This is a genomic window from Burkholderia sp. HAN2018, assembly GCF_024704855.1.
Lineage (GTDB): Bacteria > Pseudomonadota > Gammaproteobacteria > Burkholderiales > Burkholderiaceae > Burkholderia > Burkholderia cepacia.
Map to the genome: position 1 here is coordinate 1 of NZ_QOBB01000011.1, position 57671 is coordinate 57671.

A 57671-nucleotide genomic window follows, 5' to 3' on the forward strand; every position below is an offset into this window, starting at 1 on the left:
ATCGTTTCGATATGGCGCCACGCCGCGTCGTGCGCCGGATCCTCCGCGCGCCAGCGCGCGAGCGCGGCGTCGAACGCTTCGCCGGTGCGGCCGGCCTGCCGGTCGACCCACCATTCGACCGCGCGACGCGCAACCTGCGGCGACACCGTCGGCGCTCCCGGGGCGGCCATCGGTCAGGCCGCCATCGCGAAGAAACACTGCGTGCCGGCCTTCACGAGATAACGCTTCACCGTCGCGAGCGACACGCCGAGTTCGCGCGCGATCTCGGCCTGCGTGAGCCCGTCGAGTTGCGCGAGCAGGAACGCTCGCTTCGCCGCGAGCGGCAGGCCGTCGAGCAGCCGGTCGATGTCGAGCAGCGTCTCGAGCACGACGGCCCGCTCCTCCGGCGACGGCGCATGCGCTTCGGGGCGCTGCGCGAGCGCATCGAGATACGCGCGCTCGATCTGCTCGCGCCGCCAGTGGTTACTCAGCACGCGCTGCGCGACCGTGGTCAGGAACGCGCGCGGCTCGTCGGCGCCGATCGGCTCGTCGCGTGCGAGCAGGCGCATGAAGGTGTCGTGCGCCAGATCGGCCGCGCGGTGCGCGCAACCGAGCTTCCGGCTCAACCAGCCGCGCAGCCACGCGTGGTGGCCGGTATAGAGGGCGTCGATTTCTCGATGGAGGGACAGCTGGTCAGCAGACATGGCCGGGTTCCGGGGTGCGCAGGCGTCAACGATCTTGTAAATGAGAATGATTATTATATACAAGGCCAGATCGACGACCGGCGTGCCACGCGCGCAACGACAACGCGACAGGAAGGGAGACGCCGCCGCGATGCCGTCGCCCGACGCGTCGTTAACACATTCATTACACCGCGGCCAAATCGATTCATTAAATAGTTATTTGACGGATCGATAACAATATCCGGGCCGCCTCGACGCCCCGTCAAATCGATCGAGATTATCGCGAGATATGCAAGCCGGAATGGCCAAATTGCGAAATGACAATCAATTGATACGCAATTTTCAATAATTCAAATCCCTCGATCGTCGAGACTGGAGCACATCCCTGTCTGCCTCAAGCCACAAAAGAGAATTTCGTTTTTCCGTTTTAATCGCACTCGGTAGTCTCCTGCCATTCCGGATCACGAATACAAGCCAATGCGCAAGGAGATGAAATGAAACGCACGACCCTCTCGCTGATTTCCATCGCGTCATTCGCGGCGATACCCGTCGCGCACGCGCAGTCGAGCGTCACGCTGTATGGCGTGATCGACACGTCGATCACCTACGTGAACCATGCGCAGGGCAAGGACAACGCGTGGATGCTCGGCAACAGCAGCGCGGGCAACCTGGCCGGCAGCCGCTTCGGCGTGAAAGGCACCGAGGATCTCGGCGGCGGCCTGAAGGCGCTGTTCCAGCTCGAGAACGGCTTCGACCCAAGCAACGGCCGGCAGGGCCAGGGCGGCCGCATGTTCGGCCGGCAGGCGTTCGTCGGCCTGACGAGCGACCGCTACGGCACCCTCACGTTCGGCCGCCAGTACGATCCGCTCGTCGATCTCGTGCAGGGCATCACCGCCGACAATTATCTCGGCAGCGTGTTCGCGACGCCCGGCGACGTCGACAACTACGACAACAGCTTCCGCGTCGACAACGCGGTGAAGTACACGTCGGCCGTCTATGCGGGCCTGCAGTTCTCCGCGATGTATTCGTTCGGCGGCATCGCCGGCAGCACCGGCGCCGCGCAATCGTATTCGGCCGCCGTGTCGTACAACAACGGGCCGTTCAGCGTCGCGGGCGGTTACTTCCACGCGACCAACAGCCCCGCGTCGAACGCGCTGCGCACCGGCTGGACCAGCTCGTCGGACGGCACCTTCGACGGCCCGATCAACAACGGCTATGCGAGCGCGCACTCGATCGGCATCGCGCGCATCGCGGGCCAGTACGTCGCCGGCCCGTTCACGTTCGGCCTCGGCTACAGCAACGCGCAGTACCGCCGCGATGCGAGCTCGGTATTCAACTCGAACGAGCACTACAACACCGGGCAAGGCTTCGTGAACTACCAGGCGACGAACGCGCTGCTGGTCGGCGTCGGCTACAGCTATACGCGCTCGGGCGGCGACACGTCGGCCACCTATCACCAGGTATCGGCCGGCGCGGACTACAACCTGTCGAAGCGCACCGACGTCTACCTGACCGCCGCGTACCAGCACGCAAGCGGCCGGACCGGCGACGGCAACGGCGGCTCGATGGGCGCGCAGGCGTCGATCGGTTCGTACGGCTACGCGGGCACGAGCTCGCAGACGATGGTCAACCTCGGCCTGCGTCACCGCTTCTGATGCAAAACGGCCGGCTGTCCGCCGTGCGGCCGGCCGAATCCGCATCGACCGATACGGCGGCACCGGCCGCCGGCGTGTTTCCCGATCGCCTTTTCATAGCCCATTTCATCCCGGATATCGGCTGCCTGCCGATTTTCATCCGGTTTGATTCAGCACCGATTTCCTGGAACGAATGACGCGATGCGTCAGTATTCCGGCGCCGCCATTGCCCCGGCATTCACCATGAAATCCGGCCATATTTACCGATAATGCTTCGCCGCACGCCGCGATCGGACACGATAAAAAGGCGTGTCGGCGCATGGGCAAATGCAAAGGAAAGTTTGACGCGAGCCATTTGCCCGCTCGCTATGGCACACTTCGCGTCTCGCGTAATTTCCTTGCACCGGGCGCCCGGATTCCGCCCCATCCTGCCATGCCGCGTCAGACCACCCGTTCGATCAGCCGAGAAACGCTGAAAATCGCCTCGACGATTGCGCTGTCGTGCGCGCTGCACGGTGTCGCGCGGGCCGATTGCCTCGACGACGCGGCCGCGTTCCAGCACGTGAGCGTCAGCCTGATGCGCGGCATCGCGCAGGTCGAGTCGGGCATGAACCCGAACGCCGTCAATACCAACACGAACGGCACGGTCGACATCGGGCTGATGCAGATCAACAGCACCTGGCTGCCGACGCTCGCACGCGAAGGCATCACGCGGGAGAGCCTGTTCGATGCGTGCACGAACGCGTATGTCGGCGCGTGGATCCTGTCGCAGAACATCCGCCAGCTCGGCGCCAACTGGAACGCGATCGGCGCGTACAACTCCGCGTCGCCCGACAAGCGCCTCGCGTATGCGCGCAAGGTCTATGATGCAATCCGGACCATGCCGGATTCGCCGGATACTCCCATGCCCATCCTTCCACCGTCCTTTACGCCGCCGCAACAAGCCCAGGCGTACAACCCGTTCGCGAGCCTGAGCGTGTCCGCCCCGCAGCAGGTCACGCGCCCGCGCACGATCTCGTCGGCTACGCCGCCGGCGCCCCCGCAGGGCGGCCCCGCCGGCCCGGCCGGCACGTACAACTTCGGCTGGACGGTCACCGGGGCGGACCAGGCCAAGCCGACCCAGGTGTTCGACGACGGCGCGCGGGTCTACGTGCAGTTCAGCGACATGAAGCACCTGCCGGCGATCTTCACGGAAACGTCGTCAGGCCGCGTGCTGATGTCGTGGGAGCTGCAGTTCCCGTATGCCGTCCTGACGCGTCCCGCGCAAACGTTAATCTTCCAGCTCGGGCCGTTCGAGGCGCGTGCGCAGCGTGGCGGAGCCGGGACGACGGCGCAGGCAACGGCGGCGGCGGGAACGCCGCGTTCGGGCGCGACGGCGGCAACGGCTGCCACCGCGCCGGCTGCGAAACAGCCGGCTGCGAATGCGTCGACCAGGCGGACCGCATCGTCCGATGCGCTCTGGTACATCGACACGGCGTCGACGTCGGGTTCGGCACCGACCGCGAGTACCGCCAATGCGTCGACGGCATCGCCCCCGTCGAATACGCCGGCGACGTGGCCCACCGCGGTGACGTCGAACACGCCTCCTCCGGTTGCGACGCCTCAGGCGCCGGCCACGACGAAGCCGGCCGCGCGCGTCAGCACCGACGCGCTCTGGTACATCTCGAAGTAACGCACGGGCCAGCCGCGCGTCGCCGGCCGGCGTGGGTCGGCGGCCGGCCGACTATCGAACGACCGTCGTGCCGGGCGGTGCGGATACGGTCGACACCAGCGAGTGGTACACGTCCGCGACGCGATCCAGAAAGGATTTGTCGGGCGCGGTCGCGATCTTCTGCATCGCCCGCGTATTCATGTAGTTCTTGATCGACACCAGGTGGCTCCACACGGCCTCGATATCGCTCTCGGCCATGCTGTCGTGCACGTGCTTCACGAACAGCGGATACATCGCTTCGACTTGCGGCAGGCGCTCGCCAGGATTGTTCCACAGCCAGAACAGCGCCTGCGCCTGCGGGTCGGTATTGAACATCGACGCCGGCAACTCGCCGTCGAGCTGCTTCATCGCCTGCTTCCGATCGAACCCGTATCCCGGGCGCGTGCCGTGCTGCTTCTGGTAGTCGATTTCGCGCACCAGCTTCTCGTAACGGCCGTACGCCAGCGGATTCGCCGCGCCGCCGAGCCACCCCGGCTTGCGCTGTGTCGCGGCCGTGCGATTCTCGGCCCGGTCGTACCACATGCGCAGCCACTGGATGTACACGACCATGTGGCCCTTGAGCTCGCCCTGGATGTCCTTCGGCAGGTCGGTCACGACGACCGGGCGCGGCGGCGTCCGGTCGGGCACGCGGCAACCGTCCGTCATGTCGGGCAGCGGCTTCGGATTGAGAAAATCGAGCGTCCCGGTCGACGGCCTGAGCGCCGCCGACGGATAGCCGATGCCGGCGCCCAGCGGCGACAGCGGCGGAATCTCGCGCGTCGTCGCCACGAGCTTCTTGACGGCCACCCGGTAGTCGAGCTGGAAGGCCTGGACCTCCTGCGGCGCGACGATCTGCTGATACAGCGCGCCGTCCTCGTTCGCCAGCGCGGTCAGGCTCGGCATTGGAATGCCCGCGCCGTATGCGCGGTGGTACATCATCTCGAGCGGCAGGCGCGCAAGCTTGTCGGAAATGCCGTCCTCGCCTTCGATCGCGCCGCCGCCCACGTCCACCTGCGCGCCGGGAAAGAGGCGCTCCTGCCGCCGGCCGCGCATGTCGGCCGGATCGACGCCGAGCATCGTCAACGGCTTGTACACGCGCAGTTCATGCGCGGCCGCGTAGTGCACGCATTTCTCGATGTCCGGCGACAAGATCAGATCCGACGACACCGCGTTGCTCAACGGAATGTAGCCCGTCAGCAGGTTGTCGTCGAAACGGTTCGTCACGCAGTCGAACAGGCCCATGAACTTGATCTTGACCGCCACGCCGTCGTACTTCCCGCCCTTGCAGGTTTCCTCGAGCAACCGTTTGGCAAAGGCCAGCGCGAGGCCGCCGCCCATGTCGTAACCGAAGATCGCGACATGAATCTTGTTGATCGTGCCCGCCTGCTTCGCACCCGCCACGGCCGCCTTGAAATCTTCGTCCGCCGCCTTCAGGCGCGTATCGACGCCGGTATTGAACAGCGCGGCGCCGAGCTTCGTGTCGCGCGAGAGCTGGAACGACTCGGCCAGCGCGCCGAGCGTTTCCTTGCCGACCTCCTTCAGGACCGTCTTCGGAATCCGGTACGGATACTTGACGACATCGCGCCAGAACCCTCGCCATTCGCGCTTCAGGTAACGCAACGCGCGGTTCTTTTCCGCCCCCGGCCGCGCGACCGCTCGCTCGAGCCGCTTCCGTGCGTCGCCCACGCCTTCCTTCGCCTTGTCGAACACCGTGCCGACCGTGTCGCCGACGCGGCCGCTCAGCGTGGAATTCCCCTTCCTGCCGCTCTGCTTCCACGCGTCCTCGACCGTCTTCATGCCCTTCTCCTTGGCCTTGTCGACGGTCATCTCCTTGAGCTTGTCGCCGGCCTTTTCGCCGGCGGTGTCGAGCGCCTTGTCCTTCAACACCTGCCGAAGCACGCCGGCTTCCGGGTCGAAATCGGCGCCGAGCCCCGGATAGTAGAAGCGCCGCATGTTCTTGTTCTTCTTGTCGTATGCGGCGTTGAACAGCTTCAGGATGTTGGTTCGTGGTCCTTCCTTGTCGCCGAAACCGAATCCGTCGAAATAGAAGCTGACCCACAGCATGTGCTCGCATGCGGGGCACATCTGCTCGGCTTCCGCCCTGACGCGATCCGTCTCCGCGCTTGCGGCATCCTTCTTCAGGTTGATTTCGGCCATGGCGCTCACTTCTCCTGGGTCGGCTTGAGCTCGGGTGCGTTCATGTCGTCGACCCACTGCAGCTCGGCGGTACCGTTCTTGCGGAAATACACGCGCAGATAGCGCGACGTCGGCGATTCCGGCTGCGGAATGGTCACGTCGATCGTCTTGCGCTCCGGCTGGATGCCGCGCTGAATGTCGGCCAGCGGTTGCGCGAATTCCCAGTACAGCTTCACCTTCTGCCCCGGCGTCACCTTGCAGCCACACGCAAAGCCGCCGCCGCCGCCGAATGCCTCGCCGTCCTCGCGCGCCGCCGGATTGCCGAAGCACCCGGACTTGTGCTCGTTGTCGAGCCAGAATTCGTGCAGCTTGCGGCCGTACTCGTTGTATCCGGTGACGCACACGTTATGCGGCTCCGCCGACACGTCGACGCCGTGCTTGCCGCATGCGGCGAGCACACCGAGCCCGACCAGCGCCAAAACGTGCATCCCTGCCCTGAATTTCATCGATACCCTCGCAAACTTGCGTCGTTGTTGCCTTCACCGCGCGACGGCGGATCGAACCGGTTATGTACGTCGTCGCCACGGACGAACCCGTTCATCGCGATCGCGACGAACGCGCCGACGACGGGAATTGCATGGACGAGCGTCCACCACCCGGACTTGCCGATGTCGTGCCAGCGCCGCACCGACACCGCGACCAGCAGCCAGATCATCACGATCGCGAATGCCCATCCGGCAAGGTCGACGATCGTCTGCGCACGCCGCGCGGCGGGCAGATCGGCGAGCGCGTCGAACACCGAACCGGCGACCAGCAACGGCACCGTCACGCTCCACCATTGCATGCGCCCGGCCCGGCCGCGCAACGAAAACAGCGCGGGCACGTTCATCGCTGCGCCTCCTGTTCCGTCGCGGCATTCGCTGCCTCGCCGTGCTCGAGCAGGCGATCCAGCAATGCGTCGCACAACGCGTCGTGATCGTGCCGATGCGCGGCGATGCACTCGGCTACACTCGCATCGTCGAGCCGCACGTGGCCGACCATCGCGAGCGTCGCGCCGATCCGGTAGGCGAGCCTGTCGTCGTTCAGCCCCTGTGCATCCAGCACGCGGAACAGCGCGAGCATGCGCGCGTATGTGTCGAACGGATCCGCGTCGGCCGGGATCCGGCCGTTGCGCCGCAATTCGGCCAGCACGGCGTCCGGCCGACTGCCGCGGCGCAACGCGTCGAGCTCGCGGGCGTCCACGCGCGCGTAGAAGATCCGCTCGTGCCGGCGCGGATGCCGCACCGTACCGACGGTTCCATCGCGACACACCCAGGTCCACGACACGCACGGCGACAACAGCGCCTGATAGCGCGCCCCGGACAGTGCGCCTGCCAGCGTCTGGAACACCGCCGCATCGTAGAACCGCAGGAGGCCGTCGCGATCGTCGGGCAACGTCACGCGCGTCCGGATACCAAGTTTCGGCGCGAGTTCGTCGAGCGGATAGACGCTGACCAGCGACAGAAACGCGAACGGCCGCCGCGCGAGCTGTCGTTCGAGCAACGCCGACACGTGCGGCGCACGATAGTCGCACACCAGCGCGCAGACTTCCGGGTTGCTCGCTTCCGGCTGACCCGCGAGCAGGTTGTGAACCTGCCCTTGCGCGATCAGCTCGCGCCACGGCGCCGCGTTGATCGGCAGTTGCGAAGCATCGGCCAGCAGATAGCGATGGGTATCCGGAAACGCCGCGTGCTCCGCGGCGGCCGTCGTTTCCCAGGTCTGAAGCAGCGTTGTCATCGCCGTCACCCGCGCGTGGCGATCGCTTCGTGGCGATGCGCGAGATCCCGCATGCATTCGACGCACGCAGGTTTGTTCATCGACGGCAGCTGCACGTTCGCGGAACGCGGCCCGGTCAGCGTGTGCTGGGCCGCATGAAACGTCGCCTTGCCGGGCGCGCCGATCACGATGTCGTTGCCTTCCATCTTCAGGAACGCGTTGGCGGCCGTCAGCAGCAGCCGCTTCGGCGACTGCAGCGCGACACTCGCCTGCGCGCTCGACACCGTCACTGCGCGCTGCGCATTGGCGTCGAGCGTCCCGGCGTTCTGCGCCTGCACGGTGACCGCGCCCGTCGCCGCGTGCAGCGCGATGCCGACGGCCGGCACCGGGCGGCTGCCGCCCGAGGTGCCGTGCGTGTACAGCGCGATGCCTTCCTTCGCGACGATGCTCGACCTGCCGTGGACCGTGACCTGCACGTCGCGTCCTGCGCTCAGCACGGTTTGCGTGCCCGACGTCCACACGTGGCTTCGCGCGGTCATCGCGACGACGCCGGCCGCGCCGTGCGCGACGAGATGCGGATGCTGCCACGCAACCGCACCGCCGCCGCCGGCACCGCCCGCGCCGTTGCCTTCGCGCGTCGCGCCGATCGACACCTGGCTCTGCTGCAGCCCCTCGATCGCCGCGAGCGGCGACGCGGCGCTCGCGCCGGCACTCGCGACACCGGGCTGCGCCGTGCTCACACCCGGCTCCGCACCCTGCTTGCGCGCGAAATCCGCGAGCCCCTGCAGCATCTCGCGTTGCTGCGCGAGCACCTGGCTCGCCGCGCTCGCGTCCATCTGGTTCACGCCCGGCGCCGTGCTGATCAGCAGGCCGGCACCGGCGCGCAGCGCACCGGCCGCCTGCGTCGACAGTTCGGCGCCGTAGCCGCGATCGGCCAGACGGCGGTTGTCCTGCACCTGCTTGACGTGGCCGAGCGTCAGGCCGCTGTCGTGATCGGTCGTGTAAAGGCGCGCACTCGACTGGCCCGCCGTATCGTCGAGCATGAATTGCCGCGAGCCGCCCGCACCGGTCTGGCTCGCGCTCATGTCCTGCGTCTTGAAGCCGGTCAGCACGGCCGCATGGTCGTTGCCGGCAAACCAGGCCGCCGCATTGGCCGTGCTGCCGCTCGGGCCGCCCGCGAGCGCATTGTGCTGCGCGTCGGCGTTGCCCCGCCCGTTGTACAGCGCGGCGACCGCAACCGGCCGGTCCGGCTGGCCTTCCAGCCACTCGGTCCAGACTTCCTGGCCGACGCGCGGTACGCTCACGCCGCCCCAGTTGTCGCCGCCGACCGGTGTCACCATGCGCGTCCAGGTGCCGGCGCCACGATCGGCCGGCGCATTCGCCGCGCGCGGATGCGCTTCGCGACTCGCGGAATTCTGCCCACGCTGCGCGTGATGCTGGATCCGGATCCGGTGGTCGCGTTCGGTGTGAACCGGATCGCCCGCGCCGACCACGACGGTTGTCTGTGCGCCCGGCATCACCGCGACCGGATGCACGCGCGCACCGTGCCCGTTCGACGCCAGCGGCCGATAGGCCTGGTCGAACGGCAACGCGGCGAAGCGGTTCCGGTACACCTCGTTGCCGTCCACGAGCGCGCTGCCAGCGTGCGCCGTGGCGTCGGTTGCCGCACGCAGCGCCTGCGCGCCGCCGTATCCGGCGGACTCGCCGGGCGTGGCGTCGGGCATCGGCGGAATCTCGCCCAGTCGCTGCGCGATCGCACCGTGCACGTCGGCGCCCACGTTCGCGCGCGCGTCGTGCTCGACGCGCAGGCACACGAACGTGCGCGATGCATCGAGCGACGGATGCTGCGACATCGCGAAGTGCAGCCCCGGCCGCAGATCGCGACGCGTGCCGCTGCCTTCGGCCTGCAGCGCCGCCACGCGCTGCGCGTCGAGTTGCTGCTGCGCGCGCTGTTCGCCGATCGCGGTGGTCTGGAACGCGTACGGGCCGGCGACGTCGCGATCCTCGCCCGGCACGACCGCGCCGTCCGCGCGCACGCCGGACGGACGGGTCGACAGGCTTCGATGATCCCAGCTGGCGCGCGCGACGCTGCCGATGCGCCAGCGGCGCGCGTGCAGGAAGTGCCGGATGCCGCCGCGCGGATCGCCGTCGCTCGTCTGGTGGAAACCGACGACCTCGGGTTCGGCCGGGGCGAAACGCTGGTTCGTATCGGCGAGGACGAGCGTGTGCGTGCCGAGGTTCGTCGACTGCGCGTCGCCCTCGTGTTCGAACCAGTAGAAGATGCCCTCTTCCGCCCACAGACGCTCGAGAAACGCGAAGTCCGATTCGCCGGCCTGTGCGGTCAGGCTGCGGCTCGCATATCGCGCGGGATCGGCGAGCGACCAGCGCCATGCCGGCGCGACCGCACCACGCGCGTAGTGCGAGAAAACCTGTTCGCTGATCTCGATCACGCTCGCGTTCACGAAGTTGTAGCTGTCGACGCGCTGCTGCAGCAGCGCGAGCCACGGTTCGACGACGAGTCGCACGCGCGCGAGCCCGCCGTTGTAGCCGACGAGTTCCGCGGCCATCACATGGCCGTGGAACGGGCGCCGTGCGTCCTGCCCGTCGGCGGCCTGCCATTCGATCAGGATCGGCGCACCGATCAGCTTGTCGAGCGGCACGTCGGGACGCTCGGTCAGCGCAGTGACCTGGAACCGGAAGCCGCCGCGATCGAGCGACTCCCATCCGTGCAGGCTCTCGGCGACGAGTTTGTCCGCGCCGAGCGGCGTGGTCAGCCACAGAAACCGGTCGTGCTGCGACCAGCCGCGGAAGAACGCCTGGATGAGGTCAGATTGGGTCGGCATGATGGGTTGGTTCGGGGTTCGCGGGGGGTGACGCGTACAGTTCGGGAAGTCGGAGCACCGGTGTACTCGTTACCGGTCGGATAATTCAACGGCGGGTAACGCGTCCATCCGTATCAATGCGTTGCCTTCCATTTCAGCAGGCGTCCGGATGTTGATATTCGCGATGCCGGTCATCCGGAAGACGCCCCCGTCGATCTGTTGCGCAGAGGACCCCGGATCGAACGTCAGCGCTTCATAAGGCACAACGAACTCGACCATCACCGGTTGCCCGGGTTTGACGGAAATCGCAGACGCATAGGGGCGGGAGGCGTCACTCAGGTACTTCGCAACCAGCCCGACCTCGAAGCCGACGCGGGCGGCGCTGAGTGCACCGATCCGGACGTATTGCACATTCGGAGGTACGCGTTTCGATGACCATTGATCGGGACCGTCGATGACGACCTCCTGCCTGCCGTCATTCCTGAACACGACGTCCACCACCAGATTCCCCGACGCAGCGTGCACGGTGAACGCCGGATGCAGATTGATTTCGGGTGTGCCGTGATCCAGCAGATCCTGCGCAAGATCGTAGAGGAACGCCAGCTTGTCGGCGATCCCGTCGCTGGAGCGATACTGAAGATCGCCTCGATACCGCGTTCCCTTCAGCTCGAACGAATACGCCAGAACCGATCCGATATTCCGGCCCGGGACCGAAGCGATCTTGCCACCGGCCAGCATCCGCTTCACCTGATCGAATTCCCGTCGGTAACGATCGTTCAGTTCTGCCGTGTATTTACCGATACCCGTGTAATTCGCCGGCGGTAGGATGTCCAGCTCGCGTCCACGCGAAAAATAGGCGACGCGATTGCCATCGAGCCTGAAGGTCAACGGCGGCGAAGGGTCGATCTGCCCCGGGCTACTGTGCATTTCGAAGTAGTCTCGGCGCGCTTGCGCCGATGTGGCCGACGTCACGCCGAATAGAAGCATCGCCGCCAGAAAACACAGCAAACGTCGCCTGATTCCACCGGCCCGAATTCCCGCTCGACGAGCACCTTCGACTCCTCTGACCGTCAGTGTCGCGCGCGGCGCGCGTTCAGTCTGCACCGCGTCACTCCCGCGTCAAGCCGACTGACTGAACCGGATCCGTCCACGTGAAGAACCTGCCGGACATCTCGCCTGGTTGGTCGACATTGCCCTGCATGCGACCCACAAAATCGTAGGTGCCGGTTTCCATGCGCTGAATGGACGAATCGCTGTCGAACGACACCGCATCGTAGGGAACCGCGAACCCGAGACGGATCACGTCACCCGGCTTGACGGCGATTTCGCTGGCGTAGCGACGCGACGCGTCGATCAGATACTTGCTGCCAAGGCGCACCTTGAAGTCGGCACCGGCGCTGTTGTTTCCCTGGACTTCTACATATCGCCGGCTCGGGATCGCAAGATTGTCCGTCCAGGTATCCGGACCATTTATGACGACCTCGTGCCGGCCCGCGTTCGTGAATTCGAGTTCGACCAGCAAGTGGTTCGCGCCGGAGCGAATCGACAATGCCGGACGCAGATTGATCTCCGGCTTTCCCTGCCTCAGCAGTTCCTTCGCGAGCGAATACAACGCGACGATCTTCTCCTGTACCGGCTGTTCCGCCTGGTAGTTGAACGCGCCCTCGTAGTGATGTCCATCCATGTCGAACGAATAAGACAGAACCGGTCCCGCGTTGACCGCGTCCCGGACCGCCGCGTCCCGTTTGCTCAGCACGAGCCGGATTTCCGCGAGTTGCCGGGCATAGGTGTCGCTCGATTCGACCGTATATTTCCCGATGCCCAGATAACGGCCCTGCGAACTGTGATCGAGCTCCCTGCCGCGCGAATAGTAGGAAAGCGTCTTGCCGTCATCCGTGATCACCATGTTGGGCGCGGGATTGGTCTGCCCGGACCCGCTGCGGATTTCGAAATAGCCACGCTCGTTTTTCGCAGACGCCATGTCCGTCACTCCAAGAATCAATGTCATCGCCACCAGGGTCCGTGCAAAACGCATCATTTCAGGACTTCCCACTCGATGTTGGTCTTTTGCTGGAACCAGTCGCGGAATCCGTACATGTAGTACTTCGGTATCTCCGGCTTCGCGAGAAACATCCCCTGGCCCATCAGGTTCGTGTCCGTCGTACGCTGCCAGTTGTCCTCGAGTTGCGGCATCGTGACGTCGACCAGCTTCTGCTGGTTGATGTAGGCGCCGTAGACCGAGCCCCCATCCTCGAAATACTCGTCCGGCCACCCATAGTGGTGCCCCGCCTCGTGAATGATGGCGTTTTGCGTGGGGGAACGCTTCGCCTTCTTCTTCACATGATCCCACTCGACCTGCACTTCGCCCCAGCTCTCCGAATTCGCCCGCGACTCCTGCGGAAACAGGCTGATGGTGCGGTGAAAGCGCCCGGTGGTCGTGATGAACTCGATCTCCTGCTTCAGCTTCACCTTGCAGGTACAGTTCTTTCCGAGCGGGCATGCCTTCGGCTGCATGTAGTAATGGTTACGGTTCAGCCCGTTTTCGATCCGCTGCTTGAAGCCGGCGAGATCGGCCGAACCCTCGGGTCGCTCGACCTTCTGCCAGACGACCGCGTCATCCATCGGCCCATCACTGTCGAACGGAATCGAAACCGGTTTACCGGTTTTCCGGTCCACCAGCAGTCTGCCATTCGTGTACTCATGCTGGTCCATCAGCACGACCCGAAGACGAACCGTGGCCGTCAGCGTGGCCGTGGCCGGTGTGTATTCGATATCGTACATGCCGCTCGACGAGGAATAACGCAGCAGGTGCGGCTGGTCGTTTTCGAGTACGGGCCGACCTGCGTCGTCGGTTTCATAGTAATCAACCGCCCCCATGCTCGGCCGATATTCGAGCTGCTTGAGCGGCGGAACATGAAGATTGCATGGGGCGATGGATCCGGTGGGGCCGCTCTTGGGCAGTCCCTCGAGTTCGTCCGACACCGGCACGGGAGCCGAATGTCCGAGTTGCGGCTCTCGCGGTAACGTGGCGCCGGCAGCGCCAGGACCAACCGGCGCGGCCGGCTGAGCAGGCTGTGTCGGCGTCGGGATCGGCTGGCTCGAGGCACGCGCGAACGCCTGAGCCGCCACGCCCGCCCCGGATACCCCTGCACCGGCCACCGGACTCGCCGCGCCCGTCACCGCCACACCCGCCGCACTCCCCCCCGCCGCCACCGCCCCTCTCCCCGCCGGACTCGCCGCCAGCGCCTGTACGAGGAAGTCACAAGGATCGCCCTGCGGCAACACCGGCAGCGCCGGAAGCTTCACGCTCGCAGCGCGCGGCCCCGGGAACGGATGCCCGCCCGACTTCACCGCGAACTGCCCCGGTGTCTCGACGATGATGTCGCCGCCCTTCAGCGTGATCCGGTTCGGCCCCTGCTGCAGCACGATCGCATCCTGCGCGAGCACGTCGACGCGCTCGTCGGTCGACGTCACGCGCACGGTCTGGTCCGCGAGAATCTCCATCGTCGACGCGTGCGCCTCGACGCTCACCGGCCCTTCGCCCGCGATCGCCTTGAGCCCGCCCGCCACGCTGTACAGGCTTACTGCATCGCCCGTCGCCGCGGCCACGGTCGCACCGGCGCCCACGTGCGCATCACCTTGTGACGTCACATGAACATGCTGTGCCGCATACGACACCGCGCTGTCCGGCGTCGTCACCACGATGTTCTCCGGCGACTCCATCAGCACCGCGGGTGTCGCGAATCGCTCGACGGGATCGCCGCCGTCGCGCTGCGTGCCGCTCGGCTTGGTCGCGCTCTGGCCGCCCACGCTCCCCGCATACTTGCCGTCCTGCGCGGGATCGATCGCCTTCAGGAAATCCGTCAGCGCCGCGTTCGCGCTCAGGCCGACTGCCAGCGCGCCGGTGGCCGCCCGGTCGAGTTCCTGCGCGGTTTTCTCGGCGTCCTTCAACTGCTCCACGCGTTCGGCGACGTCCAGCTGCGTCGACGCACCGAACTGACGCGCGGTACTCGATACCAGCAAGCCCGCGCCGGCCCTCACGACGCCCCAGCCCTGCGTCGCCAGTTCGAAGCCTTCACCGCGATAGGCGCCGCGCATCGTGCCCTGCTGGTCGATCAGATAGCCCTGCGCGAGGCGCGTGCCGGCGGTCGAATTGTTCAGTTCGTGGCGCAATTGCCCGGCCGCATCGTCCATCACCCAGCGGCTGCCCGGTTGCCCGTCGAGCGTTTGCGTCTGCAGGCCCGTCAGCGATCCTGAATGATTCGCGTCGCTGCCTTCGCCGGCCGAGAACGGCGGTCGCACCCGGCCGCCGTACACCTGGCCGAGGATGACAGGCGCATCGATGTTGCCGGACTCGAAGCCGACCACCACCTCCGCCCCCACACGCGGCGCGAACGCATGACCGAAATTCGGCCCGGCGGCCTGTTCGGCGACGCGGACCAGGATGCCCGACCGATGGTCGCCCGGCGCATGGCCGGCCGGATTGGAGCGGCTCGCCGTATCGGTCAGCCCGCCAGGCAGCGGCGCGACCCCGCGCATCCACGGAAACTGGATGCGGACCTGATGATCGCGCGTGCTGCTGACGCGGCCGCCCGGCTCGCCGACCACGATCGCGGTCTGCACGCCGTGCACCGTCGGCCGGTCGCGATGCGGCGGCACGATCGGCGTGCCTTCCGGCACTGCGACGAAGCGGTTGCGATACAGGCCCTTCTCGAGCTCGCCGCGTCCGAACAGCTGCCCGATCTGCGCGCCGAGATTGTTGACGGCCTCATGCTCGATCGACAGCGGCACGAACCGCACGGTGCCGCTCAGATAATCGTTCAGCGTATGCACCCTGCCGACCTCGAGCGTGCGCGACGATCCGCCGCCACGGTAAACCCGTTTGGCGAGCTGCAGCGCGTCGAGACGCTGCTCGGCGTAACGTTGCACGTCGCCGCTCGTGTCGAAGCGGCCGGCACGCTGGCCGTCGTAGACCTCCCGCACCGGCAGCAGCGGCGCGTCGGCGTCGGCCGGCTGCTGCGCCTGGCCGGCCAGCGCAACGAGTTCGCTGGCTTTCCAGCTCGTCGCCACCACGCGATCCGGCACCAGCTGACGTCGATCGGAGAATTGCGTCATCACGCCGTCCGGATCGCCGACGTCCTGCGCATTGAATGCGATCGCACTGCCGTCGGGCAGCCGCGCGTGGCGGTCGAACACGACAACCGTATGATCGCCCGACGGTGCGCTCCCCGCGTCCTGCCCGTGCTCGATGCGAAACGACAACCCGGCTTCCGACAACTGCCGCAACACGAAATCGAGATCGGTTTCCCGATACTGGCCGCGCAGGCGGAACGCACGCAGCGGCTCGATTCGCTCGTAGCGCCGATGCGCTTCCGGGTAATCGCCGAACACCTGCTCGCAGATGCCCTCGACGTCAAGATCGACGAAATACAGGCAATTGCGGCGCAGCTGCAGCAGCGCGAGCCACGATTCCATCGTGAGCCGGTAGCGCGTGAACTCGCCGTCGCTCTCCGCATACGCGGCATGCGTGACGTAGCCGTTCCAGCAGCGCTCGCCCGCCGCCGTCGCAAGGCGCAGCCGCACGGCGCTGCCGATCAGCGGCGCCAGATCGAGAAACGGCTCGCTCGACAGCACGTCGATCTCGAACCGGAACGATTCGCTGATCCCTTCACGACCGTGAAAGCGCTCGACCACGAATGCCCCCGGCATCGCGGTATCGATCTGGATATGGCGGGTCGCTTGCCCGTACCCCGTTAATGCGGCAACAAGATCCATGTCGTTTCTCGGCAATCGCGCGCGAATGCGTTTCGCGTCGGCTGGTTCGTATCGAATCGGTTCTGCGGTGCAACGGCGAGCGGCCGCCGCGCGCGGGAGACAGTACGCCGCATCATTGCGGGAACATCCCGTTCATGTTGACCTTGTACTGCAGCATCTTGCGCTGCGCCTCCATTTCTTCCTGCACGCTCGGTACGTGGGGCGCATCCCAGCGCACGCCGTTCACGTAGACGGTGCGCCAGCGCAGGTAACCCCAGACGAACGAAAACTCGCGTCCCGAATCCTGCAACGCGAGACCGCCCGTGACATCGGGATCGGTCAGCACGGCGCTGTCGGTCGGCGCATTCGCGTCCTTGGCCGCGCGTGCCTTCTGCGCGGCCTGCTGCGCGGCGTCGTAGCGCTTCAGGATATCGGCCTGCCGTGCGCTCAGCGGCGAGCGCGGTTCGGGCTCCTGCACCGCGCTGACCCCGGGCCCGAGCCCGAGCGCACTCGCGCCCATCACCTGCATGATCTGCGACGGCCCCGGCAGGCCAAGTTGCCGACGCTTCTGCCACGCCGCGTGCTCGCGCTCGAATTCCGCCTGACGGGTTTTCAGCGCCTTGATCTGGTTGTAGTTCCAGACGTCGTCGTCGTCGCCGAGCGGCTTGAACCACGCGCGCGAGTCGTGCATGAAGTTGTCGTACAGCGCGCTGATCGGCGCCTCCGGCGGCCCCATGTTCCAGTCGCCTCGCACCTCGAGCCACTGTTGCCACTTCTCGTCGAGCTGCAACTGGAAAAAATCCTCGGCGCGCTTCGCACTCGCGCGTACCACCGGACCGACGAGCGGAAGCGCGGACTGCAGGCCCTGGACGATCGGCAGCACGGCCGGGGAAATGACGGCTGCCGCCTTCGGGTTCTGCGTGAGCTTCTTGCTGACCGCGTTCCCCGCGTAACGTCTCACGGTCGGGCCACCCTGCTTCTCGCACTCGAGCAGGTCGCGCCATTCGAGCCGCAGTTCCTCGTTCGCGCTGTCGAGATCGACGGCATCCTGCGGGTACGCGGCCTTGGCGGCCAGGAACGATGGTTGCGTACGCAAGTTGTCGAGGCGCATCCTGCGCCAGCGCAGGTACAGCCCGTAGTGCGCGCGCATCAGGCCCGGCGTGCCGTGTTCCTTGGCGTAGTAGTAGTCCGCGCTCGTTTTCACGTAGGCGGAAAACGCGCGCTTGAGCGCGGGCGAAATCGCGAACGCCGCGGCCGCTTCGGCGGCGACGCCGGGCCCGTTGATGTCGAGCGGAACACCGGCCTTGCGCGCTTCGCGATACATGTCGAGCAGCGGTATCTGCGACAGCTTGTCCGCATCGCCGGTGCCACGCCCTTGCTCGCCCGGTCCATAACCGCCGCCGACGTCCGAATGGACGCCCGGATAGACGATCTCCTCGCGCCCGTCGATCGACGCATCGATCAGGTCGAGCGGGAACGATCCGCGCGGTTCGTGTGCGGCGACCATGTGGACGCAGCGGCGGATGGAGTGCGGCAGCCCCATCAGTTCCTTGCGTCCCCAGCCGCCGTGCCCGTCGAACAACGTCGCGGCCGTGCTTTGCGCGATGCCGACCGACGCGACCGTATCGAACAGGCCGAGAAAGTCGTACGACACCGGCACGCCGCACAGGCTGAAATCGGCGTCGAGCGCATCGTTCAGCCAATTCGAAAACGTGCGCGCTTCGGCGGCGCCGCGCGAAAAGCCGAACACATACAGGCGGATGCGCTGCAGTTTCGGCTTGCCCTTGACCAGCAGATCGCCGACGCGCTCCTTCAGCTGCGCGCAACGGGCCCGCAACGCGGCGCGCCGCTTGTCGTCCCACGCGCGCATGGTCGCGGTCCAGTTCGCCGTATCGACTTCGCCCTTGAGCTGTGCCCAGATCGTGTCGCGATCCCAGGTGAGTTCGATCCCGTTCTGCTCGGCTGCCATCAGCTTGAGCGCGCCGGCGCTCGAACTGCCGCGCGCGTTGATGTCGCCGAGACTGCCCGGCTTCGGCGGCGTGCCGCCGAGATCGATGCCCTTGAAATTCAGGTCGACGCTGACGGCCTTCGCGAGCGCCTTGTCGCTCTTGCCGAGCGCCGCGGACAGCGAATTGCCGAACGCGTGCGCATGCACGACGTTGTGGATCTGCAGCAGCGCCCAGTTGATGCGCCCCTCGCCGGCCCACCCCGTCGCGGCGCCCGCCGCGGCCTGCAGCCCGACACCCTGATCGCCGACCTCGTCGACGAAGGGCGTGCCGACGCCCGCCACGTAGATGGCGCTGTGATACTTGTCGCGGGGAAACACGTCGAACAGGCGTGCGACGTTGCTGTGCTTGCCGCCGGCGCGATCGCGATGGGCGTTGTTGCGCGTGCCGTCGAAGAAGATGCCGACATGCAGCGTCTTGCAGCAACTCATCCCGTCGTCGTCGTGCAGGCGGCGCATGATCGCGTCCTGCTCCTCCGGGGTGACGACCGCAACGTCGGGCCGGTCAGCGCTCGCGAAGCGGAAACTCATGGCGTGATCCTCTTGTCGGGATTCGGGCACTGCGGATCGCCGTTGCGCAACGTGAAGTGTCCCGGACACGCTTCGGCGGGCGCCTGAAGATTTTCGGGAAAACCGCGGTAGCCGGGCATCCACTGCGACGCATAGACCTTGATTCGATCGTGCGGAAAGAACAGGACCCACAGGAAGCCGTCCGAGAACGCGTCGTAGCGCTCGACCGGCACGACGCGGCTCGCGAGCGCCTTCGGATCCTTCCTGTACAGGTTGTCGTCCCGCCACTGCAGGTTGACGGTCAACCCCGGATGCCATTGCTTCGGTAACGCGACGCAGCAGACGATCGCGCCGCCGCCGCTGCCGATGCGTGCCGGAACCGCCCCGCCCCAGGTACCGTCGACGTAGAACGCGCCGATCGGAACGTCGGTGTAGTTGAGGGCATTCAGCTTCAAGCCCATCGTGTCGGGCTCGGCCGGCGCGCTCGACACACCCGCCACACCCGACGCCGCAAACGACGCATCGGTGGCCCGCGAGCATCCTGCCGTCCCCAGCAGGATGGCCATGAACATCAGCAGCCGAGCGGCAAACGTCGTGGAACCGGCATTCAGACTCATTTCTCGATCCTCTTGTCCGACGCCGTCCGGCGCGGATCGCTATCAACAGTGTGCTCCGTCGCATGCCGCGCCGACACGTCCGTGTCGCCGTTCGCATGCACGCGAACCCGCATTGTTCTACGCGGACGACGCGGCAGGCGCCCGCTCCGTCGCCAGATACCCGGCCGCCACGAGCGCATCGAGCGCGACCCGCGACGCTGCCGCGGGCGGCCCGTCGTGCCGCGCCCACGCCGCGCTCACGCACGCATGGGCTTGCGACGGCGTTGCCAGCAGCCGGCCGAAACTCTCCGGACGCTGGCGGACATGAAAAAGCAGCGTGTCGATCTTCGCGGCCTGCCGCAGTCGTTCGACCTGGTCCCCGTCGAGCACGTAGGGCTCGCCGCTGCGCCCGGCACCCGCTTCGCCGGCGGCCGCTCCGCGTGCGGTGTCGACATCGAGCGCCACGAGCGCCCCGGTGCGATCGAACACATGCCACGCGTCGATGCCGTCCGTGAAGCGGCGACGCTGCGCGGGCGTGAGCGCCTCGAGCCAGGCCGGCAGGCAACGCGTATCGGCGAAACGCACCAGGAACGCTTCGCCGTCGGCCGCCGCGCTCGCCTCCATCTGCCCGCGCAGATGCGCGGCAAGCGCGCCCGTATCGCGCGCGCCGCGCAACAGGCTCACCATCGGACGTCCGGACGTCTCGCGCAACACGGTCCCGAGCATCGCCGCGCGCGCTGCCGCGTCGGCAGGCAACGGCGCGAGGCACGGCGAAATCGCCGCCAGGTCGTCGCCGTCGTACACGCCTTCGTACAGCACGACGACGGCATCGTTGCGGTCAACCGCGGGCAGCCGGTCACGCAGCGCCGGCGCGAAACCCATGTCGAGCAGGAGATGCCAGCGGCCGCCGGCCGGCGCTCGCTCGAACAGCGTGTTCAGCCGATCCGGCGTGTCGTCGGGATAGCGGTCGATCCAGTCGGTCGGCTCGATCTTCATGCTCAGATTGCCTTGCCCGCAAGCGCGCTGCCCGACTGCATCGCGTGCAGCAGGCATTCGACGCACACCTTCTCGGGAAACTGCGGCAACGGTGTACTCATTTGATCAGGGCCCACGAAAGCATGCTGCGCGGCATACACGACGAATTTGCCCGGGCAGCCGAACGTGACGTCGCCGCCTTCGATCGTCACATGCGCGCCGCCGCTCACCGCGAGATGCACCGTCTTCTTCGCGGCGATCTCGACATCCGCGCTCGCGGACGCGACCTTCAGGTCGTCGCGCGCACGCAGGCCCAGCACGTCGCGCTGCGCCTGCAGCGTCAGCCCGTCCTTGCCGGAGATCAGGCTCATGCCGACGCCGTCCGCATGGCTCGCGCCGCCCAGCCAGCCGATGCCCTGCCCGCTGTGAATGCGCAGCTGCTGCGCGGCGGCGAGATTGAAGTCGGCACCGCTGCCGAGCGACAGCGTTTCGCCGGCCGCCCATTGGAGCGCCTGCCCGGCGATCAACCCGTGTCCGCCCCGTGCCTCGATCCCGAGCACCGCGTCGCCCGTATGCGGCAGTGCGTTGCCCGTCGATCGCTGCGCGGCATCGGCCGATGCCTGTGCGTAGCCGTTCGCGCCGACCGTCGTTGCGAAGCTCTGCGCGAGCGCGTCAAGCGGCGCGGCCTTGTCGTTCAGCGACGACTGGCCCGCCTGCTCCACGCCGCGCTGCGTGGCGAACGGCAGCGTCCCGTGCGTATCGGCAGTCTTGTCGAACCGGCCGACCAGCGCGGCGTGCCGCGCGAGCAGCGCCTGCAGCGCGGATGCATCGCCCGCCGGCTGTGCGGCGCCGGCAAGCGCATAGCTCGACACCAGCAAGCCGCGCGTCGCACGCATCGCACCGTAGGCGTCCGAGCGCAATTCGACGCCCTGGCCGCGAAAACTGCCGAGATAGTTGTCGGACTGATGACGCAGATGGCCGAGGTTCAGTTGCGTCGCCGCGTGCGTGGTCGCCATCTGCAGGCGCCCCATGCCGTCGGAATCGTCCGCGACCAGTTGGTTGTGGCCCTGCCCGTCGAACCCCTGGCTCTTGAAGCCCGACAGCGCGCCGGCGTGATTGTGGCGATCCGCGCCGCCGCCGGCGCCGTGCCACGCGGGGCTCAGCCCGCTCGCGAGATTGCCCTGCGCGCTCGGCGCATGGTCGCCCGCCTGCGTGTAGATCGATGCGTCGAGCGGTTTCCCGGCCGCGCCGCCCGGCGAAGGCGACTCACCGCCTTCGCCGCGGCCGTTGAACAGGCCGCCGAGCACGATCGGCCGGTGGATCAGCCCGTGGTGAAACTGCACGAGGACTTCATGGCCGATGCGCGGCACCTGCTGAAGACCGTGCCCGTCGCTCGCGAGCCGTTGAATCGCGCGCGTCGGATAAGTGCCCGTATCGTCTTCCGCCTGCCAGTGGAACCGGACGCGCAAGCGCCCTTGAGCGTCGGCATGCACCGGCCCCGTCGAACCGGGCTGCGCGCTGCCGGTCGGACCGACGACGATCGCCGTCTGCGCGCCCAGCGCCGTCGCAACCGGATTGAGCCGCTGCCCGGTCCCGTCCGCCAGCGTGGGCCGCCAGACTTGCGAGCGCGGCACCGCATCGAACCGGTTCGCGTAACCCCCGGCCTGCGCTTGCCGGAGCACACGCGGATCGAGCTTCGCCGCCGGCAGCGGCCCGAGTTGCCGCTCGATGGCTTCCATGACGGTCGGCGGGAGATTGTTGATCCCGACGTGCTCGACGTGCGTCAGCAGAAAATCCTCGGGCGCCGCGGCACCGCGCACGGCTTGCCAGCCGGAATCGACGAGCTTCAGCGCGCGGCCGGCGCGCGCCGTGCGCAGCGTGCCGTAGCCGGTCCAGAAACATGCGCGCGACACGATCGCGTCGGCCTGGCGCCGCGCCGTGTCTTCCGCGTCGCGCAGGGTGTCGAACGCTTCCGGCCCGACGTCGTCGTAGAGCTCGCGCGTGCCGTTCGGCCGGCCGAGATCCGTGCTCGCGGTGGTCGCGCGGTTCGCGCGGTAGTCGCTGCTGATCAGCGTGACGCGATCGGCCGTCAGCGACAGCGACTGCCCGATCCCGAGGATCACGTCGTCGGCGTCGGTCGCTGTCCCGCTCGAGCGGCGCGGCACCCCGCCGCGTCGCGCCGACGTCTCGTCCTCGGCCAGTTGCGCGCTGTCGTCGAAGACCAGCATCGCATGCCCGGCGGGCGCGTCCTCGTCCTCGACGAAGCAGAACCCGAGGCCGGCCTCGGCCAGCAGATGCTGCACGAATTCGTAGTGTGTATGAGTGCGGTACTGCACGCGGTACGCGACCGGAGCCAGCGCGTCGAGACGCCGGCCCGCATCCGGCGTGAGGCGCCACCGCGCGATCCCGGCGTACGGCGCGAACACCGTGTCGAGCACGTCGGCGAGCGTCTGATTCACGAAGGTTCGCTCGTCACGCGCATGCGTGAGCGCCGCGAGCCACGGCACGATCTGGAGATGGTAGCGAGCGAGACCTGCGTCGTAACCGATGCACTCGGCCTCGGCGACGAGTCCGCTGCGCAGCGTCGTCGTGCCGTTCGCGAGCGTGGTGCGAATCGCGACACGCTGCCCGAGCATCGCGTCGAGATCCAGTGCAGGATCCGTCGACAGCGCATCGACGTTCCATTGAAAGAGATCGGAGAGCGATTCGCGACCGGTCCAGCGCTCGATTTGAAATGCAGCAAGCGCGCCAGATCCGTCCAGCGAATACAGGCGATTGAATGCGCCGAATAGAGACGCAAATTCCTTGATGACGCTCATGCGATTCCCGCTCTCTCAGGATTTGACGTTTTTAGGTGCATAGGCTGCGACGAACACGAGACGATGCATGATTGCCTGCATCGCGATCGCCACGCCGAACCGGCAGGAAACACACGGAATTCCCCTGCAGCACTGTCTGGTACGGGCACCTGCCCCGCCATCAGGCGGAACGCACGCCAGTCGGCCGAATGGATGCGCCCCTTTTTCTGAAGCTTACTATTTTAAATTACACAGTCAGACTCCGCTACAGGCAAACACCTGATAAAAAAACGCGAGACCTTGACGTACGGGCTTCACACACGATAATGGCTGCTTTCAGTTCGACAGCTACCTGACTATTCAACCGAATCAGAAAATTATTGCCGAAAGGTAATAAATACCTGATTCAGTCGAAATAGATTCGAAAAGCGTCGTCGATGACATCCGGGATCGGGAAATCCGGATGCAGCGACGACGATCCCGCAAGGAGGCCCATCCGTATGACCCAACCCTTCATCGTCCTTGGCGACAAGCACAGCCATGGCGGCACCGTGACCAGTGCATCCACGCTGTCGTCGGTCGACGGTCGCGGCATCGCTCGCCGCAACGACACGGTGACGTGTCCGGTGCACGGCCCGAATCACATCGTCGACGGCGACGACACGATGATCGTGCAAGGCGAAGGCGTCGCACGCGACGGCTACAAGACGGCCTGCGGCGCCGTGCTGGTCGCGAGCAAAACGGCAGGCAGTGACGGCAACTGACACACGACGTCGGCAAGTCACGGGGGAATCGACGGAAATGATCACGGGGTTGCGCAAAACGGCATTCGTCGCCGCGCTATTCGTCGCGGTGTGGGTCGCCGTGTTCGTCTGGTGGAAGACGACCCGACATGCACCGACCACCAGGGACCTCCTGCTATACGGGCTCGTGCTGCCGGCGGCGCTCGCCGTTTGCGTGGCATGGTTGCGCCGGGGGCTCGGCCAGCACCCGGCACCCGCGGCGGCCGCACCGGCGACGTCGTCCGCGTCGAAGGACGCGACGGCCACGCAGGATGCCGAGTCGCACACGTGGTCTGCCCTGCTGCTCGACAGCAGCGTCCGGCTGCCGACGGGTGCGACGACCGCGGAAATCGATGCGGCGGCCCGGGAAGGGCATCCCGTCGCGCTTCACCCCAAACTGCAACGCCCGGACGGAACCGGCGTATTCGCCAGCACGGTCGATTCGGTGTCGCCCGACCGGTTCGATGCGAGCCTCCTTGCGCCTGGCACGCAGGAAACTCTGAGGGACGAGCACTGGCGCGGGCTGCTGCTGGCCGCCGATGCGCTCGACGAATTGCGCGAGCGGCATGCCGTGCTGTCCGGCGCGGACGCGTCGCCGCTCAGGCTCCACCTGCTGATGCCGGACCGCTGGCAACCGGTCGCCGCAACGCTCGCCGCATGGCTCGATGCGCACACGGCACGGGAAGCCGTCGCGCCGGGCATCGTTCGCGCGCAACTGCGCACGGTCGCCGATCCCGTACAAGCGTGGGCGATCATCGACGAACTGATCCAGGCGTTGCACCTGCAACCGTCCGCCGATCTGCACGTCGTGCTCGCATTCGACTCCACCGCAAGCCAGGATGCCGTCGACGCGCTGGACCGCACGGGCCGGCTCTACGGCCGCGATCGGCCGGACGGCGTAACGCCTGGCGAAGGCGCATGCGCGCTGCTGCTCGCTCATCCCGACGCCCCGCATGCGACGCCCGCGCCGTCGCTCCATCGCATCGCTTCCGCGCGCCGCGCGGGTTCCGCCGATCACGGCAAGGCTGATTCGACGACGCTCGGGCAACTGCTCACTGCGGCGAGTACACGCTTGTCGATGCTGCACCCCGACCTGACGGCACCCGGATTCGTCACCGACGCCGATCAGCGCGGCAGTCGTCGCACCGAAGTCGTGACGGTCGGCGAACAGACCTGGGGCGCCGAAGCCGCCGAGCGCAGCCGCCACCTCGGGCTCGCCAACGGCGCAAGCGGCGCGGCGCTCGCGCTGGCGGCGCTGGCGGTCGCCGCCGATCGCGCGACGGAGGAGCGGCAAGCGGTATTCGCGGCATCGGTCAGCGATCCGCTCGCACGCGGCGTGATGCTCGTCACCCCTGCGACGACGGCCGACACCGCCGCTCCCGCGCGGCAATCCGGGACGGCCACCGCATAACCGGACGCAGCGGCCGAATCCCTCACCCGCGCCGCACCCAGATCACCTTGCCGTCACGAATGCCGAGGTCGCGTCGCTCCTGGCGATAGTCCATCGTGCCCGGCAGCGATTTGCCGTCGCGCTCGAGCACGCGCCACAGGCAGCCGTCGAGAAGCGCGGCCGCATCGGCCTCGGTTTTTCCGACCAGCGCGTCGTCCGGCGCGGCGTCCGCCTTGCACGCGCTCGTGGCGCCCGACGGTGCGGGGTTCATCACCGCGCCGCCGGCGGTGGCGTTGGGGTGCTTCGTGTTCATGTCCGCACATCCTGCAAAGGTTGCGCTCGCAACGAGTGCAACGAGTATCGCGATCGTGTTCTTCATCGGTTTCTCCCTGTCGCGCCCCGGTGTGCCGTATGCGGCCTTCGTGCACGGCCCGGCGTCGCATGAATGATCGGCGCCGCGCGCCGCCGACCGTTCCCCGACGAAGGCCGGCCGGCGAATGTCGGCGGTGACGCGATACGGTCCGGCCGTGGCGGCGAACCGGGTCGCAAGTCCGGCACGGCGCCGGACCCGCCTGCATGTTACCCCACGCGATTCGCCGCGACGGCTGCAACACCGACGCCGACGCCCGCGCGTGCGGCATGCGCGCGCCGGCAACTCACTCAGAACTTGTAGGTCACGCCCGCGATGCCGTAATAGTTGCTGCGCGACTGGACGATCGGACTGTCGCCGTAGCGACCAAGCAAGCGCGTCACGCCCCCCGTCGCGAGCACCGACCAGTGCTGCGACAGCGTCCAGTTCCACGCGATCGCCATCGACGCGCTGTCGATCCCGCCGCTCGTCGAATACGGCCGGAACCGGCTCGTCATCGACTGTGCGTCGGTCACGCCGTAGAACGTCTGCGTGTAGCGCCCCGAGCCCGCGTGCACGGTTCCCGTCACGATGATCTCGTGCTGCGAGGTCTTGAACACGGGCACCGCGAGATCCACGTGCCCCGACACGCCGCGCGACGTATGCGTCACCGGTGTGTCGATCGTGACGCTCAGCTCCGCCGCGTTGAAGAGCGTCACGCCCGCGCGCACGCCCACCAGCACCGAGCCCGGAATCCGGCCCATGCCCTTCAGGTAGTCGGAGCCCGGCATGTCGAAGCGGTTCTCGTCCGCACGGCCCGCGTCGTAGCTCACGGCCGCCGACAGGAACACACCGTGCGGCAGGTCGAGCCGGTAGCCGGCGCCCTCGGTGCTGTCGATGAAGAAGCCGTTACCGAACTTCGCGGAAAGCCCCGGCGCAACGACGCCGCGGTACTGGTTGCTGCCCGGGTAGCGCGGTGCGAAACCACCGCCAAGCGACAGCGAATACTGGTTTTCCGCGTGGGCGGCGGCGGCGAGGGTCAGGCCGGCGAGCGGCATGCAATAGCGGTAGCGGCGAAGTATTGGGCGCACAATATTGAGATAGAAGTGACGGAGCCCGCAGTCTAGGTGCCGCCCCGCGCCGAGACTGTCCTGAATCTTCGGAGAATCTGTGCTCAATTGTGTTTGATTGTTCGAGATTGTCGTACCGCTCCCCCGGCGTTCGGTGCGCCGGATAGAATCTGCGGGCCGCGCCGCACCCCGGCTTGCCACGGCGTGAGATGGCGCGCGCATCCTGAGGAGACCATGAACGAAGATCCGCTCAAATACCGCGTACTGCTGATCGAGGACGACGACCGCCTCGCGCAGCTCGTCCGCGAATACCTCGACAGCTATGAATTCGCGGTGACGGTCGTCCGGCGCGGCGACCTCGCCGTCGCGGCGGTGCGCGAGCACCAGCCGGCCCTCGTGATACTCGACCTGATGCTGCCGAACCTCGACGGGATGGAAGTCTGCCGGCGCATCCGCGCGTTCACCAACGTCCCCGTGCTGATCCTGACCGCGCGCCTGGACGTCTACGACCAGGTCGCGGGCCTCGAGACGGGCGCCGACGACTACGTGACGAAGCCGATCGAGCCGCGCGTGCTGGTCGCGCGCGCCCGCGCGCTGCTGCGCCGTGCGCAGCCGGCCGCCGCCGACACGCCCGTGGCCGCCCCCGAAGCGCTCGTGTTCGGCGAGCTGGCGATCTCGCCGCCGAACCGCACCGTGACCTGGCGCGGCGAGCCGGTCGACCTCAAGACTGCCGAGTTCAACCTGCTGCTGATTCTCGCGCGCGCGGCCGGCACCGTGCTGAGCCGCGACGACATCCTGAAGCAGCTGCGCGGGATCGAGTTCGACGGACTCGACCGCTCGGTCGATTCCGGCATCTCGAAGCTGCGCCGCCGCTTCGAGGATGCGTCGTCGGAGCCGCACAAGATCAAGACGATCTGGGGCCGCGGCTACCTGTTCAGCCCTTCCGCGTGGGACGAATAAATGCTGCGCCCGTTGATCAGGCTGTACCTCGTCGTGATCCTGTTCGTCGCCGCGTCGATCATCTTCGTCCAGCTGTCGTTCGACCGGATCTTCTACGATCGCACCGCGCAGGCGGAGCGGGAGTCGTTGACGACCTACGCGTTCGTGCTCAACGATTACCTCGAACGCCACCCGGGCGAGCAGCGCAAGTTCGCGCTGCGCGAGCTCGCGAAACACGGCAACGAAAGGTTCGACTTCATGCCGATGGCCACCGCCCGCGCGCAATTGAGCGGCGAGCCGCTGCGCGATCTCGACGCCGGCCGAATCTCGATCAGCTACGACCACAAGGATTACTACATGCCGCTTGCAGATGGTTCGGTACTGCATGCGCGGCCGATCGAAGCATTCAGCCTCGACATCAAGATCTATGCATACATGCTGCTCGCGCTCAGCGCACTGCTCGCGGTGGTGCTGTGGGTTCACTATCACTGGCGCGACCTGCGCAAGCTGCAGGACGCCGCACGCGCATTCGGCGCCGGCACGCTGTCGACGCGCGTGAAGCTGTCGGGCAAGTCGAACATCGACGAACTGTCGCAACAGTTCAACGACATGGCCGAGCGCATCGAGGCATCCATCAAGCAGCAGCGTGAAATGATGCACGGCATCTCGCACGAACTGAAGACGCCGCTCGCGCGGCTCGAGTTCGGGCTCGCGCTGCTCGCCGAGCCGGATGAAACGGGCCGGATGCGCGAACGCCGCGACGCGCTGCGCCGCGACGTGCGCGAACTCGACGAGCTCGTCACCGAGCTGCTGACGATCGGCCGGCTCGAACAGGGCGCGAGCCAGCTCGCGCCGATGGAAGTCGTCGTCGACGCGTTGATCGACAGCGTCGCCGGCAACGTCTCGAACGATGTCGCCGATCGCGGCATCTCGCTCGACGTATCGACGCTCGGTGCCCCCGCGACCCACGTGTGCGACCCGAAGCTGGTTGCCCGCGCGTTGCTTAACCTGATCCGCAACGGCGCACGCTATGCATCGCGCACCGTGCTGCTCGCCGCCGCACGCGACGCGTCCGGCGCGCTCGTGCTGAGCGTCGACGACGACGGCCCCGGCATTCCGGCCGCCGAACGCGCCCGCGTGTTCGAACCGTTCCAGCGGCTCGACTCCAGCCGCGACCGGCAAACCGGCGGCTTCGGGCTCGGGCTCGCTATCGTGAGGCGCGTCGCGCAGGTGCACGGCGGCGACGTGCGGCTCGAGGATTCGCCGCTCGGCGGCGCACGCTTCGTAATCACGCTGCCCGTGCGAACGCTGCCGGACAACCTGTTCGACGTGCCGGATACCGTCGCGCAGGGCGACGCATTCGGCCGCGGCACGGGCATGGCCATCCCGCGGCAATGACGCGCGCGGCAGGCGCCCTCGCCTGAGCGCCCGCCGCCGGTGCACACGCGTTGCTCAGCGGCGGCGCAACAGCGCGACGAAGAACAGGCTGCCGAACATCGCGGTCACGATCCCGATCGGCAGATCCTCCGGCGCCGCGAGCGTGCGGGCGGCCACATCGGCCCACACGAGCAGGATCGCGCCGGTCAGCGCGGCAACCGGCAGCAGCCTGCCGTGCTCGGCACCGACGACGCGGCGGCACAGATGCGGCGTCACGAGCCCGACGAAGCCGATCGCCCCGCTCACCGCCACCATCGCACCGGTCGCGAACGACGCGACGACGAAGACCTCGCGCCGCATCCGCGCGCTCGGCACCCCGAGCGCGGCCGCGGCCACGTCGCCCGACATCAGCGCATTCAGTTCGCGCCGGCGCGCGTACAGCGCGCCGCCGGCAAGCACCGCGCATGCGGCCGGCACCGGCAGCAGATCCCAGCGCGCGAGCCCGACGCCGCCGAGCATCCAGAACAGCACCGACGACGCGGCGCGCTGATCGCCGAGATACAGCAGCAGGTTGCCGAACGCGGCCATCATGAACGACACCGATACGCCCGCGAGCAGCAGCCGGTCCGATTCGAGCCGGCCGCGCCGGTAAGCGAGCGCGATGACGCAGGCCGTCGCCGCGAGCGCGCCCGCGAAGGCGGCAGCCGACAGCGTGAACGGGCCGAGTGCCGCGCCGGCCAGCACGGTGACCGCGACGGCGCCGAGCATCGCGCCCGCGCTCACGCCGAGCAGGTGCGGATCGGCCAGGCGGTTCGCGGTCGCCGCCTGCAACGCGACGCCGACCGCTGCCAGCGTCGCGCCAACGATCGCGGCGAGCAGCGCGCGCGGCATCCGGATCAGCCAGACGATGCTGTCGTCGCCCGCCCCCGCCGCGAACGCGCCGGCCTCGCCGAACGCCGGCACGATGTGCGTGGCGACGATCCGCACCGCGGCCCGCATCGCGATCGGCGCCGGACCGAACGCGGCCGATACGACGATCGACACGACCAGCAGCAGCGCCAGCGCCGGCAGCACCGTGCGCATGCCGGGCCGCGAAGCACGCACGTGCCCGCTCATCGCACCGGCCCGGCGAACGCGGCCGGATACAGCGCGCGCGCCAGCGTCTCGACGGCCGCGACGTTCTCGGGGCCCGGCGTCGCCGCATCGTAGGGAATCACGATGAAGCGCCGGTCGCGAATGGCGGCCACGCGCGCGAGCGACGGCTGGCTCAGCAGGAACTGCTGCTTCTGCGCGGCCGTCACGGCCGAATAGTCGACGATCACGATCACCTGCGGATCGCGCGCGACCACGCTTTCCCAGCTCACCTGCGTCCAGCTGCGCGGCAGGTCGGCCATCACGTTGCGCGCCCCGGCCGCCGTCAGCAGCGCGGTCGGCATCGCGAGCGCGCCGGCCGTCATCGGCTTGTCGGTGCCGCTGTCGTAGACGAACACGCGCAGCGGCGCCGGACGCCCGATCGCGCGCGACACCGCCGCGAGACGCGCGCGCATCGCAGCCACGACCTGCGCGGCGCGCGCGTCGACACCGAAGATCCGGCCGAGATTGTTCAGGTCGCGGAACACGTCGTCGAACGACGCGGCCGTCTGCTTCATCACGTGCGAGCACGATTCGGTCAGCTCGTAAGTCCGGATGCCGAACGGCGCGAGGGTCGCCGGCGTCACCGCGCCGCCGACATGCATCCCGTAGTTCCAGCCCGCGAGATAGAAGTCGGCACGCGCGGCCGCCAGCACCTCGAGCGACGGATACTGGCTCGCGAGTTCGGGCACGCCGCGCAGCGCGTCGCGCACGCGCGCGGTGCCCGTCTTCCAGCCGCCGATGCCGGTGTAGCCGACGAGCCGGTCCTTCAGGCCGAGCACGAGCATCATCTCGGTCAGGTTCACGTCGTTGCTCACCGCGCGCGTCGGCGCGCGGTCGAACGTCACGTCGCGATCGCAACTGCGCACGGTGACGGGATAGGCGCCCGCGTGCGCGGCCGCGCAGCCGAGCAGGGTCGCGGCAACCAGCCGGCGGAATGCGGACGACGACGCAGACTGCAACGCGGAGGGCAGGACAGGAAACGGCATGGCGGTCATTCCGGATGAAGCGGCGTGATGCGCGGCCGGCCCGTGACCGGATGGCGATCGACGAGCGCGACGACGCCGAACACGTCGCGCAGCAGCGCTTCGGTCAGCACGTCGACCGGCGCGCCCGATGCGACGACCCTGCCGTGCGCGAGCACGTGGAGCCGGTCGCAATACGCGGCCGCGAGATTGAGATCGTGAATCGTGGCGAGCGTCGCGATGCCGAGGCGCCGCACGCGCGCGAGCAGTTCGAGCTGATGGCGCAGGTCAAGATGGTTGGTCGGTTCGTCGAGCAGCAGCAGTTCGGGCTGCTGCGCAAGCGCACGAGCCAGCAGCGCGCGCTGCTTCTCGCCGCCCGACAGCGACGCGAAGCGTTGCGCGCGGCGCTCGACGAGGCCGACGTCGTGCAGTGCGGATTCGACGATCCGGCGATCGTCCGACGTCTCCGCGTCGAACGGCCGCTTGTGCGGCGTGCGCCCCATGCCGACCAGTTCGTCGACCGTCAGCCCGAAATCGTCGGGCGTCTCCTGCTGCAGCACCGCGATGCGCTGCGCGACCGCGCGCGGCCGCATGCGCCACACGTCCTGCGCGTCGAGCGCGACACGGCCCGCATCGGGCCGTGCGTAACGGAACACGCAGCGCAGCAGGCTCGTCTTGCCGCTGCCGTTCGGGCCGACCAGCCCGACGAACTCGCCGTCGGCCACGCTCAGCGTCACCGAATCGAGCACGGCGATCGCGCCGCCGGGAGACCAGCTCACGCGTTCGATGTCGAGCATGTGCGCCACGGGAGGCTCGCCGCGCCGCACTAGAAGCGCATCGTCGCGACGAGCTCCGCCGAGCGTGACGGGCCGAGCAGCCATTGCTCGCCGCCGTTCGACGTCGTCACCGCGTACGTGCGGTTCGCGAGATTGCGCAGGTACAGCGCAAGCTCGGTGCGCGACGTCGGCTGCCAGCGCAGCGACGCATCGAACACCGTGTACGACGGCACCCGTATGCGGTTCGCGTCGTCGCCGTAGGTCGCGCCGACGTAACGCATGCCCGCATTCGCCTGCCAGCGCTCGGCAAACGCCCAGCCGAGCCACAGGTTCGCCGTCTGCTGCGGCACGTTGGCCGGCGCATTGCCGGCGCGCGACACCGTCGCGCTGCCGACCTTCTGGCTGAACTCGTCATAACGCGCGCGCAGCAGCGCGACGTTCGCGTCGACCGTCCAGCCGTGCGGCAGCCGCGCGCCGCCCGTCAACTCGATGCCGCGCGACGATTGCCGGCCGACCTGCTGGCGCAGCGCGGGATTGAACGGATCGGTGCTGAGCAGGTTGCGCTTAGTGATGTCGTACACGGCGAAGGTCCAGTAGGCGCGGCCGTCGAGCAGCGTCTGCTTGACGCCGGCCTCCCACTGTTCGCCGGTGGCGAGCCGGTAGTTCGCCTGCGACGCGGACAGCGTCACGAGCGAGCCGAGCCCTTCCGCGCCCGTCGTGTACTGCGCATACGCGCTGAGCGTCGGCGCGACTTCGAACACGAAGCCCGTGCGCCAGCCGACGTTCGCGAAGCGCTTGTCGAAGCCGGCGCCGCTCGCCGCCTGCTCGCGGCTGAACGCGATGTGGTCGTAGCGCAGGCCGCTCACCCACGCGAGCCGCGGCAGCACGTCGAGCCGGTTCTCGGCGAACACCGCCGCCTGCCGTGCCCGCGTGCTGAACTGCGGCACCGTCGGGTCGGGGCTCGTGAACACGCCGGGATCGAAGCCGTGCGCGGGCACCGTCGATTCGCCGCCATACGGCGAATTGTTGGTGCCGCTGAACGTGACCTGGCTGAATTCCGTGCCGACGACGAAGCGGTTCGCGCGGCCGAACAGCGTACCGTCGAAGCGTGCGCTCAGCCGATCGCCGATCTGCCGCTGGTGATGGCCGATGTCCAGATAGTCGCCGCGCGTGACGAGACCCGTCGCGGTGTCGAGCGCATACGATTCGGCATTGCGCCAGTGGCGGTTCGACGTCAGGTAGTAGAGCTGGTTGTCGATCGTCACGCCGGCCGTCGGCCGGTAGCGGGCCGACAGGCGCGTCCACTGGTCGTAATAGGCAATCGTCGCATCGCCGACGTTGTAGTTGAGCTTGCGCAGCGACGGATCGAGCACGCCGTTCGGTGCCGGCACGCCATGGTAGGTCGCCGGCATCTGGCGACCGTAGTCGAAGTCGAGCGTCAGCGTGAGCTTCGGGCTCACGTCGAACTTCAGCGCGCCGCCGACGGCCGTCGTATGCGTATCGGCCCGCTCGGCGAGGCCGTTCGCGCGTGCATCGCTCGCGTAGAAGCGATACGACAGCCTCGGGCCGAGCGCGCCCGTCGTATCGAACGCAAAGCGCTTCGCGCCGTCGGCGCCGACACCGGCCTGCAGCGTCGTCTCTCGCACACGCTGCGGCCGCTTCGGCACCACGTTGACGACGCCGCCGATCGCCCCCTCGCCATACAGCACCGACGCCGGGCCGCGCAGCACCTCGATGCGCTCGACCGACCACGTGTCGAACGGGAAGGTGATCGTGCCGGCCGCCGGCATCAGCCGCACGCCGTCGAGCAGCGTCATCACCGATTCCTGCCCGCTGAAGCCGCGCACGCTCAATGCGGTGCCGCCGGTACCGGGCGCCATCGCGCTCGCGAACCCCGCGGTGCGCGTCACCGCATCGAGCACCGTGCGATCGCCGCGCGCCTCGATCGTGCCGGCCGTGACCGACTCGACGCTCGCGGGGGTGTCGAGACTCGCGAGCCCGAGCCGCGAGCCCGTTTCGAGCGGTTGCGTCAGCGGGTCGGCCGGTGCGGATCGCGCGCTGACGTTGATCGCCGGCAGCGCATGGCGGTCGTCGGGTGCAGGTGCGGCCGCTTCCGCGGCAAGCGCGGCGGACGTCGCCATCGCACACCCCACCCAGGTTGCGCAACCATACGCGGCACGCGAGCGCCATCCCCCGTCGTACCGGCGCGAGCCGGCGTGCAGCCGCGCGTCGCGCGCCCGCCTGTGTTTCGTCTTCGTCACTTCGTATCGGTATTCGTGTGGTTTCGTCGCACGTGGCTTGCCCGACAGCGTCGGACGGCCATCGATCCAAACGTCGGATGATACGTTATATCAATTTATCCCGTCAGGGTTTTGTCAGGATCCGTGGGCCAGTACGCCCGGCCTATGGCTGGAACCCGTGACGGGTCGCCGCGGCAGCATCCGTGGATAAATCGGCCGGTACGCCGGCTCACGTGTCGACGACACGACCGCGTCGGCCGCCGCGAAGGCAGTCCGCCCGATGCATGCCGCTTTCGACGCCGCGATGCAAACACAATCGCAAAAGCGCACCGGCTCTCGTCGACCTGCCGCTCGCGAATACGCGACAACCGTCCCGTTGCATTACATCCCGGTCGCACTGGGGAAACGGCTGTCGGCCGATGCGCTGTTCGCATTCGATCGTGACGCCCTGGCCGATATCCTGGCCGGCGGTCGCGCCGACATCCGCCCGATCGCGGCCACGCCGAGCGCCACGCGCCTCCGTCGGGATTGCGACTTCGGCACACGCAGACGACCGCTACGACCCGCCGCCGCGCCCGTGACGCGCGCCGCGACCGGCCGGCGCAACGGCGCCGCCTAGATCGGAAAACTGAACTGCACCCACAGCTTGTCGCCCTGCGGCCGGTTGCGCACCGCGAACTCGTGCTGATATTTCACGACCACGCCCGACGCCGGCCCCCACATGTAACGCAGCTGCGGGCCGATCGCGACCGACTGCCCGCGAAAACCGTCCGACGCGACCTTGATGCCGTCCTGCGTATCGTCGGTGAACTGCTTCAGGAACGTGCCCTGCACGCCGACCTGCACGCGCCGGTCGATCGAATAGCCGACCAGGTAATCGAGCACGGCCACCGCACCCGAGTGGTACCGCGTCGCATGGTTCGACGAATTCAGCTCCAGCAGCGTGGTCGTCGAGATCTCCCAGTCGCGGCCCGGAAACCAGGTCGTGCTGACGTACGGCAGGAACGCATACGTGTTCAACCCCGTGTTCGCGATCCGGTTCGCCGCATACGCGCCGCTCGGCACCGCGAACGACGGCGAGAAGAACGCGAAGAAGGTCTTCGATGCGTTCGCGTAATTGATCATGAACGGCTCGAGGATCACGTCACCGAGCGACGTGCGGTTTCCCGTACCGCCCGGCGTCGACAGATGCAGGTGCACGATCGGCACGATCGCGCTGCTCGACAGCGAGAACGGCCCGAACGTCGCGCCCCAGGTGTGGACCACGCGCGGCGTTTCCGCGACGACGCTCAGGTGGAACCCCGACACCGCGCTGCCGCCGTCCGGCCCGGCAAACCGGTTCGATACCGAGTACAGCGCGTAGTTGAAGTACTGCGTGTTGCCGGGCGGCGGAAGCAGCCCGTTCAGCACGGTGTTGACGCCGAACGGATAGCTGATCTGCCCGTTCTCCGTGGCCGACGCCGGAACCTGAATGGCGCCAGCGATCAGGAATGCCAAGGGTACCCGTCGCAAGGTGAATTTCATGTCGTCTCCAGACCGGATTGTTATCGTGTCATCGCGTGCCGGGCATCGCAGGCCCGGGGAGACGCAATGTAAAGCGCACGACAGCGGCGAAAAAGACGACCTTCAGGAGAACAGTTCTTCGTTACACGGAGAAATGCGCGGCGGTGCGGCGACGGCCCGCGATCAGCGGCCGACTTCCTTCCATTTGCGCGCGAGCCCGAGGCGTTCGAAACGCTCGATCAGGAACTCGGTGAAGACGCGGATCTTCGCCGGCTGGTGACGGCGGCTCTGGTACGCGATGTTGACGGTGAGCGCCGGCAGTTGCCAGTCGGTGAGCACCGGCACCAGCTTTCCCGCGACGATATCCTCGTGGATGATGTAGAGCGGCTGGATCAGGATGCCGAGCCCGGCAAGCGCCGCCGCGCGGATCACCTGCCCTTCGTTCGCATCGAGCACGCTCCTGATCGTGACCGACTGCTTCTTCGCGCCGCGGCGGAAATGCAGCACGTACGGATCGTTCGCGAGGTTGTAGACCAGCATCCGGTGGTCGCACAGCGCATCGGGCGTCGCCGGCGCGCCGTGCTTCGCCAGATACCCGGGCGACGCGGCCAGCACGCGCCGTGTCTCGGCGAGCTTGCGCACGGTGATGCCCGAATCCGCTTCATGCTCGCGCGTGCGGATCGCCACGTCGATGCCCGCCTCGATGAAATCCGGGTAGCGGTTCGCCGCGATGATCTGCACGTTCAGGTTCGGGTAGCGCCGGTGAAACTCCGGCAACGCCGGCGCGATATAGATCGACGCGAACGATACGGAAGCGGTCACGCGCAGCGTGCCGGCCGGATTGACGCTCGTTTCGTTGACCGCCGCATCGGCCTCCGACAGTTCCGTCAGGATCGCGACGCAGCGCCGGTGGTATTCGTGCCCCGCGTCGGTCAGCCACAGGCGGCGCGTGGTCCGCTCGACGAGCCGCGCCCCCAGCCGTTCCTCCAGCGCATTCAGGCAGCGGCTCGCCGCCGCGCTCGACATGCCGAGCCGCTCGGCGGCCTTCGACAGGCTCCCCAGCTCGGCGACCTGCACGAAAAATTCGATCTGCGTCCACTTGTCCATGCGTTGGATTCTTCCACTTGGCGGAGAACAAAACTCCTCCAAACCATCTTTTTTACGATCCGGGGAGGAATTAATGTTACGTCAACGCGCCATCCAACGACATCAGGAGACAACCCCATGCGCAATCTCAACGAAGACACCATCACGCAGGCCGTGATCGCATCGCTCTCCGGCTGTCGCGACGAGCGGCTGCGCACGGTCATGACCAGTCTCGTCCAGCACCTGCATTCGTTTGCGCGGGAGACCCGGCTCACCGAGGCCGAGTGGCAGGCCGCGATCGGCTTCCTGACCGCGGTCGGGCACATCACCGACGACAAGCGCCAGGAATTCATCCTGCTTTCGGACGTGCTCGGGCTGTCGACCCTCGTCACCGCGCAGAACCATGCGAAACCGGCCGGCTGCACGGAAGCGACCGTATTCGGCCCGTTCTATGTCGACGGCAGCCCCGAGTTCGCGATGTTCGACGACATCGCGAACGGCGCATGCGGCGAGCCCTGTTTCGTATCCGGCCACGTGCGCGGCATCGACGGCATGCCGGTCGCGCACGCGTCGCTGGAAGTCTGGCAAGCAGACGAGGACGGGCACTACGACGTCCAGCTTCCGGCCGACGACGGTTCGGTCACGCATCGCGCGCGCGGCCGGCTGCGCACCGGCGCCGACGGCCGTTACGCGTTCCGCTCGATCCTCGCCGAACCGTATCCGATTCCGCACGACGGCCCTGTCGGTGCCATGCTCGATGCGCTCGGCCGTCATCCGTGGCGCCCCGCGCACCTGCATTTCATGATCGCGGCGCGCGGTTACGAAACGCTGATCACGCACGTGTTTCGCGACGGCGATCGTTATCTCGACTCCGACGCGGTATTCGGCGTACGGTCGACGCTCGTCGCCGACTGGGTGCGGCACGCGCCCGGCATCGCGCCGGACGGTTCGCGCATGGACACGCCGTTCTACACGCTCGATTACGACTTCGTGCTCAATCCCGCAGGGCGCGGCGCGTGATCCGGCACGTCGTGATGTGGAACGTCGCAGGCGAAACCGACGGCGAACGCGCGGCGGCACGCGCCAGCGTGAAGCGTGCATTCGAAAGCCTGCGCGGCCGGATTCCAGGCATGACACACCTCGAAGTCGGCGCGGATTTCAGCGCGGCCGATTACGCGTGCGACCTGATTCTCGTCGCCGAATTCGAGTCGCGCGAAGCGCTCGACGGATACGCGACGCATCCTGAACACGCACGCGTACGCGACACACTGGCCGGCCTGCGCATCGCGCGCCACCAGGTCGACTACGCAATGGAGTGACGACGACATGAATTTCATTTACCAGGCACGCCCCGCACGCGTGATCTTCGGCGCAGGCAGCCTCGACCATCTCGAACGCGAAGTGCTGGAACTGGGCGCGCAGCGTGCGCTCGTGCTCTGCACGCCGGAGCAGCGCGACCTCGCGCAACCCATCGTCGAGCGGCTCGGCGCGCGCGCGGCCGGGTTGTACGATCGCGCGACGATGCACGTGCCGATCGAAATCGCCCGCGATGCGCAGGCGTTCGCCCGGTCGTGCGGTGCGGATTGCGCGATCGCGATCGGCGGCGGCTCCACGATCGGCCTCGGCAAGGCGATCGCGCTCGAAAGCAGCCTGCCTATCCTCGCCATCCCGACGACGTATGCGGGCAGCGAGATGACCCCGATCTACGGCCTGACGGAAGGCGGCATCAAGCGCACGGGCTCCGACGCGCGCGTCCTGCCGAAAACGGTGATCTACGATCCCGCGCTCACCGTCACGCTGCCCGTCGAGCTGTCCGTGACGAGCGGGCTCAATGCGATCGCGCACGCAGCGGAAGGCCTCTACGCGAACAACGCGAACCCGGTGATGAGCCTAGTCGCCGAAGAAGGGATTCGCGCGCTGGCGCGCGGCCTGCCCGGCGTGCGCCGCAACACCGCCGATCTCGGCGCACGCAGCGACGCGCTCTACGGCGCATGGCTGTGCGGGATGGTGCTCGGCAACGTCGGCATGGCGCTGCATCACAAGCTCTGTCATACGCTCGGCGGCAGCTTCAACCTGCCGCACGCGCCGACCCATACGGTCGTGCTGCCGCATGCGCTCGCGTACAACGCGGCGCACGCGCCGGACGCGATGCAGCGCATCGCCCGCGCGATCGGCACGAACGACGCGGCGCGCGGCCTCTACGCACTGGCGCTCGACAACGGCGCGCCCGTCTCGTTGAAGGCGATCGGCATGCAGGAAGCCGACCTCGATCGCGCGGCCGATCTCGCGGCCGCCAATCCGTACTGGAACCCTCGCCCGATCGAACGCGACGGCCTGCGCGCGCTGCTGCAGGACGCGTTCGACGGCAACCTGCCCGGCTCCACCGCGCGCTGAATCGAACACACGACAAACCAACAAATACCACCATCATGGAGACATCCCACATGAATACCGAATCGAGCGCGCACGGCGACAGCACCGCCGAACACTGCGACGTCGCGATCGTCGGCTACGGCCCGACCGGCCTCGTCGCCGCATCGATGCTGGGCCGCGCCGGCCATCGCGTGATCGTCCTCGAACGCTGGCCGACGCCCTACGGCCTGCCGCGCCTCACGCACATCGACGGCGAAACCGCGCGCATCGTGCAGGCCAGTGCCGACGTCGATCACGCGCTGCGCAACGCGAAGGCCGTCGACACCTACCATTACTGCGACGCGAACGGCGACCTGCTGCTCGAACTGAACTGGACCGGCCGCGCATGCGGCTATCCCGCGCACATCTCGATCTACCAGCCCGACATCGAGGACGCGATCGATGCGCGCGCCAGCGCCTTCAGGAACGTGACGATCCTGCGCGGCTGGGAAGTCGACGCGCTGCGGCAGGACGACGACGGCGTGACGCTGACCGCGCATCCGTCCCGCTGCGGCCAGGACGCGCAATGGACCGACAGGCCGCGCGTCATTCGCGCGCGCTACGTGATCGGCGCCGACGGCGCGAACAGCCTCGTGCGCCGCACGCTCGGCATCGAACGCTCCGATTTCGGCTGCAACGAACGCTGGCTCAATCTCGATTCGGAAAACAAGCGCGATCTCGGCGACGGCTGCGCGCGCACGACGATCTACTGCGATCCGGCGCGCGCGTACATGCACATGCCGATCGGCACGAAGCGCACGCGTTTCGAGCTGCGCGTGCTGCCGAACGAATCGACGGCCGAATGGGAAACGGAAGAAGCCGGCTGGAAGTGGCTCAACGACCACTACGGCTACGGCCCGGACGACCTGACGCTGCTGCGGCACGTCGTCTACACGTTCGAGACGCGCATGGCCGAACGCTGGCGCGCCGGCCGCGTGCTGCTCGCGGGCGACGCGGCGCACACGATGATGCCGTACATGGGACAAGGCGCGTGCTCCGGCATGCGCGACGGCATCAACCTCGCGTGGAAGCTCGACCTGGTGCTGACCGGGCGCGCGTCCGCCGACCTGCTCGACACCTATGAAGCCGAGCGCCGCCCGCACGTGACGGCGATCACGCAGATGTCGCTGTTTCTCGGGCAGGTCGTCAACGAGGACGATCCGCGCAAGGTCGCCGAGCGCGACGCGGCGTTCCGCTCCGGCAACATGCCGCCGATGCCGCCGTTCCCGAAGCTCGGCCACGGCATCGTGCACGCGCAAGCCGACGGCACGCTGCTGCCGTCGACGGGCGCACCGGCCCCGCAAGGCCGCGCACGTCGCGGCGCGGCCGAGGGCCGTTTCGACGACGTGGTCGGCCAGGGTTTCCAGCTCGTCACGCGCGAGCACCCTGCCCGCCATCTCGACGACGCGCAGCGCGCATTCCTCGCGCAGCTCGGCTGTCACGTGGCCGTGCTGGCCGACGACGTGTGCGCGCCGGATGCCGTGGTCGATCTAGACGGCGACCAGCACGCGTTCATGCACGCGCACGGCATCGCCGCGTATATCAAGCGGCCCGATTTCATCGTGTTCGGTTCGGTAAGCGACCTGCGTGATATCGGCGCGCTCGTCGACGCGCTGCGCGCCGCACTGCACTGGTCCGCCGTTTCGAACGAGCCTGCCGCGGCTTCGGCAGCCGTCGCCCACGCATCGTGAAGGAGACCGACGCATGACGACCGAACTGTCACCGTTCGCGCTGTCGCTGCAACGCGCGATGCCCGTCACGCGCCTGCTCGATTGCGGGATGGACTACGCGGACGCAACCGCGCTGCACGCCCGCACGTCCAACGGCGAACCGTGGGACGTCGCGGCCGAAGCGCTGGCCGACGCGCAGCTCGCGCGCGCCGCGCAGGCGGCGGATGCCGGCCACCTGGTCACGGCCGCCGACGCGCAGGCGATGGCCATCGCGAACCTGCTGTTCGCGCAGATGGCGTTCAACCACGACGTGCCGCGCAAGCGCGCGCTTTATGCTCGGCTCGTCGACGCGTCGCACGGCCTCGCGCGCTGGTCTGACAAGCGCATCGAACGCGTCGAAGTGCCGTTCGGCGATGCGCGCCTGATCGGCTGGCTGGTGCGGCCGCCGGCGGAGCGCGTACGCGGCACCGTGATCGTGTTCGGCGGCCAGAGCGGCTGGGGCTTCGCGTACTGGCCGATCGCGCGCGCACTCGCGGCACGCGGCCTCGCCACGCTGCTCGCCGAGGGGCCGGGCCAGGGCGAGACGCGGCTCGAACAGCGGATCTTCGTCGACGTCGACATGAGCGCCGCCTATCGGCGCTTCGTCGATCACGTCGCCGATCGTGTGCCCGGGCCGATCGGTATCTGGGGGAACAGCATCGGCGGGTTGTGGGCGGCGTCGACTGCCGCGAGTGACCGACGGATCGCGGCCTGTTGCGTGAACGGCGCGCTCGCGGCGCCGACGCTGCTGCCGTTCCGCACGTTCGTCGAGCAGGCCGCGGCGATGCTCGGCAACGACGATCCCGATGCCGTGGCGGCGAACTTCGCGCGGATGCGTTTCTCGTCCGAACGCGACCGTATCGCGTGTCGGCTGCTGGTGCTGCACGGCGGCGAAGATCCGCTGATCCGGATCGACGATCAACAGCCGTTTCTCGATGCCGCGACGTCCGGCGATGCGACGCTCAAGGTCTGGCCGGACGGCGAGCACACGATCTACAACCACGCGTCCGAGCGCACCGCGCTCGTCTGCGACTGGTTCGCCGAGCGGCTGGCGCGAGCGGCAGCCGTGTGAACACGCATGCGGTGCCGGCCGTGCCGACGGTCGACACCGCGCGTGGCATCCGGCATGACGACGTCGCACCGCCGCCTGCCGCGACGCCGTCGATTTCCACGTGCGTGAAGCCGTACTTTGCCATCCGCTCACGATGGCCGGCCTAACCGGGACACGCGCGCAGTTGCGCGGTCATCGTCCGCTTCACCCGCCAACCTTGAACGCCGGCAACTGCTGCCCGAGCCGCGCACCCATTTCCGTACCGAGCGCCTGCAGCGCATTGAACGGCCGGACCATCACTTCGAATTCCACGATCCGCCCTTCTTCGTCGAAGCGGATCATGTCGATCCCCTTCAGCGCCTTGTCGCCGACGCTCGCGCTGAATTCCAGCACCACGCTCAGGCCATCGTCGGTGACGAACTGGCGGTAATAGACGAAATTCTCGAGGATCGTGATCACCGTGCGCAGCGCCATCAACAGCGCGGGCGCCGGCCCGTACGGCTTGAACGCCATCGGCGAACGGAACACCGCATCCGGGTGAACGATCGATTCGAGCGCACTGAAATCCTTGTTGTCGATCATCGCGTGCCACACGTCGAGCGATTTCGCGACAGCGGGATGAACTTGCAGCGGTGAGTGTGTCATCGGAAGTCTCCTGACTCATCGGACGGAAAAGAAACGAATCGGCGTCAAAGCGTCGCGGCCAGCGTCGTGCCCTGGTGAATCGCGCGCTTCGCATCGAGTTCGGCGGCCTCGTATGCGCCGCCGATCAGATGCACGCGGCATCCGGCGGCCTGCAGTTGTTCCGCCAGTTCGCGCGACGGCTCCTGCCCCGCGCAGATCACCACGTTGTCCACCGGCAGCGTCTGTTCGACGCCGTCGATCGTCACGTGCAATCCTTCATCGTCGATGCGACGGTACGTCACCGCCGACGACATGCCGACGCCGCGCGCCTTCAGCGCCGTGCGGTGGATCCACCCGGTGGTCTTGCCGAGCCCGTCGCCGATCTTCGATGCCTTGCGCTGCAGCAGATGCACCTGCCGCGCGGCCGGCTCGGGTTGCGCACGGCCCAGCCCGCCGGCACTCGCATACGATCGATCGACGCCCCATTCGTTGAAGAACCGGTCCGCGTCCACCTGTTCGCCGCCATCGCGATGAACCAGATATTCCGCGACGTCGAAACCGATGCCGCCCGCGCCGACGATCGCGACACTGCGGCCCACGGCCTTGTCGTCGCGCAGCACGTCGAGATAACCGAGCGTCTTCGGATGCCCGACGCCGTCGATCGGCGGCGTGCGCGGCACAATGCCCGTCGCGATCACCACCTCGTCGAATTCGCCCTGCAGCAGCATCTCGGCGCTCGCGCGCGTATTGACATGCAGTGTGATCCCGCGCAACTCGATCTGCCGGCGGAAGTAACGCAGCGTTTCGTTGAACTCCTCCTTGCCGGGCACCTTCTTCGCGATGTTGAACTGGCCGCCGATCTCGGCACCCGCTTCGTACAGCGTCACCGCGTGACCGCGCTCGGCCGCCGTGACCGCGAAACCGAGTCCCGCCGGGCCGGCACCGACCACCGCGATGCGCTTGCGCTGCCGTGCGGGGCGGATCACGAGCTCGGTTTCGTGGCAGGCGCGCGGATTCACGAGGCAGGACGTAATCCTGCCGCTGAACGTATGGTCGAGGCACGCCTGGTTGCAGCCGATGCACGTGTTGATTTCGTCCGCGCGCCCTTCCCGCGCCTTGCGCACGAATTCGGCGTCGGCGAGGAATGGCCGCGCCATCGACACCATGTCGCAATAGCCGTCGGCGAGCAGCTGTTCGGCGACTTCCGGCGTGTTGATCCGGTTGGTCGCCACGAGCGGGATGCCGACCTTGCCCATCAATTGCCGCGTGACCCATGCGTACGCGGCGCGCGGCACCTTGGTCGCGATCGTCGGAATACGCGCCTCGTGCCAGCCGATACCGGTATTGAGGATCGTCGCACCGGCCGCCTCGATCGCCTGCGCGAGCCGGATCACCTCGTCGAGCGTCGAGCCGCCTTCGACGAGATCGAGCATCGACAGCCGGTAGATGACGATAAAGTTCTTGCCCACCCGCTCGCGCACGCGCCGCACGATCTCGACCGCGAAACGGATGCGATTCTCGTAGGCGCCGCCCCACGCGTCGTCGCGATGGTTCGTGCGCGCGGCAATGAACTCGTTGATCAGGTAGCCCTCGGACCCCATGATCTCGACACCGTCGTAGCCCGCATGCTGCGCAAGCGCCGCGCATCGGACGAAATCGGCGATCGTCTCGTCGACTTCGTCGCCACTCAACGCATGCGGCGTGAACCGGTTGATCGGCGCTTTCAGCGCACTGGGTGCGGCGAGCGCCGGGTGATATGCGTAGCGCCCGAAGTGGAGGATCTGCAGCGCGATCCTGCCGCCCTCCGCATGCACCGCGCGCGTCACGACGCGATGGCGTTCGGCTTCCGCTTCGGTCGTCAGCATCGCGCCGCCCGGTGCCGGACGGCCGCGTTCGTTCGGCGCGAAGCCACCCGTGACGATCAGGCCGGCCTCGCCTCGCGCGCGCTCCGCATAGAACGCCGCCATTCGCTCGAATCCGTGCGGCGCTTCCTCGAGGCCGACGTGCATCGACCCCATCAGGACGCGGTTCCTGAGCGACGTGAAGCCCAGTTCGAGCGGGGTCGTCAAATGCGGATAGCGGGATGCCATCGAGTGTCTCCATTTTTATGCAACAAGTTGCACAGATGGTAGTTCACCGCGTTCGTTTGCGCAATAAGTTGCATAAACGTGGCCCATGGCTTGTACTGTGGCCCCGATATGGCAAGATGCGGTTCATTCCGCAGCCTTATCCGATCCGACATGTCCCTGCCTCACGCACTCCTCACCGCGCTCGCCGAACGTCCCGGTTCGGGGTCCGAGCTCGCCGACCGCTTCGATCGCTCGATCGGCTATTTCTGGCAGGCCACGCACCAGCAGATCTACCGCGAGCTGGGGCGCCTCGAGGAAACGGGCTGGATCGAATCGCTGCCCGCCGAATCGGGGCGCGGCCGCAAGCGCGCGTACCGGATCCTGCCGGCCGGCAAAAAGGAACTGCGGCGCTGGATCGCCGAACCGGAAGATCCGACGCCGCTGCGCGAAGCGTTGATGGTGCGCCTGCGCGCGGAAGCGGTGCTCGGGCCCGCCGGCCTCGAGGACGAAATCAGGCGGCGCATCGCGCTTCACCAGGAAAAGCTCGACCTGTATCTGCAGATCGAGGCGCGCGATTTTTCGACGCCCGACGATTCACGCACGAAGCGCCTGCAGCATCTGGTGCTGCAGGCCGGCATTGCGAACGAGCGGTTCTGGGTCGAGTTTTCGCAGCATGCGCTCGACACGCTGCGCCTGCCGAAGGACTGAACCGGGTTCGCGCGGCGGCCGCCGGCACGGCTGCACCGGTATCGCACCGGCGCACGCGGTCGTCGCGGCGCGCATTGCGCCACGACGCGCCATACCGTAGTCACGCGTCCGGCAGAATCACCACCTTGCCCTTCACCTGCCGGTTTGCCATCCGCGCGATCGCGTCGGTCGCACCGGCCAGCGACACGCGTTCGGTGATCGCGGGCCGCACCTTGCCGGCCGAGAACCATTCGGCCAGCAAGCGCATGTTCGCGACATGCTGCGCCGGGTCGCGGCGCACCGCGTCGCCCCAGAACACGCCGAGGATGTCGCGCTCCTTGAGCAGCGCGAGGTTCAGCGCGATCTTCGGAATCTCGCCGGCCGCGAACCCGACGACGAGGAACCGGCCGCGCCACGCGGTCGCGCGCAGCGCCGCCTCGCTGTATGCGCCGCCCACCGGATCGTAGACGACGTCGGCGCCGCGCCCGCCGGTCAGCTCGTCCACGCGGCGGCGCAGGTCTTCGGTTGCATAGTCGATCGTTTCGTCCGCGCCGGCATCACGGCACAGCGCGAGCTTGTCCGCGCTCGACGCCGCCGCGATCACGCGCGCGCCGAGCGCCTTCGCGATCTCGATCGCGGCGAGCCCGACGCCGCCCGCCGCGCCCAGCACGAGCAACGTCTCGCCCGCCTGCAGCCGCGCGCGCTGCTGCAACGCATGCAGCGACGTGCCGTATGCGAGCACGAGCGCCGCGCCCTGCTCGAACGTCATCCCCGGCGGCAACGGAGCGATCTGGTGCGCATCGGCCAAACACTGCTGCGCGAACCCGCCGTGCCCCGTGAACGCGACCACCGAATCGCCGGGCCGCCACGCGGTAACGCCCTCGCCGACCGCGTCGATCACGCCGGCAAACTCGGCGCCCGGCGAAAACGGCAGCGCCGGCTTCACCTGATACAACCCCTGGACGATCAGCGCGTCGGGGAAATTGAGCGACGCGGCCTTCACCCGGACCCGGACCTGGCCGGCCGCCGGTTCGGGAATCTCGACGTCTTCGATGCGCAGGCTGTCGATCGGGCCAAATGCGGTGCACAACAGGGCTTTCATGCGCTTCTCTCTCCTTGCGCGGCGCGACCGCGCATCGATGCGGCCTGCGGGGTACTCCCGCGCGGCCGGTTCAAGACGCATGTGCGATGGCCATCCGAGCCGGCCTTCGCGACATCGTCAGTATTCCAGGATGTTGGTACGGCTACGTTCAGAACCACGCGTCGCGCATGTCGAGCGTCGTCGTGTCGACGCTCGACAGCAGATCGAGCTGTGCGTCCACTTTCGGCAATTCCCAGCGGAAGAAGTAGCGGGCGGCCGCACGCTTGCCGTCGTGGAAATCGCCGGTTTGCCCGTGCGCGGCGAGCGTCACGTCGAGCCACAGCCACGCGACGACGAGATGGCCGAACGCTTCCAGATAGACACTCGCGTTCGCGAGCCGCGCCTGCTGATCGCCGATCGCGCCGAGCTGTCGAGTGACGTCGAGCAGCCGCGACCAGCGCTGCGCCAGCGCATCGGCCTGCTCTCGCAGGCCCGCGTCGAGCGCCCGCGCGCGTTCGACGCTCGCACCGATTCTCCCGTCGAGCGCGTGCAGCAGTGCGCCGTCGTCCTGTGCGACCTTGCGGCCCAGCAGGTCGAGCGCCTGGATTCCGTGCGTGCCTTCGTGTATCGGGTTGAGCCGATTGTCGCGATAGAGCCGCTCGACCGCGTAATCGCGCGTGTAGCCGTAGCCGCCGTGCACCTGGATCGCGAGGTCGTTCGCCGCGAGACACCACTGCGACGGCCAGCTTTTCGCGATCGGCGTCAGGATGTCGAGCAGCCGCTCGGCCTGGGCGCGCACGGTCGCGTCGTCGTGCGCGCGCGCTTCGTCGACCAGCTTCGCGCAGTACAGGATCAGCGCGAGACCGCCTTCGACATAGGCCTTCTGCGCGAGCAGCATGCGCCGCACGTCCGGATGCTCGACGATCGGCGCCTGCGGCGCGGCGGCATCCTTGCCCGCCGGCCCCAGCGGACGCCCTTGAGGCCGGTTCCGCGCGTAGTCGAGCGCATGCAGATAACCCGTGTAGCCGAGCGCCACCGCGCCCGCGCCGACACCGATGCGTGCCTCGTTCATCATGTGGAACATGTACGCGAGGCCGTGGTTCGGCTGGCCGACCAGATAACCGATCGCACCCGCCCGCCCTTCCGGCCGGTAGCGCGTGCCTTCGCCGAAGTTCAGCAGGCAGTTGGTGGTGCCGCGGTAGCCCATCTTGTGGTTCAGCCCGGCGAGCACCACGTCGTTGTGCTCGCCCTGCGCGCCGCCGGCGGTACCGGGCAGGTACTTGGGCACGATGAACAGCGAGATGCCGCGCGTGCCGGGCAGCAGCCGGCCGTGTTCGTCGGGAATCTTCGCGAGCACGAGGTGGACGATGTTCTCCGTCAACTCGTGTTCGCCGCCCGAGATCCACATCTTGTTGCCGGTCAGCCGGTAGCGCGGGCCGAGCGGCGAGTCGCACTCGAAATCCGCGCGCGTCGCGATGTCGGACAGCGACGACCCGGCTTGCGGCTCGGACAGGCACATGGTGCCGAAGTAGCGCCCTTCCAGCTCCGGGCGCGCAAACGCGTCGATCTGCGCGGGGGTGCCATGCGCGACGAGCAGGTTCGCGTTGGCGACGGTCAGGAACGGATAGGCGGCGGTCGCGATGTTCGCGGCCTGGAAGAACAGGAACGACGCGGCTTCGACCAGCTTCGGCAAGCGCATGCCGCCGAGCGCTTCGTCGTGGCCCGCGGCGATCAGCCCGGCGTCCGCGAAGGCGCGCACGGCCGGTTCGACGTCGGGGATCAGCGTCACGCGCTCGCCGTCGAAATGCGGTTCCTCGCGATCGCCTCGTGCCGCATGCGGCGCGAACAGGTCTTCGGCAATCCGCTCGCTGGTATCGAGCACCGCGTCGAAGGTCTCGTGACTGTGCTCCGCGTAGCGCGGCAGCGCGACGAGCGCCTCCGCATCGAGCCAGTCGTACAACAGGAACGCGAGATCGCGTCGCGACATCAACAAGCTCATCGTGCTGCCTCCCGGGGGCCGGCTTCGTCAGCCGAATGAAGGGTTCCGTGATTGCGAATGCTGGCAGGAATTTAGCACGGTCGTTCGCAAACAACAACGACGGATGCGCTAGTCCGCGTACCCCGGATTGCGCCGATCGAGCCGGCGCAGCAGCCCGGGCCAGACGAGCGCGCCGGCCCCCATGCCGCGCGTCACCGCGGCGATCTGCTGCTTGATGCCGTCGAGAATCGGCTGTGCGATCGGCAACAGCGCGGTGCCGCCGGCCTGCGCGCGCACCTGGATCATGCAGGCCGCTTCGAAGAAGTACATCGCGACGAACGCGTCTGCCGGCGTCGCCCCGACGGTCAGCAGGCCGTGGTTGCGCAGCATCAGGTTCGTGTGGGCGCCGAGGTCGCGCACGAGGCGCGCCTTTTCGCCTTCGTTGAGCGCAATGCCCTCGTAGTCGTGATAGCCGAGCGACGCCAGCACGCCGAGCGACTGCTGCGACAGCGGCAGCAACCCGCCCGCCTGCGCCGACACGGCGACGCCGTTGATCGAATGCGTATGCATCACGCACAGCGCGTCGTCGCGGGCCGCGTGCACCGCGCTGTGGATGGTGAAGCCGGCCGGGTTGATCTCGTACGGCGATTCGGACACCTTGCGTCCTTCGAGATCCACCTTCACCAGCGACGATGCCGTGATCTCGTCGAACATCATGCCGTACGGGTTGATCAGGAAATGATGCTCCGGGCCGGGGATGCGCGCGGAAATATGGGTGAACACGAGATCGTCCCAGCCGAACAGCGCGGTGAGGCGGTAAGCCGCCGCCAGGTTGACTCGCGCGTCCCATTCGGTGGGGGAAACCGCCTGCTTCACGCTGACATCGGACGAGGCCATGTCGACACTCCTTGTTCAAGGATGGAGCGTACCGGGCCGCACGATACGGCCCGGCCTGGGGACTGCATCACCCCGCGCGGGGCTTCGCGAGCTGATCGGCAACCGGCAGGCTGCGGATGCGCGTGCCGGTCGCCGCGAAGATCGCATTGGTCAGCGCGGGCGCGACGGGCGGCAGGCCCGGCTCGCCCACGCCGCCGAGCGGTGTCGCGAAATCGTCGGGCGCGACGAGATGCACGCGGATTTCACGCGGCGCCTCGTTCATTCTCAGCACCTGGAACCCGTTGAAGTTGCTCTGCTCCGGATGGCCGTCCTTGAACGTGATCTCGCCGTGCAGCGCGATGCCGAGCCCCATCACCACCGCTCCCTCGAGCTGCGAGCGTACGCGCTCCGGATTGACCTGCGGCCCGCAGTCGATCGCGATGTCGACCCGCGGCACCGTGATCTTGCCGTCGGCATCGACCTGCACCTCGCACACCGCCGCCGTATACGACACGAAGCTGCGATGCGCGGCGATCCCGAGCCCGTGCCCCTTCGGCAGCTTGCGCCCCCAGCCCGCCTCGCGCGCGACCGTCTCGACCACGCGCCGCAGCCGCCCGGTGTCGACCGGATACAGCGCCGGATCCTCGCCGTAGTTCACGTTCTTCACCGTGATGTGCGGCTCGAAACGCCGCGCGGGCCCGATCAGCTCGAGCAGGAAATCCTTCGGGTCGCGGCCGGCCGCGTGCGCCAGCTCCGACACGAAACTCTGGATTCCGAACGCATGCGGGATGTTGTAGACCGAGCGGAACCAGCCGATCCGCGTGTGCGCCTGCGCGGCCGGGTTCTCGATCCGCACGTTCGGGATCGCGAACGGCAGGTCCGCGATCCCCTGCGCGAGCTCGCCCGGCTGCTCGTGCACGATGCCGGCCCTGAAGGTCGACTGGATCGACGGCGCAACCGTGCGATGCCGCCACGCGACCACTTTCCCCGACGCATCGATCCCGCCGTCGAACGCTTCGAGCGACACGGCATGGAAGTAGTCGTGCGCGAGGTCGTCCTCGCGCGTGAACGTCAGCTTGACGGGCGCGCCGACCGCCTTCGACAGCAGCGCCGCCTCCACCACGTAGTCGGGCTTCGACTTGCGGCCGAAACCGCCGCCGAGCAGCGTCACGTTGACCGTCACGCGCTCGCCCGGCAACCCGAGCGCCTTCGCGACCTCGTCGCGCGTGGTCTGCGGCGCCTGCGTGCAGGTCCACACTTCGCATCGGCCGTCCGCCACGCGCGCGACGGCCGCGGGCGGCTCCATCGTCGCGTGCGCGAGATGCGGGATGTAGTAGGTCGCACGCACGCGTTTCGCCGCGCCGGCCAGCGCCGCCGCCGCGTCGCCGTCGTTGCGGATCACGTCGCCCGGTTGCGCGGCAGCCGCTTCGAGCGTCTTCCGATACGCGGCCGAGTCATAGTTCGCATTGGGCCCGTGCTTCCAGTCGATCTTCAGTTGCGCGCGCGCCTGGATCGCCGTCCACGTGTCGCGCGCGACGACGGCCACGCCGCCGAGCGGCTGGAAGCCGGACGGTAGCGGCGTCGGCGTGAGCGGCACGGCCTTGACGACGCCCGGCAGCTTCTCCGCCGCCGACGCGTCGAACGACGCCACCGTGTCCCCGTAGGCCGGCGGGCGCGCGACGACCGCGTACAGCATGCCGTCGAGCCGCGTGTCGATCCCGTAGTGCGCGCGGCCGGCGACGATGTCGCGTCCGTCGATCAACGCCGTTTGGCCCTTGCCGATATAGCGGAATTCGGCTGGCGCTTTCAGCGGTACGGTTGCCGGATCGGGTGCCGGCAACGCGGCCGCTTTCGCCGCCAGTTCGCCGAAGCCGAGCTTGCGTCCGCTCTTCGTGTCGACGACCTCATGCACGGTCGCCTTGACCTGCCGCGCGTCGACGCCCCACGCCGCGGCGGCAGCCTGTTCGAGCATCGTGCGCGCCGCCGCGCCCGCGCGGCGCAACGCGGCGAAGCTCTGGCGCAGGCTGCGCGACCCGTCTGTATTCTGGTTGCCGTAGCGCGGCTCGTCGCCGACGGCCTGTGCGACCTTCACGCGCGCCCAGTCCGCGCCCAGCTCGTCCGCCACCACGAGCGCGACGCTCGTGCGCACACCCTGCCCCATCTCGGAGCGGATGCAGGTCACGGTGACCGTGCCATCGGGTGCGATCGCGACGAACAGGTGCGGATCGTCTCGCAACCCGTGCGGCATTCCCGCGCCGCCATATCGCGGATCGGCACTGACGGGCGGCTGGCTCGGCACGGCCGCGCGCACGAGCGACGGCACGCCGAACGCGAGCAGCAACCCGCCGGACGCGAAGCCGAGCAGCAGCGCGCGACGGCTTTCGTTATGGACGGAGAGTTCGGGCGCGCTCATGCGGCACCTCCGCGGCGCACGGCCAGGCGGATCGCCGCGCGTATGCGCGTGTAGGTGCCGCAGCGGCAGATGTTGCCGGACATCGCATCGTCGATGTCGGCGTCGGTCGGATGGGGATTCGTCTTCAGCAACGACGCGGCCTGCATGATCTGCCCGGACTGGCAGTAGCCGCACTGCGCGACGTTCAGTTCCTGCCACGCCTGCTGCAGCGGATGGGTCAGATCGGTCGACAAGCCCTCGATCGTCGTCACGCGCTTGCCGGAAGCGGCCGCGACCGGGGTGATGCACGACCGGATCGCGACGCCGTCGACGTGCACGGTGCACGCGCCGCACAGTGCCATCCCGCAGCCGAACTTGGTGCCGGTGTGGCCGAGAACATCGCGCAGATACCAGAGCAACGGCATGTCGGGATTGCCGTCGAAGTGTTGCTCGCTACCGTTGACGGTCAGCGTGATCATCGTTCACCTCCTGGTTGCGATGCCCGCTTCGGGCAGGCATCGGGTGGGGATTCGAACGGCGCGGCGCACATTCCGAACAACCAGGCAGGGCGCCGTGTCGTGGGCCGCGTTGCCTGCAGGCACGGCCCGGCAGATGCTGCAAACGATGCTGCGGCCCGGTTGCCTGCGCAACATGGCAACGGATTCCCGGCCGCTCGCTCGTCTGCATGGATCGCCGATCCGCATTATCGAACCATTTCGGATTTGCCGTCGGATCGGGGGGATTCGGGCGTTTCAGGTAATCGGAGCGGGAAATTTGCCCGGAGATGGCGTGCCGCGACCGGTCACGCTTGCCGGAAAGGTGGGCGGGTGATTCAGGTTTCGATGTTTCGATGCACGGCCGCAGGTGGTTCGCTCTCGTTCTTGCACGGCGACTGTCCACGTTCGCCGGGCGCTTCGGTGCCGCGGTAGCAAAGCCGGATGACCAGACCCGCCCTGTGCAATCAGCGGGCCGAGAAACCGGAAATGATCGAGCACGCAAACGCAAACGTCCGGCCGGCCTCCCGGCCGGACCGGATCATCCCGCGATTGCAACGAGCGGTTCGGACGCTAGCGCGCCACGATGCTCACCGCGACCTCAACGCCTGCAACCCCAGCGTGAGCGCGTTGAACGGCATTTCCGCCGCCCCCATCGAAAAGCTCGTCGCCTTCGTGGGTACGCCCGAATTCCGCATCAGCGCATGAACGATCCGCTCGCTCGCATGACCGTCGCCGTACGGATTGCTCGCGCGCGCCATCTCCCCGTAAGCGCTCTCGCTGTCGAACAGCCGCGACGCTTCCCACACGATCCGCTCCTGATCGGTACCGACGAGCCGCGCGGTACCGGCCTGGATCGCCTCGGGCCGCTCCGTTGTCTCGCGCGTGACGAGCACCGGCTTGCCCAACGCGGGCCCTTCTTCCTGAATGCCGCCCGAATCGGTGATGATGAAATGCGCACGCGACATCAGGAATACGAACGACAGGTATTCCTGCGGCTCGATCAGGTAGATGTTCGGCAGGTTTCCGAGCCGGGCGCGCGCCGGCTCCCGCACGTTCGGATTCATGTGCAGCGGATAGACGAACTGGGCGTCGGGATAGCGCTTTGCGAGCGCGCACAGCGCATCGCAGAAATTCTGGAACGGCTCGCCGAAACTTTCGCGTCGATGGCCCGTGATCAGCACCATGCGCCGCGACGGCTCGAGAAACGGAAACTGTCCCGCGACCTTCTCCGTCAGCGCCGCCGTGCAGTCCAGCATGCGCTTGACCTCGTGCAGCGCATCGATCACGGTATTGCCGGTCAGCACGACCGCCGCGCCCGGCACGCCCTCGCTGAGCAGGTTGTCGCGTGCCTGCCCGGTCGGCGCGAAATGCCACGACGACACCGCGTCGGTCACGCGGCGGTTCAACTCCTCCGGCCACGGCGACCAGATGTCGCCGCTGCGCAAGCCGGCCTCCACATGCCCGACCGGCAAATAGCGGTAGAAAGCCGCCAGACTGACCGCGAGCGTGGTCGTCGTATCGCCGTGCACCAGCACGACGTCCGGGCGCAACTCGTCGAAGACGACGCCGATTGCCTGCAGAATGCCGGTCGTCACGTCAGTCAGCGTCTGGCTTTGCCGCATCACGTTGAGATCGTAGTCGGGCTTGATGTCGAACAGCGTCAGCACCTGATCGAGCATTTCGCGGTGCTGCGCGGTCACGCATACCCTGGCGTCGACACCCGCTTGTGCTTTCAATGCACGCACCAGCGGTGCCATCTTGATGGCCTCCGGCCGAGTCCCGAACACAAGCAAAATCTTTTTCATCGTTATCCTCGTTGACCCATATCGCGCTGAATGACCCTGCTCGTGGCGCGAAGCATGTATTCAGACGGCACCTTCCGTACTCGCACGCGATCGACACGCTGCAGTGTCGCGGAGCGAGCGCGCCGCCCTGTCCACGTGGTCTGCGCCACGCGAATCGTCGTACTACCGGCGTCTCGTTGCACTTGATCAGTCACGTCATGAGTCGTTCCTCGCTTGGCCAGGCGTCACGTCCGTTCGTCACGTCCCCCTCCACTACAGCAATATTCAAACCAGTCGCACTGCGGCCGTGTCCGGTTCACACCGCATGCACCGTGCACACGCGGTGCACGATGAAATGTTTCACAACTGCTACGCGTGTCGCATCGCCGGTCAAGCGCGATACAGGCAAAAATCCGGGCAGTTTCATGGCCCCTTCAACGGCGTCGTCCGACGAATCGCGGACGCGTGTCGCGCATTCGTTTCGCATCGGATCTCGCGGATCTGTCGAAGCGCGTTGCGTTTACTCGATCCGCCACTTTTGTCTGTGCAGCGGGCGGCGCAATCGGCCGCTCGGCCGCGATCCCGCACGAGGGATTTACCTGACATGCAACGTCGTTCACGTCGCACGAATCGATGCATGCGAAATGTTGCGAATGTGTAACGCTGATCCGAAACGGGGCGGATACATCGACGCGCGGCCAATGCAGCGCATGCGCCTGCATGAATCGCATCGGCACCCCGGCCGATGCGCACACAACGAACGACACCGCGCGCATCACCGCGCAAAGTCACGCTGCCGGCGCGGCACACGTTCGACAGACGATTCGATGGACCCATCGAACGTGCGGGCTGCAATCCCGGTCGCGCACGGGCAATCGGCCTGCACGCGGGCTGATTCTTCGATGAATCAAAATCCGCCGCCGCCGTCCGCGCCACGCCCCCGGCCTCCGCCCCTGCTCCTTGCTGCGCGCGGCGTCGCGGCCGATGGCTCACGCCTTGCTTAATGACAGTCAGGTGTACCTCGAAGCACGCGCCGGACAGCGGACGAACGGGGACGCCCAAGCAACGAAGCCGGGAGGAAACGCGACGCGTCCGCCGGGAGCGAAAAACAAGCGCTCCTGCGCACCGCGCGTGCCGACGTGTCCTGTTGCAATACGCGATCCGCGGGCCTGGTTCAGGCTCCGATGCACGGAACTGCCTCGTGGACGCATATCCCGGTACGAGCCTCGGGTTCACCCGCATCACCGTGAACCGAGCCGCAACGTCGACACGCTCGCCAGGCGCGACGCGGCCAACGCCGCACCCGGCGACGATTGCACAGGACCCCGCGCAGGAGCCCAAGACATGAAACGGCCCGCGCTTTCCCCGACCGCACGCTCGCGCGTCGCGGCCACCATCGCGCTGTGCCGCCTGTGGCACGTCGCCTGCTGTCTCGCCGCGTGCGGCTTCGCACTGCACGCGAGCGCCGCCGAGCTCCGGCTCGAAGGGCTGTACCAGCGCACCGACGGTGCGATCACCGTGCGCCTGAACGGCGTCGGCATCGATCCGTATTTCGCGGCAAAAGCGCTGCTCGCCGCGTCCGACGCGCAACTCGACGCCCGTCAGGCCGCACTCGCGTGGATCGCATGGTTGCTGCCGCGCCAGCGCCCGGATGGCGGCTTCGATCGCTACTGCGTGAAGGACGGCCGCTACCGCTCATGTGCCGAAGCGGAAACCGACGACGCGATGACGGCGACCTGGATCGAATTGCTCGCCCGCTTCGCGCCGCCCGGCGGCTTGCCCGCCGCGTGGGAACTCAGCCTGAACCGCGCCGCCATGCATCTGGAGACGCTGCTCGACAAGCCCTCCGGCGTGTATCAGATCTCGTCTTCACTGCACGTCGCGCTGCTGATGGACAACGTCGAGGTACACAGCGCGTTCCAGGCACTCGCGGCGTACTACGTCCGGCGCGCCGACTACACGCATGCGGGCCCGTGGAGCCTGCGCGCCGACCAGCTTGCCTCCGCGATCCTGAAGGTGTTCTGGCGCGGCACGGCATCCGGTTTTCGCGCCAGCACGCAGCAGGTCAGCGATGCGAGTTTTTACCCGGCGAAGATCGCGCAGATCCTCCCGCTCCTTTCCGGTATTCAGGTTCCCGAACAATCCGGCGAGGCGATCTATGCACGGTGGATCCGGAAGTACGGCAGGAGCTGGCCGCAACTTGCCAACACCGACTACCCGTGGAGCCTGATCGCGCTGGTCGCGGTCAAGATGAACGATTGGAGCACGGTTGCCTGCTGGCAAGCGCGATCGGGGCCATACCGGCACGGCGCGCACTGGAACGTATTGGAAGAGTCGCTTTATCTGGCATTCGAAAGCCGGATGGCCGATCCCGTCATCCCCGCTCGATGCGGGCTCACGACGGCGGCGGCAACGGCAACCGCATCGCGCTGACGCAACGGCGTGTGCGGTCCATGATGACTAAACGGGAAGGAGGCGTGTCATGTGTGGCATCGTCGGCGCAGTCGCGCAACGGGACATCGTCCCGATTCTGATTGAAGGTTTGCGTCGCCTCGAATATCGCGGCTACGATTCATGCGGCGTGGCAACGGTCGTCGACGGCCAGGCGCGCCGCGAGCGCAGCGTGTCGCGCGTCGCCGATCTCGACGCGCACGTGCGCACCGCCGGCCTGACCGGCAGCACCGGCATCGCGCACACGCGCTGGGCGACGCACGGTGCGCCGGCCACCTGCAACGCGCATCCGATCTTCTCGCGCGACGAAATCGCGCTCGTGCACAACGGCATCATCGAGAACCACGAAACGTTGCGCAAGCAACTTTCCGACGCGCACTACGAATTCGACGGCCAGACCGACACCGAGGTCGTCGCACACCTGATCCACAGCAAGTATCGCGGCGACCTGCTCGCCGCCGTGCGCGCGGCAACGTCGCAACTTCACGGTGCGTACGCGATTGCGGTATTCAGCAAGCACGAGCCGCAGCGGCTGATCGGCGCACGGGTCGGCTCGCCGCTCGTCGTCGGCGTGACGGATGGCGAATGCTTTCTTGCGTCCGACGCGCTCGCGCTCGCCGGCATCACCGACCGCTTCATCTTTCTCGAGGAAGGCGACATCGTCGAGTTGACGCCGGGCGGCGTGCGCGTACTCGATCGCGGTGGCGCGCCGGTCGAGCGCGCGGTACAGACCATTTCGTCCGCGCAGGCCGCGGTCGAGCTCGGGCCGTACCGGCATTTCATGCAGAAAGAGATATTCGAGCAACCGCAGGCCGTGGCCGCGACCATCCCGGATGCCGGGCTGTTCGATCCGGCCGTATTCGGCCCCGACGCCGCGCGCGCGTTCGAGCAGATCGACAACGTGCTGATTCTCGCGTGCGGCACGAGCCACTATTCCGGCCTGACCGCGCGCCGCTGGCTCGAAACGATCGCGCGCGTGCCCGCCCAGGTCGAGATCGCGAGTGAATACCGTTACAGCGACGCGCTCGCAACGCCGAATACGCTGGTGGTGAGCGTGTCGCAATCCGGCGAGACCGCCGACACGCTCGCCGCGCTGAAGTATGCGCAGGCGCTCG

The 57671-nt window shown here is 67.6% G+C and carries 46 protein-coding genes (1 of these 46 running past the window's edge); 16 read left to right on the forward strand and 30 right to left on the reverse strand.

All coding sequences use genetic code 11. The features are described from left to right. Window positions 1–170: DUF4880 domain-containing protein (locus DPV74_RS04335; protein ID WP_119336633.1), on the reverse strand; the 170-nt coding region annotated here is incomplete at its 3' end. Window positions 171–173: 3 nt separating this feature from the next. Further along, on the reverse strand, window positions 174–683 hold the full coding sequence (locus tag DPV74_RS04340; RefSeq protein WP_119336593.1) for a sigma-70 family RNA polymerase sigma factor: 510 nt from the start codon (window positions 681–683) through the stop codon (window positions 174–176). A 473-nt stretch (window positions 684–1156) separates the two neighbouring features. Between DPV74_RS04340 and DPV74_RS04345 the strand changes: the two genes are divergently transcribed. From DPV74_RS04345 to DPV74_RS04355, 3 genes are all read left to right on the forward strand, one after another. Beyond that, window positions 1157–2317: a porin gene (locus DPV74_RS04345; protein ID WP_119336594.1), complete on the forward strand. Its 1161-nt coding sequence runs from the start codon at window positions 1157–1159 to the stop codon at window positions 2315–2317. Further along, window positions 2317–2493, forward strand: a complete 177-nt coding sequence (locus DPV74_RS04350) for a hypothetical protein (RefSeq protein ID WP_162922941.1) — start codon at window positions 2317–2319, stop codon at window positions 2491–2493. The genes DPV74_RS04345 and DPV74_RS04350 overlap by 1 nt, the downstream gene beginning before the upstream one ends. 236 nt (window positions 2494–2729) lie before the next feature. Beyond that, complete coding sequence (locus DPV74_RS04355) at window positions 2730–3968, forward strand: transglycosylase SLT domain-containing protein (protein WP_119336595.1); 1239 nt, start codon at window positions 2730–2732, stop codon at window positions 3966–3968. Between the two features lie 51 nt (window positions 3969–4019). Here DPV74_RS04355 and DPV74_RS04360 read toward each other — a convergent pair whose 3' ends face one another. From DPV74_RS04360 to DPV74_RS04415, 12 genes are all read right to left on the reverse strand, one after another. Further along, window positions 4020–6143, reverse strand: coding sequence for a phospholipase effector Tle1 domain-containing protein (locus tag DPV74_RS04360; RefSeq protein WP_119336596.1), 2124 nt, complete (start codon window positions 6141–6143; stop codon window positions 4020–4022). 5 nt (window positions 6144–6148) lie between these two features. Further along, window positions 6149–6628: a DUF3304 domain-containing protein gene (locus tag DPV74_RS04365; protein ID WP_034195792.1), complete on the reverse strand. Its 480-nt coding sequence runs from the start codon at window positions 6626–6628 to the stop codon at window positions 6149–6151. Further along, window positions 6625–7011, reverse strand: coding sequence for a DUF805 domain-containing protein (locus DPV74_RS04370; RefSeq protein ID WP_119336597.1), 387 nt, complete (start codon window positions 7009–7011; stop codon window positions 6625–6627). Before DPV74_RS04370 ends, DPV74_RS04365 begins: the two co-directional genes overlap by 4 nt. After that, the gene (locus DPV74_RS04375; RefSeq protein WP_240439923.1) at window positions 7008–7898 is read right to left on the reverse strand and encodes a DUF4123 domain-containing protein; all 891 of its coding nucleotides are present in this window, start codon (window positions 7896–7898) and stop codon (window positions 7008–7010) included. Before DPV74_RS04375 ends, DPV74_RS04370 begins: the two co-directional genes overlap by 4 nt. Before the next feature lie 5 nt (window positions 7899–7903). Beyond that, window positions 7904–10720, reverse strand: coding sequence for a type VI secretion system Vgr family protein (locus DPV74_RS04380; protein ID WP_119336599.1), 2817 nt, complete (start codon window positions 10718–10720; stop codon window positions 7904–7906). Window positions 10721–10789: 69 nt separating this feature from the next. Further along, on the reverse strand, window positions 10790–11803 hold the full coding sequence (locus tag DPV74_RS04385) for a hypothetical protein (protein WP_162922942.1): 1014 nt from the start codon (window positions 11801–11803) through the stop codon (window positions 10790–10792). Window positions 11804–11807: 4 nt separating this feature from the next. Beyond that, window positions 11808–12737, reverse strand: coding sequence for a hypothetical protein (locus DPV74_RS04390; RefSeq protein ID WP_124815629.1), 930 nt, complete (start codon window positions 12735–12737; stop codon window positions 11808–11810). After that, on the reverse strand, window positions 12734–16474 hold the full coding sequence (gene tssI, locus DPV74_RS04395; protein ID WP_119336602.1) for a type VI secretion system Vgr family protein: 3741 nt from the start codon (window positions 16472–16474) through the stop codon (window positions 12734–12736). Before tssI ends, DPV74_RS04390 begins: the two co-directional genes overlap by 4 nt. 112 nt (window positions 16475–16586) lie before the next feature. After that, window positions 16587–18989: a DUF2235 domain-containing protein gene (locus DPV74_RS04400; RefSeq protein WP_119336603.1), complete on the reverse strand. Its 2403-nt coding sequence runs from the start codon at window positions 18987–18989 to the stop codon at window positions 16587–16589. Beyond that, window positions 18986–19585, reverse strand: coding sequence for a DUF3304 domain-containing protein (locus tag DPV74_RS04405; RefSeq protein ID WP_119336604.1), 600 nt, complete (start codon window positions 19583–19585; stop codon window positions 18986–18988). The genes DPV74_RS04400 and DPV74_RS04405 overlap by 4 nt, the downstream gene beginning before the upstream one ends. 117 nt (window positions 19586–19702) lie before the next feature. Continuing rightward, complete coding sequence (locus tag DPV74_RS04410) at window positions 19703–20560, reverse strand: DUF4123 domain-containing protein (protein WP_119336605.1); 858 nt, start codon at window positions 20558–20560, stop codon at window positions 19703–19705. Window positions 20561–20562: 2 nt separating this feature from the next. Next, complete coding sequence (locus DPV74_RS04415; RefSeq protein WP_119336606.1) at window positions 20563–23358, reverse strand: type VI secretion system Vgr family protein; 2796 nt, start codon at window positions 23356–23358, stop codon at window positions 20563–20565. A 479-nt stretch (window positions 23359–23837) separates the two neighbouring features. Here DPV74_RS04415 and DPV74_RS04420 point away from each other — a divergent pair, with 479 nt between their 5' ends. Further along, window positions 23838–24101 (forward strand): PAAR domain-containing protein, encoded by a 264-nt coding sequence (locus tag DPV74_RS04420; protein ID WP_027787820.1) that lies wholly within the window; start codon window positions 23838–23840, stop codon window positions 24099–24101. 37 nt (window positions 24102–24138) lie between these two features. Further along, window positions 24139–25530 (forward strand): hypothetical protein, encoded by a 1392-nt coding sequence (locus DPV74_RS04425; RefSeq protein ID WP_119336607.1) that lies wholly within the window; start codon window positions 24139–24141, stop codon window positions 25528–25530. A 22-nt stretch (window positions 25531–25552) separates the two neighbouring features. Here DPV74_RS04425 and DPV74_RS04430 read toward each other — a convergent pair whose 3' ends face one another. Both DPV74_RS04430 and DPV74_RS04435 read right to left on the reverse strand, forming a co-directional pair. Further along, on the reverse strand, window positions 25553–25888 hold the full coding sequence (locus DPV74_RS04430; RefSeq protein ID WP_119336608.1) for a hypothetical protein: 336 nt from the start codon (window positions 25886–25888) through the stop codon (window positions 25553–25555). A gap of 281 nt (window positions 25889–26169) precedes the next feature. Next, window positions 26170–26916, reverse strand: coding sequence for a MipA/OmpV family protein (locus DPV74_RS04435; protein ID WP_060372208.1), 747 nt, complete (start codon window positions 26914–26916; stop codon window positions 26170–26172). A gap of 246 nt (window positions 26917–27162) precedes the next feature. Here DPV74_RS04435 and DPV74_RS04440 point away from each other — a divergent pair, with 246 nt between their 5' ends. After that, window positions 27163–27888 (forward strand): response regulator, encoded by a 726-nt coding sequence (locus tag DPV74_RS04440; protein WP_027787824.1) that lies wholly within the window; start codon window positions 27163–27165, stop codon window positions 27886–27888. Then, window positions 27889–29265, forward strand: coding sequence for an ATP-binding protein (locus DPV74_RS04445; RefSeq protein ID WP_119336609.1), 1377 nt, complete (start codon window positions 27889–27891; stop codon window positions 29263–29265). It begins immediately after the preceding gene. 54 nt (window positions 29266–29319) lie between these two features. Here DPV74_RS04445 and DPV74_RS04450 read toward each other — a convergent pair whose 3' ends face one another. The 4 genes from DPV74_RS04450 to DPV74_RS04465 are packed head-to-tail and all read right to left on the reverse strand — an operon-like array spanning window position 29320 to window position 34257. Continuing rightward, window positions 29320–30360 carry an iron ABC transporter permease gene (locus DPV74_RS04450; protein WP_059695657.1) on the reverse strand — a complete coding sequence of 347 codons (1041 nt, stop codon included), beginning with the start codon at window positions 30358–30360 and terminating at the stop codon, window positions 29320–29322. Next, a complete protein-coding gene (locus DPV74_RS04455) occupies window positions 30357–31373 on the reverse strand; it encodes an ABC transporter substrate-binding protein (RefSeq protein WP_119336610.1) in 1017 nt (338 codons plus the stop codon). Before DPV74_RS04455 ends, DPV74_RS04450 begins: the two co-directional genes overlap by 4 nt. Beyond that, complete coding sequence (locus DPV74_RS04460; RefSeq protein WP_119336611.1) at window positions 31370–32137, reverse strand: ABC transporter ATP-binding protein; 768 nt, start codon at window positions 32135–32137, stop codon at window positions 31370–31372. Before DPV74_RS04460 ends, DPV74_RS04455 begins: the two co-directional genes overlap by 4 nt. A gap of 29 nt (window positions 32138–32166) precedes the next feature. Then, complete coding sequence (locus tag DPV74_RS04465) at window positions 32167–34257, reverse strand: TonB-dependent siderophore receptor (protein WP_119336612.1); 2091 nt, start codon at window positions 34255–34257, stop codon at window positions 32167–32169. A 379-nt stretch (window positions 34258–34636) separates the two neighbouring features. On the opposite strand from DPV74_RS04465, the gene DPV74_RS04470 reads away from it, so the two are divergent. Continuing rightward, the gene (locus DPV74_RS04470; protein ID WP_162922943.1) at window positions 34637–34975 is read left to right on the forward strand and encodes a hypothetical protein; all 339 of its coding nucleotides are present in this window, start codon (window positions 34637–34639) and stop codon (window positions 34973–34975) included. On the opposite strand, the gene DPV74_RS04475 is transcribed toward DPV74_RS04470, so the two are convergent. After that, window positions 34972–35880, reverse strand: coding sequence for a transporter (locus tag DPV74_RS04475; protein WP_119336614.1), 909 nt, complete (start codon window positions 35878–35880; stop codon window positions 34972–34974). The two genes, DPV74_RS04470 and DPV74_RS04475, sit on opposite strands and share 4 nt — an antisense overlap. A gap of 162 nt (window positions 35881–36042) precedes the next feature. Then, complete coding sequence (locus DPV74_RS04480) at window positions 36043–36966, reverse strand: LysR family transcriptional regulator (protein WP_119336615.1); 924 nt, start codon at window positions 36964–36966, stop codon at window positions 36043–36045. Between the two features lie 117 nt (window positions 36967–37083). On the opposite strand from DPV74_RS04480, the gene DPV74_RS04485 reads away from it, so the two are divergent. The 5 genes from DPV74_RS04485 to DPV74_RS04505 are packed head-to-tail and all read left to right on the forward strand — an operon-like array spanning window position 37084 to window position 42138. Further along, window positions 37084–37965, forward strand: a complete 882-nt coding sequence (locus DPV74_RS04485) for an intradiol ring-cleavage dioxygenase (RefSeq protein ID WP_027787833.1) — start codon at window positions 37084–37086, stop codon at window positions 37963–37965. Beyond that, a complete protein-coding gene (locus tag DPV74_RS04490) occupies window positions 37962–38264 on the forward strand; it encodes a Dabb family protein (protein WP_119336616.1) in 303 nt (100 codons plus the stop codon). Before DPV74_RS04485 ends, DPV74_RS04490 begins: the two co-directional genes overlap by 4 nt. A 7-nt stretch (window positions 38265–38271) precedes the next feature. Then, window positions 38272–39339: a maleylacetate reductase gene (locus tag DPV74_RS04495; RefSeq protein WP_119336617.1), complete on the forward strand. Its 1068-nt coding sequence runs from the start codon at window positions 38272–38274 to the stop codon at window positions 39337–39339. A gap of 50 nt (window positions 39340–39389) precedes the next feature. Next, on the forward strand, window positions 39390–41048 hold the full coding sequence (locus DPV74_RS04500) for a bifunctional 3-(3-hydroxy-phenyl)propionate/3-hydroxycinnamic acid hydroxylase (protein WP_119336618.1): 1659 nt from the start codon (window positions 39390–39392) through the stop codon (window positions 41046–41048). Window positions 41049–41061: 13 nt separating this feature from the next. Beyond that, window positions 41062–42138, forward strand: coding sequence for a S9 family peptidase (locus DPV74_RS04505; RefSeq protein WP_119336619.1), 1077 nt, complete (start codon window positions 41062–41064; stop codon window positions 42136–42138). A 183-nt stretch (window positions 42139–42321) separates the two neighbouring features. Here the strand turns inward: DPV74_RS04505 and DPV74_RS04510 are convergent, their stop codons facing one another. Both DPV74_RS04510 and DPV74_RS04515 read right to left on the reverse strand, forming a co-directional pair. Further along, on the reverse strand, window positions 42322–42762 hold the full coding sequence (locus DPV74_RS04510) for a nuclear transport factor 2 family protein (RefSeq protein WP_060193757.1): 441 nt from the start codon (window positions 42760–42762) through the stop codon (window positions 42322–42324). Between the two features lie 44 nt (window positions 42763–42806). Beyond that, the gene (locus tag DPV74_RS04515; protein ID WP_059695635.1) at window positions 42807–44831 is read right to left on the reverse strand and encodes an FAD-dependent oxidoreductase; all 2025 of its coding nucleotides are present in this window, start codon (window positions 44829–44831) and stop codon (window positions 42807–42809) included. A 150-nt stretch (window positions 44832–44981) separates the two neighbouring features. Here DPV74_RS04515 and DPV74_RS04520 point away from each other — a divergent pair, with 150 nt between their 5' ends. Continuing rightward, a complete protein-coding gene (locus DPV74_RS04520; protein ID WP_021157238.1) occupies window positions 44982–45518 on the forward strand; it encodes a PadR family transcriptional regulator in 537 nt (178 codons plus the stop codon). A 100-nt stretch (window positions 45519–45618) separates the two neighbouring features. On the opposite strand, the gene DPV74_RS04525 is transcribed toward DPV74_RS04520, so the two are convergent. From DPV74_RS04525 to wecB, 6 genes are all read right to left on the reverse strand, one after another. Then, complete coding sequence (locus DPV74_RS04525) at window positions 45619–46599, reverse strand: NADPH:quinone oxidoreductase family protein (protein ID WP_119336620.1); 981 nt, start codon at window positions 46597–46599, stop codon at window positions 45619–45621. A 148-nt stretch (window positions 46600–46747) separates the two neighbouring features. Continuing rightward, window positions 46748–48577: an acyl-CoA dehydrogenase gene (locus tag DPV74_RS04530; protein WP_119336621.1), complete on the reverse strand. Its 1830-nt coding sequence runs from the start codon at window positions 48575–48577 to the stop codon at window positions 46748–46750. 108 nt (window positions 48578–48685) lie between these two features. Next, window positions 48686–49453: a class II aldolase/adducin family protein gene (locus tag DPV74_RS04535; protein ID WP_119336622.1), complete on the reverse strand. Its 768-nt coding sequence runs from the start codon at window positions 49451–49453 to the stop codon at window positions 48686–48688. 67 nt (window positions 49454–49520) lie between these two features. Next, the gene (locus DPV74_RS04540; protein ID WP_119336623.1) at window positions 49521–51845 is read right to left on the reverse strand and encodes a xanthine dehydrogenase family protein molybdopterin-binding subunit; all 2325 of its coding nucleotides are present in this window, start codon (window positions 51843–51845) and stop codon (window positions 49521–49523) included. Beyond that, window positions 51842–52303, reverse strand: coding sequence for a (2Fe-2S)-binding protein (locus DPV74_RS04545; protein ID WP_021157241.1), 462 nt, complete (start codon window positions 52301–52303; stop codon window positions 51842–51844). The genes DPV74_RS04540 and DPV74_RS04545 overlap by 4 nt, the downstream gene beginning before the upstream one ends. A 605-nt stretch (window positions 52304–52908) precedes the next feature. Next, window positions 52909–54126: a non-hydrolyzing UDP-N-acetylglucosamine 2-epimerase gene (gene wecB, locus DPV74_RS04550; protein ID WP_119336624.1), complete on the reverse strand. Its 1218-nt coding sequence runs from the start codon at window positions 54124–54126 to the stop codon at window positions 52909–52911. 1323 nt (window positions 54127–55449) lie between these two features. Here wecB and DPV74_RS04555 point away from each other — a divergent pair. Further along, on the forward strand, window positions 55450–56538 hold the full coding sequence (locus DPV74_RS04555; protein WP_119336625.1) for a hypothetical protein: 1089 nt from the start codon (window positions 55450–55452) through the stop codon (window positions 56536–56538). A gap of 49 nt (window positions 56539–56587) precedes the next feature. Further along, window positions 56588–57671, forward strand: the 5' portion of a protein-coding gene (gene glmS, locus DPV74_RS04560) for a glutamine--fructose-6-phosphate transaminase (isomerizing) (RefSeq protein WP_059695619.1). The gene runs 734 nt beyond the window's last position; the window shows 1084 of its 1818 coding nt (coding positions 1–1084); it begins with the start codon at window positions 56588–56590; its stop codon lies beyond the right edge, outside the window.

What these genes read in the sequence shown, in the direction of transcription:
- DPV74_RS04340 (WP_119336593.1), bottom strand. Translation starts at nt 683, where the DNA reads ATGTCTGCTGACCAGCTGTCCCTCCATCGAGAAATCGACGCCCTCTAT.
- DPV74_RS04345 (WP_119336594.1), top strand. Translation starts at nt 1,157, where the DNA reads ATGAAACGCACGACCCTCTCGCTGATTTCCATCGCGTCATTCGCGGCG.
- DPV74_RS04350 (WP_162922941.1), top strand. Translation starts at nt 2,317, where the DNA reads ATGCAAAACGGCCGGCTGTCCGCCGTGCGGCCGGCCGAATCCGCATCG.
- DPV74_RS04355 (WP_119336595.1), top strand. Translation starts at nt 2,730, where the DNA reads ATGCCGCGTCAGACCACCCGTTCGATCAGCCGAGAAACGCTGAAAATC.
- DPV74_RS04360 (WP_119336596.1), bottom strand. Translation starts at nt 6,143, where the DNA reads ATGGCCGAAATCAACCTGAAGAAGGATGCCGCAAGCGCGGAGACGGAT.
- DPV74_RS04365 (WP_034195792.1), bottom strand. Translation starts at nt 6,628, where the DNA reads ATGAAATTCAGGGCAGGGATGCACGTTTTGGCGCTGGTCGGGCTCGGT.
- DPV74_RS04370 (WP_119336597.1), bottom strand. Translation starts at nt 7,011, where the DNA reads ATGAACGTGCCCGCGCTGTTTTCGTTGCGCGGCCGGGCCGGGCGCATG.
- DPV74_RS04375 (WP_240439923.1), bottom strand. Translation starts at nt 7,898, where the DNA reads ATGACAACGCTGCTTCAGACCTGGGAAACGACGGCCGCCGCGGAGCAC.
- DPV74_RS04380 (WP_119336599.1), bottom strand. Translation starts at nt 10,720, where the DNA reads ATGCCGACCCAATCTGACCTCATCCAGGCGTTCTTCCGCGGCTGGTCG.
- DPV74_RS04390 (WP_124815629.1), bottom strand. Translation starts at nt 12,737, where the DNA reads ATGATGCGTTTTGCACGGACCCTGGTGGCGATGACATTGATTCTTGGA.
- tssI (WP_119336602.1), bottom strand. Translation starts at nt 16,474, where the DNA reads ATGGATCTTGTTGCCGCATTAACGGGGTACGGGCAAGCGACCCGCCAT.
- DPV74_RS04400 (WP_119336603.1), bottom strand. Translation starts at nt 18,989, where the DNA reads ATGAGTTTCCGCTTCGCGAGCGCTGACCGGCCCGACGTTGCGGTCGTC.
- DPV74_RS04405 (WP_119336604.1), bottom strand. Translation starts at nt 19,585, where the DNA reads ATGAGTCTGAATGCCGGTTCCACGACGTTTGCCGCTCGGCTGCTGATG.
- DPV74_RS04410 (WP_119336605.1), bottom strand. Translation starts at nt 20,560, where the DNA reads ATGAAGATCGAGCCGACCGACTGGATCGACCGCTATCCCGACGACACG.
- DPV74_RS04415 (WP_119336606.1), bottom strand. Translation starts at nt 23,358, where the DNA reads ATGAGCGTCATCAAGGAATTTGCGTCTCTATTCGGCGCATTCAATCGC.
- DPV74_RS04420 (WP_027787820.1), top strand. Translation starts at nt 23,838, where the DNA reads ATGACCCAACCCTTCATCGTCCTTGGCGACAAGCACAGCCATGGCGGC.
- DPV74_RS04425 (WP_119336607.1), top strand. Translation starts at nt 24,139, where the DNA reads ATGATCACGGGGTTGCGCAAAACGGCATTCGTCGCCGCGCTATTCGTC.
- DPV74_RS04430 (WP_119336608.1), bottom strand. Translation starts at nt 25,888, where the DNA reads ATGAAGAACACGATCGCGATACTCGTTGCACTCGTTGCGAGCGCAACC.
- DPV74_RS04435 (WP_060372208.1), bottom strand. Translation starts at nt 26,916, where the DNA reads ATGCCGCTCGCCGGCCTGACCCTCGCCGCCGCCGCCCACGCGGAAAAC.
- DPV74_RS04440 (WP_027787824.1), top strand. Translation starts at nt 27,163, where the DNA reads ATGAACGAAGATCCGCTCAAATACCGCGTACTGCTGATCGAGGACGAC.
- DPV74_RS04445 (WP_119336609.1), top strand. Translation starts at nt 27,889, where the DNA reads ATGCTGCGCCCGTTGATCAGGCTGTACCTCGTCGTGATCCTGTTCGTC.
- DPV74_RS04450 (WP_059695657.1), bottom strand. Translation starts at nt 30,360, where the DNA reads ATGAGCGGGCACGTGCGTGCTTCGCGGCCCGGCATGCGCACGGTGCTG.
- DPV74_RS04455 (WP_119336610.1), bottom strand. Translation starts at nt 31,373, where the DNA reads ATGACCGCCATGCCGTTTCCTGTCCTGCCCTCCGCGTTGCAGTCTGCG.
- DPV74_RS04460 (WP_119336611.1), bottom strand. Translation starts at nt 32,137, where the DNA reads ATGCTCGACATCGAACGCGTGAGCTGGTCTCCCGGCGGCGCGATCGCC.
- DPV74_RS04465 (WP_119336612.1), bottom strand. Translation starts at nt 34,257, where the DNA reads ATGGCGACGTCCGCCGCGCTTGCCGCGGAAGCGGCCGCACCTGCACCC.
- DPV74_RS04470 (WP_162922943.1), top strand. Translation starts at nt 34,637, where the DNA reads ATGCATGCCGCTTTCGACGCCGCGATGCAAACACAATCGCAAAAGCGC.
- DPV74_RS04475 (WP_119336614.1), bottom strand. Translation starts at nt 35,880, where the DNA reads ATGAAATTCACCTTGCGACGGGTACCCTTGGCATTCCTGATCGCTGGC.
- DPV74_RS04480 (WP_119336615.1), bottom strand. Translation starts at nt 36,966, where the DNA reads ATGGACAAGTGGACGCAGATCGAATTTTTCGTGCAGGTCGCCGAGCTG.
- DPV74_RS04485 (WP_027787833.1), top strand. Translation starts at nt 37,084, where the DNA reads ATGCGCAATCTCAACGAAGACACCATCACGCAGGCCGTGATCGCATCG.
- DPV74_RS04495 (WP_119336617.1), top strand. Translation starts at nt 38,272, where the DNA reads ATGAATTTCATTTACCAGGCACGCCCCGCACGCGTGATCTTCGGCGCA.
- DPV74_RS04500 (WP_119336618.1), top strand. Translation starts at nt 39,390, where the DNA reads ATGAATACCGAATCGAGCGCGCACGGCGACAGCACCGCCGAACACTGC.
- DPV74_RS04505 (WP_119336619.1), top strand. Translation starts at nt 41,062, where the DNA reads ATGACGACCGAACTGTCACCGTTCGCGCTGTCGCTGCAACGCGCGATG.
- DPV74_RS04510 (WP_060193757.1), bottom strand. Translation starts at nt 42,762, where the DNA reads ATGACACACTCACCGCTGCAAGTTCATCCCGCTGTCGCGAAATCGCTC.
- DPV74_RS04515 (WP_059695635.1), bottom strand. Translation starts at nt 44,831, where the DNA reads ATGGCATCCCGCTATCCGCATTTGACGACCCCGCTCGAACTGGGCTTC.
- DPV74_RS04520 (WP_021157238.1), top strand. Translation starts at nt 44,982, where the DNA reads ATGTCCCTGCCTCACGCACTCCTCACCGCGCTCGCCGAACGTCCCGGT.
- DPV74_RS04525 (WP_119336620.1), bottom strand. Translation starts at nt 46,599, where the DNA reads ATGAAAGCCCTGTTGTGCACCGCATTTGGCCCGATCGACAGCCTGCGC.
- DPV74_RS04530 (WP_119336621.1), bottom strand. Translation starts at nt 48,577, where the DNA reads ATGAGCTTGTTGATGTCGCGACGCGATCTCGCGTTCCTGTTGTACGAC.
- DPV74_RS04535 (WP_119336622.1), bottom strand. Translation starts at nt 49,453, where the DNA reads ATGGCCTCGTCCGATGTCAGCGTGAAGCAGGCGGTTTCCCCCACCGAA.
- DPV74_RS04540 (WP_119336623.1), bottom strand. Translation starts at nt 51,845, where the DNA reads ATGAGCGCGCCCGAACTCTCCGTCCATAACGAAAGCCGTCGCGCGCTG.
- DPV74_RS04545 (WP_021157241.1), bottom strand. Translation starts at nt 52,303, where the DNA reads ATGATCACGCTGACCGTCAACGGTAGCGAGCAACACTTCGACGGCAAT.
- wecB (WP_119336624.1), bottom strand. Translation starts at nt 54,126, where the DNA reads ATGAAAAAGATTTTGCTTGTGTTCGGGACTCGGCCGGAGGCCATCAAG.
- DPV74_RS04555 (WP_119336625.1), top strand. Translation starts at nt 55,450, where the DNA reads ATGAAACGGCCCGCGCTTTCCCCGACCGCACGCTCGCGCGTCGCGGCC.